Source organism: Polycladidibacter stylochi (genome assembly GCF_001562055.1).
GTDB classification, from domain to species: domain Bacteria; phylum Pseudomonadota; class Alphaproteobacteria; order Rhizobiales; family Stappiaceae; genus Pseudovibrio; species Pseudovibrio stylochi.
On the sequence record NZ_LLWE01000042.1, the window covers coordinates 1 to 57,385 of the forward strand.

Annotated in this window: 52 protein-coding genes, 3 tRNA genes, 2 pseudogenes and 1 riboswitch (1 of these 58 cut by a window edge); of the genes and pseudogenes, 27 read left to right on the top strand and 30 right to left on the bottom strand. The window is 47.7% G+C overall.

Going from position 1 to position 57,385, the window contains the following annotated elements; all coding sequences use genetic code 11:
* Positions 1-160: 160 nt before the first annotated feature.
* From AYK67_RS17810 to AYK67_RS15835, 4 genes and pseudogenes are all read right to left on the bottom strand, one after another.
* A pseudogene (locus tag AYK67_RS17810) lies at positions 161-332 on the bottom strand (transposase); the annotation flags it as partial.
* Positions 333-393: 61 nt separating this feature from the next.
* Entirely contained in the window at positions 394-774 is a 381-nt protein-coding gene (locus AYK67_RS15825; RefSeq protein ID WP_068089126.1) for a DUF1622 domain-containing protein, read from the bottom strand.
* A gap of 100 nt (positions 775-874) precedes the next feature.
* Complete coding sequence (locus tag AYK67_RS15830; RefSeq protein ID WP_068089129.1) at positions 875-1,627, bottom strand: flavodoxin family protein; 753 nt, start codon at positions 1,625-1,627, stop codon at positions 875-877.
* Positions 1,628-2,006: 379 nt separating this feature from the next.
* Entirely contained in the window at positions 2,007-3,296 is a 1,290-nt protein-coding gene (locus AYK67_RS15835; protein WP_068089134.1) for an O-acetylhomoserine aminocarboxypropyltransferase, read from the bottom strand.
* A 308-nt stretch (positions 3,297-3,604) separates the two neighbouring features.
* Here AYK67_RS15835 and AYK67_RS15840 point away from each other — a divergent pair, with 308 nt between their 5' ends.
* Positions 3,605-4,432, top strand: coding sequence for a Cof-type HAD-IIB family hydrolase (locus tag AYK67_RS15840; RefSeq protein ID WP_162265132.1), 828 nt, complete (start codon positions 3,605-3,607; stop codon positions 4,430-4,432).
* A gap of 74 nt (positions 4,433-4,506) precedes the next feature.
* Here AYK67_RS15840 and AYK67_RS17385 read toward each other — a convergent pair whose 3' ends face one another.
* The 6 genes from AYK67_RS17385 to AYK67_RS15870 all read right to left on the bottom strand — a co-directional run bounded on the left by AYK67_RS17385 (position 4,507) and on the right by AYK67_RS15870 (position 9,322).
* A complete protein-coding gene (locus AYK67_RS17385; protein ID WP_206597554.1) occupies positions 4,507-5,118 on the bottom strand; it encodes a hypothetical protein in 612 nt (203 codons plus the stop codon).
* Positions 5,119-5,286: 168 nt separating this feature from the next.
* Complete coding sequence (locus tag AYK67_RS15850) at positions 5,287-5,709, bottom strand: MerR family transcriptional regulator (RefSeq protein WP_208976322.1); 423 nt, start codon at positions 5,707-5,709, stop codon at positions 5,287-5,289.
* A 328-nt stretch (positions 5,710-6,037) separates the two neighbouring features.
* Positions 6,038-7,216, bottom strand: a complete 1,179-nt coding sequence (locus AYK67_RS15855) for an MFS transporter (RefSeq protein ID WP_068089140.1) — start codon at positions 7,214-7,216, stop codon at positions 6,038-6,040.
* A 121-nt stretch (positions 7,217-7,337) separates the two neighbouring features.
* Positions 7,338-7,850, bottom strand: a complete 513-nt coding sequence (locus tag AYK67_RS15860) for a DUF2165 family protein (protein WP_068089143.1) — start codon at positions 7,848-7,850, stop codon at positions 7,338-7,340.
* Entirely contained in the window at positions 7,847-8,551 is a 705-nt protein-coding gene (locus AYK67_RS15865; protein WP_068089146.1) for an HAD family hydrolase, read from the bottom strand. Before AYK67_RS15865 ends, AYK67_RS15860 begins: the two co-directional genes overlap by 4 nt.
* A gap of 6 nt (positions 8,552-8,557) precedes the next feature.
* Positions 8,558-9,322, bottom strand: a complete 765-nt coding sequence (locus tag AYK67_RS15870) for an AfsA-related hotdog domain-containing protein (protein WP_068089148.1) — start codon at positions 9,320-9,322, stop codon at positions 8,558-8,560.
* A 253-nt stretch (positions 9,323-9,575) separates the two neighbouring features.
* Between AYK67_RS15870 and AYK67_RS15875 the strand changes: the two genes are divergently transcribed.
* Positions 9,576-10,343, top strand: a complete 768-nt coding sequence (locus AYK67_RS15875; RefSeq protein ID WP_068089150.1) for a MerR family transcriptional regulator — start codon at positions 9,576-9,578, stop codon at positions 10,341-10,343.
* A 111-nt stretch (positions 10,344-10,454) separates the two neighbouring features.
* On the opposite strand, the gene AYK67_RS15880 is transcribed toward AYK67_RS15875, so the two are convergent.
* A complete protein-coding gene (locus AYK67_RS15880) occupies positions 10,455-10,871 on the bottom strand; it encodes a CoA-binding protein (RefSeq protein WP_068089153.1) in 417 nt (138 codons plus the stop codon).
* Between the two features lie 119 nt (positions 10,872-10,990).
* A complete protein-coding gene (locus tag AYK67_RS15885) occupies positions 10,991-11,818 on the bottom strand; it encodes an enoyl-CoA hydratase (RefSeq protein WP_068089156.1) in 828 nt (275 codons plus the stop codon).
* Between the two features lie 270 nt (positions 11,819-12,088).
* Here AYK67_RS15885 and AYK67_RS15890 point away from each other — a divergent pair, with 270 nt between their 5' ends.
* The 3 genes from AYK67_RS15890 to AYK67_RS15900 all read left to right on the top strand — a co-directional run bounded on the left by AYK67_RS15890 (position 12,089) and on the right by AYK67_RS15900 (position 14,026).
* On the top strand, positions 12,089-12,532 hold the full coding sequence (locus AYK67_RS15890) for a PaaI family thioesterase (RefSeq protein WP_068089159.1): 444 nt from the start codon (positions 12,089-12,091) through the stop codon (positions 12,530-12,532).
* A gap of 202 nt (positions 12,533-12,734) precedes the next feature.
* The gene (locus tag AYK67_RS15895; RefSeq protein ID WP_156453193.1) at positions 12,735-13,235 is read left to right on the top strand and encodes a hypothetical protein; all 501 of its coding nucleotides are present in this window, start codon (positions 12,735-12,737) and stop codon (positions 13,233-13,235) included.
* Between the two features lie 428 nt (positions 13,236-13,663).
* On the top strand, positions 13,664-14,026 hold the full coding sequence (locus AYK67_RS15900) for a VOC family protein (RefSeq protein ID WP_068089164.1): 363 nt from the start codon (positions 13,664-13,666) through the stop codon (positions 14,024-14,026).
* Positions 14,027-14,352: 326 nt separating this feature from the next.
* Here AYK67_RS15900 and AYK67_RS15905 read toward each other — a convergent pair whose 3' ends face one another.
* A complete protein-coding gene (locus AYK67_RS15905; protein ID WP_068089167.1) occupies positions 14,353-15,849 on the bottom strand; it encodes a glycosyltransferase in 1,497 nt (498 codons plus the stop codon).
* A gap of 500 nt (positions 15,850-16,349) precedes the next feature.
* On the opposite strand from AYK67_RS15905, the gene rplM reads away from it, so the two are divergent.
* On the top strand, positions 16,350-16,814 hold the full coding sequence (gene rplM, locus AYK67_RS15910) for a 50S ribosomal protein L13 (protein ID WP_068089169.1): 465 nt from the start codon (positions 16,350-16,352) through the stop codon (positions 16,812-16,814).
* 2 nt (positions 16,815-16,816) lie between these two features.
* Complete coding sequence (gene rpsI, locus AYK67_RS15915; RefSeq protein WP_068089172.1) at positions 16,817-17,293, top strand: 30S ribosomal protein S9; 477 nt, start codon at positions 16,817-16,819, stop codon at positions 17,291-17,293.
* A gap of 132 nt (positions 17,294-17,425) precedes the next feature.
* Here rpsI and AYK67_RS15920 read toward each other — a convergent pair whose 3' ends face one another.
* The 5 genes from AYK67_RS15920 to cls form a co-directional block, all read right to left on the bottom strand.
* Positions 17,426-18,043, bottom strand: a complete 618-nt coding sequence (locus AYK67_RS15920) for an outer membrane protein (RefSeq protein WP_156453194.1) — start codon at positions 18,041-18,043, stop codon at positions 17,426-17,428.
* Positions 18,044-18,200: 157 nt separating this feature from the next.
* On the bottom strand, positions 18,201-18,872 hold the full coding sequence (locus AYK67_RS15925) for an outer membrane protein (RefSeq protein WP_068089179.1): 672 nt from the start codon (positions 18,870-18,872) through the stop codon (positions 18,201-18,203).
* Positions 18,873-19,083: 211 nt separating this feature from the next.
* Entirely contained in the window at positions 19,084-19,929 is an 846-nt protein-coding gene (gene sseA, locus AYK67_RS15930) for a 3-mercaptopyruvate sulfurtransferase (protein ID WP_068089182.1), read from the bottom strand.
* A gap of 2 nt (positions 19,930-19,931) precedes the next feature.
* Positions 19,932-20,645 (bottom strand): alanyl-tRNA editing protein, encoded by a 714-nt coding sequence (locus AYK67_RS15935; protein WP_068089185.1) that lies wholly within the window; start codon positions 20,643-20,645, stop codon positions 19,932-19,934.
* Positions 20,646-20,774: 129 nt separating this feature from the next.
* Positions 20,775-22,205, bottom strand: coding sequence for a cardiolipin synthase (cls, locus tag AYK67_RS15940; protein ID WP_068089189.1), 1,431 nt, complete (start codon positions 22,203-22,205; stop codon positions 20,775-20,777).
* A 157-nt stretch (positions 22,206-22,362) separates the two neighbouring features.
* On the opposite strand from cls, the gene AYK67_RS15945 reads away from it, so the two are divergent.
* Positions 22,363-23,457, top strand: coding sequence for a bifunctional transcriptional activator/DNA repair enzyme AdaA (locus AYK67_RS15945; protein WP_068089192.1), 1,095 nt, complete (start codon positions 22,363-22,365; stop codon positions 23,455-23,457).
* Between the two features lie 24 nt (positions 23,458-23,481).
* Here AYK67_RS15945 and AYK67_RS15950 read toward each other — a convergent pair whose 3' ends face one another.
* The 5 genes from AYK67_RS15950 to AYK67_RS15970 form a co-directional block, all read right to left on the bottom strand.
* The gene (locus AYK67_RS15950) at positions 23,482-24,519 is read right to left on the bottom strand and encodes a cysteine synthase A (protein ID WP_068089195.1); all 1,038 of its coding nucleotides are present in this window, start codon (positions 24,517-24,519) and stop codon (positions 23,482-23,484) included.
* 229 nt (positions 24,520-24,748) lie between these two features.
* A complete protein-coding gene (locus tag AYK67_RS15955) occupies positions 24,749-25,444 on the bottom strand; it encodes a hypothetical protein (protein WP_156453195.1) in 696 nt (231 codons plus the stop codon).
* Between the two features lie 158 nt (positions 25,445-25,602).
* A tRNA-Asn gene (locus AYK67_RS15960) sits at positions 25,603-25,677 on the bottom strand.
* A gap of 24 nt (positions 25,678-25,701) precedes the next feature.
* Positions 25,702-25,776: transfer RNA gene (locus AYK67_RS15965), tRNA-Asn, on the bottom strand.
* A gap of 48 nt (positions 25,777-25,824) precedes the next feature.
* Positions 25,825-25,899, bottom strand: a tRNA-Asn gene (locus tag AYK67_RS15970).
* Between the two features lie 238 nt (positions 25,900-26,137).
* Positions 26,138-26,371: riboswitch (cobalamin riboswitch) on the top strand.
* 35 nt (positions 26,372-26,406) lie between these two features.
* Between AYK67_RS15970 and cobU the strand changes: the two genes are divergently transcribed.
* Genes cobU through AYK67_RS15995 form a run of 5 tightly spaced genes read left to right on the top strand, consistent with a single transcriptional unit; the run spans position 26,407 to position 34,096 of the window.
* Positions 26,407-26,973: a bifunctional adenosylcobinamide kinase/adenosylcobinamide-phosphate guanylyltransferase gene (gene cobU, locus AYK67_RS15975; RefSeq protein WP_068089201.1), complete on the top strand. Its 567-nt coding sequence runs from the start codon at positions 26,407-26,409 to the stop codon at positions 26,971-26,973.
* Positions 26,970-28,166 (top strand): cobalamin biosynthesis protein CobW, encoded by a 1,197-nt coding sequence (gene cobW / locus AYK67_RS15980; RefSeq protein WP_068089204.1) that lies wholly within the window; start codon positions 26,970-26,972, stop codon positions 28,164-28,166. Before cobU ends, cobW begins: the two co-directional genes overlap by 4 nt.
* Positions 28,167-28,172: 6 nt before the next feature.
* Positions 28,173-31,943, top strand: coding sequence for a cobaltochelatase subunit CobN (gene cobN, locus AYK67_RS15985; protein WP_068089207.1), 3,771 nt, complete (start codon positions 28,173-28,175; stop codon positions 31,941-31,943).
* Between the two features lie 33 nt (positions 31,944-31,976).
* The gene (gene cobO, locus AYK67_RS15990; RefSeq protein WP_068089210.1) at positions 31,977-32,606 is read left to right on the top strand and encodes a cob(I)yrinic acid a,c-diamide adenosyltransferase; all 630 of its coding nucleotides are present in this window, start codon (positions 31,977-31,979) and stop codon (positions 32,604-32,606) included.
* Positions 32,607-32,629: 23 nt separating this feature from the next.
* On the top strand, positions 32,630-34,096 hold the full coding sequence (locus AYK67_RS15995) for a cobyric acid synthase (protein ID WP_208976323.1): 1,467 nt from the start codon (positions 32,630-32,632) through the stop codon (positions 34,094-34,096).
* Positions 34,097-34,121: 25 nt separating this feature from the next.
* On the opposite strand, the gene AYK67_RS16000 is transcribed toward AYK67_RS15995, so the two are convergent.
* Both AYK67_RS16000 and uvrA read right to left on the bottom strand, forming a co-directional pair.
* The gene (locus AYK67_RS16000) at positions 34,122-34,598 is read right to left on the bottom strand and encodes a hypothetical protein (RefSeq protein WP_068089217.1); all 477 of its coding nucleotides are present in this window, start codon (positions 34,596-34,598) and stop codon (positions 34,122-34,124) included.
* 692 nt (positions 34,599-35,290) lie between these two features.
* A complete protein-coding gene (gene uvrA, locus AYK67_RS16005; protein ID WP_068089220.1) occupies positions 35,291-38,260 on the bottom strand; it encodes an excinuclease ABC subunit UvrA in 2,970 nt (989 codons plus the stop codon).
* Positions 38,261-38,537: 277 nt separating this feature from the next.
* Between uvrA and AYK67_RS16010 the strand changes: the two genes are divergently transcribed.
* Together AYK67_RS16010 and cbiB are read left to right on the top strand one after the other, a co-directional pair.
* The gene (locus AYK67_RS16010; protein WP_068089223.1) at positions 38,538-39,533 is read left to right on the top strand and encodes a threonine-phosphate decarboxylase; all 996 of its coding nucleotides are present in this window, start codon (positions 38,538-38,540) and stop codon (positions 39,531-39,533) included.
* A gap of 2 nt (positions 39,534-39,535) precedes the next feature.
* Entirely contained in the window at positions 39,536-40,516 is a 981-nt protein-coding gene (cbiB, locus tag AYK67_RS16015) for an adenosylcobinamide-phosphate synthase CbiB (RefSeq protein WP_068089226.1), read from the top strand.
* 53 nt (positions 40,517-40,569) lie between these two features.
* On the opposite strand, the gene recG is transcribed toward cbiB, so the two are convergent.
* The gene (gene recG / locus AYK67_RS16020) at positions 40,570-42,672 is read right to left on the bottom strand and encodes an ATP-dependent DNA helicase RecG (RefSeq protein ID WP_068089229.1); all 2,103 of its coding nucleotides are present in this window, start codon (positions 42,670-42,672) and stop codon (positions 40,570-40,572) included.
* A 224-nt stretch (positions 42,673-42,896) separates the two neighbouring features.
* Between recG and AYK67_RS16025 the strand changes: the two genes are divergently transcribed.
* The 7 genes and pseudogenes from AYK67_RS16025 (at position 42,897) to AYK67_RS16050 (ending at position 49,712) form a co-directional block, all read left to right on the top strand.
* Positions 42,897-43,187 carry an FAD assembly factor SdhE gene (locus AYK67_RS16025; RefSeq protein WP_208976324.1) on the top strand — a complete coding sequence of 97 codons (291 nt, stop codon included), beginning with the start codon at positions 42,897-42,899 and terminating at the stop codon, positions 43,185-43,187.
* 259 nt (positions 43,188-43,446) lie between these two features.
* Positions 43,447-46,932, top strand: a complete 3,486-nt coding sequence (mfd, locus tag AYK67_RS16030) for a transcription-repair coupling factor (RefSeq protein ID WP_068089235.1) — start codon at positions 43,447-43,449, stop codon at positions 46,930-46,932.
* Between the two features lie 491 nt (positions 46,933-47,423).
* A complete protein-coding gene (locus AYK67_RS17815) occupies positions 47,424-47,816 on the top strand; it encodes a polymorphic toxin-type HINT domain-containing protein (protein WP_420800610.1) in 393 nt (130 codons plus the stop codon).
* Between the two features lie 180 nt (positions 47,817-47,996).
* Positions 47,997-48,497 carry a hypothetical protein gene (locus AYK67_RS16040; RefSeq protein ID WP_156453196.1) on the top strand — a complete coding sequence of 167 codons (501 nt, stop codon included), beginning with the start codon at positions 47,997-47,999 and terminating at the stop codon, positions 48,495-48,497.
* Between the two features lie 90 nt (positions 48,498-48,587).
* Positions 48,588-48,905 (top strand): hypothetical protein, encoded by a 318-nt coding sequence (locus AYK67_RS16045; protein WP_068089242.1) that lies wholly within the window; start codon positions 48,588-48,590, stop codon positions 48,903-48,905.
* A gap of 81 nt (positions 48,906-48,986) precedes the next feature.
* Positions 48,987-49,178, top strand: a pseudogene (locus tag AYK67_RS17010) (IS6 family transposase); the annotation flags it as partial.
* Positions 49,179-49,313: 135 nt separating this feature from the next.
* A complete protein-coding gene (locus AYK67_RS16050) occupies positions 49,314-49,712 on the top strand; it encodes a hypothetical protein (RefSeq protein WP_068089244.1) in 399 nt (132 codons plus the stop codon).
* Positions 49,713-49,942: 230 nt separating this feature from the next.
* Here AYK67_RS16050 and AYK67_RS16055 read toward each other — a convergent pair whose 3' ends face one another.
* Positions 49,943-50,920 (bottom strand): permease, encoded by a 978-nt coding sequence (locus AYK67_RS16055; protein WP_068089247.1) that lies wholly within the window; start codon positions 50,918-50,920, stop codon positions 49,943-49,945.
* Positions 50,921-51,320: 400 nt separating this feature from the next.
* On the opposite strand from AYK67_RS16055, the gene AYK67_RS16060 reads away from it, so the two are divergent.
* From AYK67_RS16060 to AYK67_RS16070, 3 genes are all read left to right on the top strand, one after another.
* Positions 51,321-52,622, top strand: coding sequence for a M16 family metallopeptidase (locus AYK67_RS16060; protein WP_068089250.1), 1,302 nt, complete (start codon positions 51,321-51,323; stop codon positions 52,620-52,622).
* Positions 52,619-54,001 (top strand): M16 family metallopeptidase, encoded by a 1,383-nt coding sequence (locus AYK67_RS16065; RefSeq protein ID WP_068089253.1) that lies wholly within the window; start codon positions 52,619-52,621, stop codon positions 53,999-54,001. The genes AYK67_RS16060 and AYK67_RS16065 overlap by 4 nt, the downstream gene beginning before the upstream one ends.
* Positions 54,002-54,118: 117 nt before the next feature.
* Complete coding sequence (locus AYK67_RS16070) at positions 54,119-54,442, top strand: FtsB family cell division protein (protein ID WP_082735882.1); 324 nt, start codon at positions 54,119-54,121, stop codon at positions 54,440-54,442.
* A gap of 139 nt (positions 54,443-54,581) precedes the next feature.
* On the opposite strand, the gene AYK67_RS16075 is transcribed toward AYK67_RS16070, so the two are convergent.
* The 3 genes from AYK67_RS16075 to AYK67_RS16085 are packed head-to-tail and all read right to left on the bottom strand — an operon-like array spanning position 54,582 to position 56,190.
* A complete protein-coding gene (locus tag AYK67_RS16075; RefSeq protein WP_068089256.1) occupies positions 54,582-54,818 on the bottom strand; it encodes a thioredoxin family protein in 237 nt (78 codons plus the stop codon).
* 8 nt (positions 54,819-54,826) lie between these two features.
* Positions 54,827-55,891: a permease gene (locus AYK67_RS16080; protein WP_082735883.1), complete on the bottom strand. Its 1,065-nt coding sequence runs from the start codon at positions 55,889-55,891 to the stop codon at positions 54,827-54,829.
* Positions 55,888-56,190: an ArsR/SmtB family transcription factor gene (locus tag AYK67_RS16085; protein ID WP_068089259.1), complete on the bottom strand. Its 303-nt coding sequence runs from the start codon at positions 56,188-56,190 to the stop codon at positions 55,888-55,890. Before AYK67_RS16085 ends, AYK67_RS16080 begins: the two co-directional genes overlap by 4 nt.
* A 389-nt stretch (positions 56,191-56,579) precedes the next feature.
* Here AYK67_RS16085 and AYK67_RS16090 point away from each other — a divergent pair, with 389 nt between their 5' ends.
* A complete protein-coding gene (locus AYK67_RS16090) occupies positions 56,580-57,086 on the top strand; it encodes a lactoylglutathione lyase family protein (RefSeq protein WP_068089262.1) in 507 nt (168 codons plus the stop codon).
* Positions 57,087-57,226: 140 nt separating this feature from the next.
* Positions 57,227-57,385, top strand: partial view of a type I secretion system permease/ATPase gene (locus AYK67_RS16095; protein WP_068089265.1) — the 5' end (the start) only. 1,587 nt of this gene lie beyond the right edge of the window; only the first 159 of its 1,746 coding nucleotides appear in the window; its start codon is at positions 57,227-57,229; its stop codon lies beyond the right edge, outside the window.

Below are 57,385 nucleotides of genomic sequence, written 5' to 3' on the forward strand. Positions count from 1 at the left end.
GCTAAACCGAGATTTCTTCATAAAACTAGTCCTCAATATGAGGCAACAATATCTCTACTTTTAAACTCAATCAATTTCCGGGGGGAATACCGTATCAAAAAACAGCCTTGTGCTTGTATGTTTGGCTAGGTCCTCAAAGTTATTTCAAAAGACCCTAGTTTGACCAGCGCACGAACCGGTTATAAATTGTCTTATGTGGACCGTAGTTGTGTGGCGTATCGCGCTAGCGTAACCCATTGATGATTATAAAGATAATACCACTCATGATACGCGGTCATCAATCCTTGATCGGCGCTATGTTCTTGGGGAGAGAAGAGCCGTAGCAGCTCCATCTGTAATTCCGTCAGCCAGTTAACTAAAATGAAGCAGGTCGGCCCCAAAAGAACAATGAGCCTAGTTATGACTAGAAAGATTTTCACTTTTAGTAATATGTTCTTGCTGTACTTGTTTTAAATCTAGGCCAAGGAAAAAAGCAAGAGCAGAACGGATTAATACAAAAACGGCAAGCGTAATGAGTGTATTTAGGTCTTTAGCAAGACCAGACTTAATTACATCGGAGATGACCATAAAATCGATCGCAAGTATGACCTGACTTAAAAACTCCATTCTCATATTTTGGTAAGCAAGAGCACAACTTAGCCCACTTAGGCGATGCAACTCGAACTTTACATATTGTAGAACGAACTTTCCCGCAGTAACCATAAGAATTATGTAACCGATAAAATCAATTAAAATGGTTAAGTATTCTAGAGCCTGTGAAAAAGGTAGTGACATCGTCCTGTATATTCCTTTTCTTACAAAAACGGCTACTCTACTGCCAGCAGGTTACTTTTAATTGCAAACTACTGGCAGTATACGACTTATACTCTGATTGTCAGTCTGGCATGTGTTCTTTCATGAAGGCCATAGCTTTTTGCATTGCCTGCATTTTAATTTTGTTACGTTCCATCATTTTTTTATTGTGCTGTTTGATAGAAATCGTAAATGGATTTTGCTGCAGAACTTTGGCGATATGTAGTAAATTAATGGCAGTTAGTTCGGCATTTCGTCGTACATATGGGGAAAGTGCTCCACCTGCTTCAATAAAACTTGCACCAGGGCCAGCATCTCCCACCCAATATAGATCGGTATTTGGGGGAGCGGTGGCACCAAAGTGAAGTAAGTTCGCAATCGTGTTTGCAACGCAATTATGACTGCCATCTTCATTGCCAGTCACAACACAACCAACAACAGAACCGTATAATGGAAATTGCCCTGTGTCTTCACAAAGCACAGTCTTAGTTGAGCCATCTAGGCGTTCTATGACCCGTTGCATTATCGAAGAGCGTACCCCCATCCATATTGGCATAGCAGGGATGATAATGTTACATCTTTTGATCTTATCTAGTATGAGAGGCCATTGGTCTCCGTCTCCTTCATCGTTGGAAACCCCAGGCTTTATATTGTAATCAACAACTCGAATGATTTCACAGTCTATATCTGGCTCATGGTGCTTTAATCTTTGAATTAATAAATTGCAAAGTGCCTCAGTATTTGAAACTTCAGGTCCTTGTTTTAATGTGCAATTAAGAAATACGGCTTTAAGGGGACCATCTTTCTTCATGCTATGAAATAATGAAATTGGCATTATCTTCTCCATTCATATTTCTGTAGATGTAGAAGAAGTTATCGACGATTAACAAATATAACTTTAGGTAGTTAGAAGAACTTTTATAAAAACACATGAAATCTATTAGCTTTTAATGAATATATATAGTGCATCAATTTTATTTATAAAAGTAAATATTTATTATGTTGGTCTTTGTCTTTTTTATTTCTTATGAATAACTATTAGTTTAGCAAGTGTTGAAGGCGTTGGGTCGAAAATTTAAAGACAAATACTATAGTTATTTTAAGAGAGGGATCAGTGAGTTGTTGTCTTGCAATTGGTTTTAATAACAGCGCACTGTATTATTGGTACGCTGTTATTGGCTTTAGAATTGAGAGGGCACTAATGTGATTTGCGCTTACAGCGGGGTTTTGGCCAAGGCCTGCTCCAGATCCGCGATTATGTCCGCGGCATCCTCAATGCCAATGGAGAGGCGGATGACATCGGGTCCGGCACCGGCAGCGGTTTTTTGCGCGTCGGTCAGCTGGCGGTGGGTGGTGGAGGCCGGGTGGATGATGAGCGAGCGGGTGTCGCCAATATTGGCCAAATGCGAGAACAGCTTGACGTTCTTGACCAGATTAACACCGGCGTTATAGCCGCCTTTCACGCCAAAAGTGAACACGGCACCCGCGCCATTGGGGCAGTATTTTTGTTGCAACGGGTGGTAGGGGTCGCTTTCCAGCCCTGCATAGGAAACCCACTCAACCGCCTCGTTACTGCTAAGGAACTGGGCAACCTTCAGCGCGTTGTCGCAATGGCGCTGCATGCGCAAGGAAAGGGTTTCAATACCGGTGAGCAGCATAAAGGCGTTTTGCGGCGAGATAGCTGGTCCCAAATCGCGCAGGCCCAACACGCGACAACAAATGGTAAACGCCATAGCGCCAAAGCTTTCGTGAATGACAATATCATTATATTCGGGGCGCGGGGTGGAGAGCATGGGGAATTTGTCGCTTGCCGACCAGTTAAACGTACCGGCATCAACAATCGCGCCGCCCATGGAGTTGCCATGACCGCCCATGAACTTGGTGAGGGAATGCAACACAATGTCGGCACCGTGCTCAATCGGGCGGCACAAATACGGTGTTGCCATGGTGTTATCGACAATCAACGGCACACCGGCGGCCCTGGCCACCTTGGAAATCGCGGCGATATCCATTACCACGCCGCCGGGGTTGGCAAGGCTCTCAATAAGGATGGCGCGGGTGTTTTCGTCAGCAGCGGCGGCAAAACTCTCGGGGTCGTTGGCATCGGCCCACTTCACGTTCCACCCGAAATTCTTAAAGGAATGGTTGAGCTGGTTGATAGTGCCACCATACAACTTTTTAGAAGCCACAATATTACAGCCTGACTCCATAAGGGCATGGAAAGCCAGCAGCTGGGCCGCATGACCGGAGGCGGTCGCAAGAGCAGCGGTACCACCTTCCAGCTTGGCCACGCGTTCTTCCAATACAGCGGTGGTTGGGTTGGTGATGCGGGTATAAATATTGCCAAATGCCTTAAGGCCGAACAAATCGGCCGCGTGGTCAACATCATCAAAAACATAAGCGGTGGTTTGATAAATTGGTGTGGAGCGGGCACCGGTGGTGGGATCTGGCGCCGCACCGGCATGAATTGAAAGAGTATCGAAACCCTGCGCTTTGTCGCTCATTTAATGTCCTCTTTGGGCTATAATTGACTTTTTTTATTGCTCTTTGATTTGTTTGCTTGCAAATCTTGTGGGGATTTATGCCAGTTTTGGCATATCGTTGGCAAGTTGCAAGAATGAATATAATGTGCTTGTTTTGTGCCCCTTCAATAAAAGTTAACCTGTTGGTATTCTGTCGTGAACTAGTAAATTTCCCTAGGTCCTATTTTGGATGATAATCTGTTAGAAGCGTTACGGCATGTTGTGCTGTATCTTGATTTATGAAGAGCAGCCTATTGCGATTTTGGCGCTAAGGAAGAATGGAGATTTCATTGCCATCTCAAGTAGGAGAAATTCGTCTGGTTGCTTCGGACCTGGACGGGACATTGCTAGCGCCCGATAAAAAACTGAGTGCATTAAGCATTCAAACACTGCAAGAGCTGCATGATACCGGGAAAATATTTGTTTATGCCACGGGCCGGCATTATCTGGATGTTTGCGAAATAGGTCAGGTTACCGGTAAACCTGCCTTTATGGTCACTTCGAACGGTGCACAAGTACACGCCACATGTGGCACAGTGGTTTCTCAAACCCTGCTAGACGGCGATCTCGTGACGCCCCTGTTGGAAATGTCACAGGAGCATGAGGGGGTGGTTGTCAACATATACACCATCACCCACTGGTGGAGCTCGGTAGAAACCGAGTGGATGCGCGAGCACAAACAAGAATTTAATATGGCTCCTCAGTTTTTTGAGGGCGGCCCGGTGCCGACCAGCGACGTGCTTAAAGTGTTCTTCAATCAAACTGAAGGCAACTATGACATCTTGGTAGAGCTGGAAGAGCGTATTATCGAACGTTTTGGCGAGCAAGTTCACGTGTGCTTTTCATCACCGCAATGCCTTGAGGTGATGGCCAAAGGGGTTTCCAAGCTGTTTGGTTTGCAGCAGGTGGCCAAAGCCCATGACATTGAACTGGATGAGTGCCTGGCCTTTGGTGATGGCATGAACGATGTAGAAATGCTGGGTGGGGTTGGTCGTGGTGTTTTGATGGGCGGTGCCCACGAGCGCGTGCGCCGTACCGTGCCTCAAGCCGAGCGAATTGGCGTTTGTAGCGAAGATGCGGTAGCAAAATACATTCAGGCAGCAGTGCTTAAAAAATAACGGCAGGCTATTTTTACCTGTTAGAACAAATAAAGGCGGAGCCGTTGGGCTGCCGCCTTTTTGTTAGAGAAAAGTCATTTATTCGCTGGGCTTGCCAACTGCATTTTCTGTTGGGCTTCTGGCCTTTCTGCAAGCCAATTGTCATGCAGCCATTTTTCTGTGCGCCGGTTCCCTGGGATGGTGCGCCAGTAAATGTCGCGCTCAAACACCATGACCTGCTTTTGGGGGCCGACAATCACCCAGAACCACAGTTTATCTTTGTTTGTAGCGCGCATTTTTACTTTCATGCCAGTGAGTGTGAGCGATTGTTCTTTTCCATCCTTAAGTACGCGAATGGTTTCATCGTGCGGCGCAATCCAGTGTACCTTATGGGCATCCAGTAAGTCAGGTGCGTGCTTTGAAAGCACTTGCATGGCAATATCGTGTGCCTCGTCTTTACTTGGCAAAGGTGCGGGGGCAGCCATGTCTGCTGTCATGCGCACATAACCAAGCAGGCGGCCATCGTCACGAGTGATGGACGAGATATGCTCGCCGCCCAAATGAGCGTTACTTCCATTACGACGCATACTGCGGGTGAGAGTAGCGTTCTTCTTATCTACTTCTACTTGCATTGTTGCTGTGGGGGTGAAATCGGCAGGTTGGGCGGTGCCAAGCCAAAGGAGGGATAGGGTAACTGCGGTATTCATGACTGGTTTCCTTTCGGAGCTGCGATAAGTGCAGGACATAAAACACGAGTAGTTATTAATATCTATCTTACGTTAACTGTAGAAATAAAATGTGATAATACTATGACTACACAGTGATTAATTGTTAGCCGCTGAACAGGTAGTTGTTCCGTTTTGTTTACCGGTAATTCAAAGAGCGGAATTGGGCCGTTTTTCGCGTCGTTCGGATGCCTCTTGATACAAGCGTTCCATATGTTTGATATTTTTTATTAAATCACTGCGAAATTGGCTAAGCTCATCGATTTGACTGTCAACTTTTGTAAGTTGTTTTCTAAGAATTTCAATGACCCTTTGTTTGCCAGCGAGCTGAGAACCCTCCTCGGTGAAGTAAAGATCAATTACATCGACAATTTCCTCCAAAGAAAGCCCTAGTTTTTTAAGGGCAGCAATTTTTTCCAGTCGTTGCAACGTAATCGTTTCATACAGGCGATGGCTGGCTCCGGCTCGCTGTAGAGGCGTAATCAGGCCGAGGCTTTCGTAATAGTGTACTGTGCGGGGGCTGACACCTGCCTTTTTGGTAAGTTCGCCAATTTTCATTGTTTCTTGTGTCAATGCTTTTGCCTTTATCAATATAACGTGAACTGTAGATATCATTATGTCGTATTTATGTCAACTCTGATATTTTAGTGAATGGCGTATTGCTAGGGCAATCAGGTCTTAAAGCTAAGGGTTTATATTCCCTCGTTATGATCAGGGCTAAGCAAGAAGGCAGGTGGTGATAGTCAAGCGATTCAATGGGGCCATGCAACAGATGACTGCCATATCTCCACTGCAAGGCTTTAATATAGGCAGGATTAGTTTTCATCATTTTCGCTTATGCGGGAGATAATAGCACCCCGGCTTCAAGAGGCTAACAGTCTGTCTGCCGAGGTGTAAACAATTAGTTAGTCGCTGTGGTTTCTGTGTTTTTTGAACCAAAGAAGGCGATCGCAAGTACAGCGACAAGCAGTAGGGTTGCTGCACAAAGTGGTATGAGTGTCGGAGAGAACTTTTGGGCTGCAATGGTTGCGGGTGGGGCCAGACTTGCCCCTACAAAAAGGCAGAATGTGTATAGCGACATTGCGAGGCCGCGATTATTTGGTTGTGTGTTCATCGCTAGCATGGTGATAACACCCGGAATTGCTAAAGCAATGCCTGAGGAAATGACAAATGAGGCGAGTGACCATGTATCGTTTCCCAAGAGTGGTAGTATTAAACCGATAGCAGCAACAATCATACCCAGCACAGCGATACGCTCGGGTTGTAAGCGCTGCGAAAACCAGCCAAATCCCAGCGTAAGAAATAACCCTGGTAGGCCCCAAAGCTTGATGATAGCGGCTTTACTTTCATTTATGCTAGGGATCAGGTTTAATTGGACCTGAAAAACCACAAAGGCAAACAGAAGGGTAAATGCAGCGACCCACAAAGAAGTAATGCGAGTATTAGTGAATAAGCCTAACAGTTTTTCACTGGTGCTTTGAATTTGGCTTTGTGATGTGTCGGCCATACCACTTTTGGGGGCGGAAACACTTTGGGGGATAAGATAAAAAAGCAATATGGCAGCAAGCGCATAAACTGGCGAGAGATACAGCATTAGCAAAGTTGGGCTGGTGTTGGCGTTTGCGGCCAGTAATTGGGAAAGAGGGGCGGCTGCCAAAAAACCAAAGCTTAACATTGCTACACCCTGAGCGCGTTTGGAAATGGATATTTTTTCCGAAATCATCGCCAAGGCTGTGGGTGGGAAGCTGGCTGCGATAAAGCCTTGGAGCCCGCGTAAAATTAAGAATTGAGGTAGGGAATTGCTCAGAGTGATGAGCGCTGTAATTACACTAAGACATGCGAGACCCACAATCATTACGATAACGCGGCCATATCTGTCAGACAGATTTCCAAAGACCAAGAAGCCCGAGGCATAAGCCAGGCCAAAAGCTGTGCTTGCCCAAGTGGCATCAGATGTGTGAGCTGCAAAGTGGTTGGCTACTGCTGCAGTTAAGGGAATAGTGAGGTATAGTTGGCCGACTACGAAGATCCCTGTGATCATCAAAGCAGCTAACAAATTGTATTGCTTGAAATTACTCATTTAACGTCAACTGTAAATTAGAGGATGAAATGGTTTTGGGCAATGGATAAGTAGAGCTTACTCATTTTTTATTCGCTAAATGATAACGGCAAAAATTAGAGTAAGCCCTGTTCCATTACCTCTATTGTTTGCTTTTTTGTAGTTCGTGAGGTTGATTTATGAAAATTAGTGCAGCTATGGACATAATGATCAGAGTCATATGCACATTCTGGATTGCACCTTGCTTCATCCAGTAACCAAACCAAAGACCGCCGCTCATAAACAACAGCCATAGGGCGATAAACATGGAGAGGGCGATGTTGCTCGTGACAAGTGCACGAGTGAAGTTTATTTCTTTTACTGCTACAACACCCATTAGAAAGGTTGCAACCCAAAGACAAAATGCTGTGAGTACTTGCCAAATTATGACAGTAACTAACACAACTTGGGCAGAACTGCCCGACCACGCACGCCATTCTAGCCCATTTCCAAATACTGGGTCTTCGATTAATAGGCGCATGCTTAACATATTAGCGAGATGAACAACATTTGTACCCTGATCGGTTATGTTATTCAAAACAGCGATTGTCATCCAGACAGAGAGGCCTGCAATAATTGTGAAGCGGGGCAGTGCCCAAATCATTCGGTTATTCATAGGGTTGCCCCCATCGCTTTTAAAGGGTTTTGTAAGGGGATTATGGTCCAGCCACGTTCGACGGCTAAGTGCTCTGCAGCGCTGCTGCCTTCAACCAAGTTGCCATGACCGACTAAGCTTATGAAATCAGCGTCGGATATGTGATCACCAAATGCATAGCACAGGGCTGGATCAGCTTTATGGGTTGCCATGAATTTCCCGACTGCGTTTGCCTTACCTGCGCCAATCATACAATCGCCACTTAGCTTGCCCGTATAACAACCTTTGGAATCTGTTGAGAGCGCAGTTGCGAGCACATGACGTACGCCGAGCGCTTGTGCTAATTGGAAAAGAAAGTCAATCGCAGAGCCGGAAACGAAAACCGGCTCAAATCCATTTTTTTTTAAATCGTGTAATGCTTTCACCGTTTCAGGAATAAGGAACGGGCGATGTCCGTTGTTCGCCAATCGCATGTTAATATAGTCCTTTGCGATCTTACGCACCTCGATTTGCTTGAGACCTGCCAGAGAACGATAAAAATACCTATTGACTTCCTCACGAGGGATATTTTGCAGGCGCATATCTCGTAGCTGTTTCAATAGGCTTGCCGCATCGAGTTCATTAAAGTGAAAAGACAGTTTGTTGAGTATGGAAAACATAGTTTTTTCAAAAACCAACGTCTCATCGACATCAAAAAAAGCAAACTTATTGTTACCACTCATGAAGCTCTACCCCGCCGCCAGCATGTCATTCGTATTCACTTCATTTGCAATGTAAGGTACGGCATTTTGAGCGAGCAGCTCTTCAACCGCTTTTTGCGCGAGTTTTTCCTCTTTTGGTTTCAGCGAGGCTTTCTCGAAAACTGTGTAATCTACTAGGGTTTTGGCAACTCGTCGCTTGTCCTGATAGACTTCCAGAGTGGCAGCGAAAACGGCCCGGTCCGGGCGGGGTTGGGTGACAGAGTGCACCTGTTGTTTAACTGTTGTTGCAATGGGAAACGCAAATTGCTCAAACGCGATATCAAGCCGATTGAAAACCACATAACCACCGGCCGGAACGCCTAAATGTGCATATTGCGTTTCACTCACGGCTATGAACATTTGCCGTATGGCCTCGATAAGTAGCATGCCTTGCAAGTGGCACCCTGTCATGTGATCTGACATAATTTCATTGCGATCATCAATTAGAATATCTGCCTCAAATACGCCGTCTTCAATTTTACGTGGGTGTGAGATGAGTTCATTATGTACTTGATGTTTATGGCATACATCGCGCCCTGCGCGGTGCCGATCTTTTTCGAGTGTTTGACAGGGTAAACCAAGTGCATGCGCTAAAACCGAGATAACATGCGCATCTTGCTCGTGAATGCCCTGTCCTAACATGAATCCTTGATGGTCAGAGCCTCTCGTTAGCTCACGAATGGCCTGTTTTGATGTGATTGCGCCAGCAACATCGGCGAAATTCTTAAATCTGTCACCAACAATAACTTTCATAAAGTACTTCCTCATATGACCAAATCAATTAACAATGTAAAACTAACGTAAACTGTAGATTTGAGTCAAGAAAGATACTCCCTGTATTTTAATAGTATAATAGTTGTAGGGAGGTAGTATGTTTGGCGCGTTTCGTAAATTTAATTCAATAACATTTTTCGCTGCAACGCATCCAGCAGATCCAACAGATAATGTACCGCAAATTTATTAGGGCTGTTGACCCTCAAGCAGCGTGAGGCTGTATGTCTTGGCTATGGAACAACGTAGAAGAGAATACACAGTTGGTGAGTTGGCGCGAGCATCGGGCGTGCGTGTGAGCTTGCTACATCATTACGATCGTATTGGGCTGCTGAAACCCGGCGCAAAGGCTGCCAATGGCTATCGGATTTATTTTGAAGAGCAAGCCGTGAAGCTGCAGGAAATCCTTTTCTATCGTGCGGCAGGCATGTCGCTTGAAGAAATAGCGACGCTGTTTGAGCAAGGGGTGTCGCTGGAGCGGTTAAAAGCACATCGCAAAAAGCTTGTCATGGACCTTGCCAGCCAAGCGGCAATGATCGCGGCAATCGATCATAGTATTGCACATCTTAAAGGAAGTAAGAGCATGAAACTTGAAGAACTTTACCAGCCATTTTCTCTGCAAAAACAGGCGTCCTATGAAAAGTGGCTAATTGATACATATGGAGCTGATATGGCGCTTGAAATCCAAGAGGTCCGTGCGCACAATCGCCAGCAAACCGAAGGTGCGAAGCCGCAGGGCTTGGAGCGTTTACGAGGCATTGAAGCGGCATTGGTGGCGAACTATGAAGAAGGTATGCAACCGCAAGCGGCAAATCTCTTAGGCCACCAGCAATGGGTAGGCGACATGTGGGGCCGTGAATGTGATCGGCAGGCTTACGGAGAGCTGGCCGAGCTTTATCTCTCCCACCCTGATTTTATTGCAAGGTTCGAGAGCTTATCTCAAGGCTTTAGCCAGTGGCTCTATGAAGCCATGAAAGCTTGGTCAACTCGGCTCCCCAAATAGGACGTTGGGTCGTGCTTCAACTGTGCCAAGTGCTATTTTGAATTCAATAAAGTATACCCGCTGATTGCTCGATAAGCTCACGGCAGAAATCAGCGGGTTCTGTATGCTGCGTTAGCTCAGCTCGATTTTCGGGCAGCGGTTCATAACCACTTGCAGCCCGGCGTCTTCGGCCTTTTGCGCGGCCTCATCGTGGCGAATTTCCAGCTGCATCCAGATCACATCCGGCTTTTGCTCTAGCACAAGGGCTTCGTCTATGATTAGGGCGGCGGCCTCAGCATTGCGGAAGATATCAATCATATCGACCTTTTGCGGCAGCTCTTGCAAGCTGGCATACACGGTTTCGCCATTGAGTTGCTGGCCAGCTAAGCCCGGATTTACCGGCAATACCTTATAGCCTTTATCTTGCATAAAGCGCATTACCTTGTTGCTTGGGCGCGCTTCATTGGCACTGGCACCTACCAGCGCGATTGATTTCACTTTTCCTAGAATGTCTAGCGTATAATTTTGCGGGTAATTATCGTGGTTCATGTGCTGCCCTTAATTTTATATTTAATTCAATGCTCTGCTGGTTTATCAGGCGCTGGGCGCTCTACTAACGCCAAGCGCACCTTCATTCTTAATTGCTGCGGGTGTGCAAGACCATGCGCTTATTTGTCTTGCCACTGTGGTGTGCGCTTTTGCAAAAAGGCTTCAATGCCTTCTGCTGCGTCTTGCGCCATCATGTTTTCGCTCATCACTTGCCCCGTATAGGCGTAGGCTTCATCCAGCGGCATATCAATTTGCTTATAAAAGGCTTCCTTGCCGGTCTTTAGTGTCAGGGCCGATTTTGCAGCTATGGTTTCGGCGTATTTTTGCACAACGGTTTCAAGGTAGTCACGCGGGATAATACGGTTAATAAGCCCGAAATCCTTGGCGGTGGAGGCATCAATGCTTTCGCCGGTGAGCAGCATTTCCATCGCCTGCTTACGGCTGGCTGCGCGTGACAGTGCCACCATGGGGGTGGAGCAGAACAGGCCAATATTGACCCCCGGTGTACAGAAAGTGGCGGTATCGGTTGCCAATGCCAAATCGCAGGAGGCGACAAGTTGACAACCGGCAGCGGTGGCAACGCCGGTAACAACGGCAATTACCGGCTTGGGCAGATTGACAATTTGCTGCATCAATGCGGCGCATTTGGCAAAGGTTTCATCGTAAAAGGCTTTGCCGCCATCGGCATTGGCGCGGGCTGCTGTCATTTCTTTCAAATCGTGACCACCGCAAAAGACCTTACCCTCGGCACCGAGCAAAATTACGCGCACTTGCGGGTCACTGGCTGCCAGTGTTAACTCGTGCTGCAGTGCATCCATCATTGCCATGGAAAGGGCGTTCATGCGCTCGGGTCGCTGCAGTACCAGCCGTAATACATTGTTATGTAGCAACTTACCAATGAGTGGTTTGTCGGTTTGTGGGGTGTCTTGCGCTTCTGCTGTCATCATTTATCGCTTTATCTAAAGGTTAAAGACGTTCTTTGCCCGCAGTGTTGTGCAATTGAGCGCAAAGCTCAATGGTTTTAGGCGGTTTCTGACATATTTATATCAAGCACAGCCACCATCTTTTTTACAGCATTCGGCTATTGCGTCTTTTGGCTACGCAGAACCATATCCAATTGCGACCAATTATTCAGTTCGTAATGGCGGGGGCTGTGGCAAGCTGTGGGTTGCTAAGACGCTTTGAGTAGCTGGTAAAGCAAACGAGAGGAGAGGGCTATGAATATTGCGGTTACAGAACGATTAGCCATGGAGCGCGATGAGCTCGAAGCGTATTTGGCGCAGGTGTTTCCGCAAATATTTGCTCGTGCCAATGAATATTCGTTGGAAACAGTCGAGCTGGGGCGTGTGGTGGTGTGTTTACAAGCGGGTGAGGCGCATTTGCGACCCGGTAATACGGTAAGTGGTCCGGTACTGATGACATTGGCCGACCTTGCCGCCTACGCTTTGATCTTAAGCCACGAGGGTGAGCAGGCACTGGCGGTAACTACCAATTTAAATATCAATTTTTTGCGTAAAGCGGAAGCGGGGACTGTTTATGCCAGCTGCCGGTTTTTAAAGCGGGGCAAGCGCCTGATGGTGGTCGATTGCGAAATATACGGGGCTGATCGGCAGAAAGTGGTGGCGCATACAACCATGACCTACTCAATGCCGCCACGTTAAGCACTGAAATTCAAATAAAATCTCATGTGATGCAGGCTTGCGGTGATTACGAACCCTTGAATTTCATGGGTGTTTGCATCGCTATTTGTTCTTGAATTAAATATTTAAAGTTTTATTAATAATTTAAATATTTAGTGCTGGCGCTTGGTTTCGCATGGGGGAAATGCACTGTTGGCCTAGCACATCTTGTGGAGTGGTTGTTGTGTTGCGTTCTGCGTATTCGCTGCTTGGGGTGGTGGCTTTCTTTCCATTACAAATGTTGAGTTATTTTTTGAGCTGGTTGTATTTGGGCTTTCTAGCGCTCAATGTGGTGCTGGTTTTATTTGTCCCGATACTTTTCGATTTTTACGTGGCATCTGAGCCGCGTTTAATGGGGCAATTTCGCAATACAGCGTTTTATGAGGATACATCATTTTGGGGGGCACCACTTTTGTTTGCAATCGTGGTGTTTTTTAACCTGCTTATTGGAAATAGCCTATTGAATACTAAAATTTACCGCAATAGCTGGCATCTCTATAGGCCCGTGCATTATGCACCTGTATCAGTTGGTCAGTATGCCGTTGTACTTACCGGTCTGGGCTATTACGCACTATGTTTTGCTGTGGACTGGAGCCTGTACTCGCCACATGCGGAAGTGCTGTTTGATAAAGTTGCGCTGCTTTCTGCCGAAGTTGAGGGCTGGATAACAGCGCGCATTTCATAGCTGCCAACTGGAATGGTGTTAAAGGTGAAAATCGCGTTATTTAATGGCCGCTGAACTGTGATGCAACTAGTTGAGGTTTTACTAGTAGTTCCTGCGGGCATATTTTAACTAACATGAAGAAAGTTATTACCAAAATTGGGGGAGGCGGGCAGTTACAAATGCGGGAATATTAACTCATATTTCCCGTTAACAGGTAGTTGTTTGCTCCCATTTTAATTACAGGCGGTTATTCTTTTAAGTATTTATACTTTTTTGTAACTTGGGGCGGATCATGACGTTCTGAGCGTAAACTTGCTTTACCTGGAAAAATGAGTGTAAAGCAGTTTTAAAACAACTCGATGGTTATACTCACAATGCAAGTTGTTTTTAAAGTGACTTAAGTTCTAGATTTGACATTCTTGCTATCGAGTCGAAAGTTGAGTTTTTATATGCAAATTTTAAGAATTGAGCATGTTCAATTGGCCATGCCAAGCGGCGGTGAGGCAAAAGCGCGTACATTCTTTGTTGAACTGTTGGGCATGCGTGAAGTCTCCAAGCCGCAAGCGCTGGCAAATCGAGGTGGATGCTGGTTTGAGGCTGGCGCGGTTCACTTACATTTGGGGGTTGAAGAAAACTTTTTACCAGCTCGCAAAGCACATCCGGCTTTTGTCGTTTCGGATTTAACGCGACTGCGCCAAAGGTTAGAGGTAAACGGCTATAACTGCCAAGATGATGTAGCAATACAAGGGTTTAAGCGTTGCTTTGTAGCTGACCCTTTTGGTAACAGAATTGAGCTCATGCAAGCTCTGTGACTATTATATATTGGGCTACTTGTTAGCACTTTGAGGTTCACTCGTATTCACCATATTGATTGTGCGCAAAATGCCACTTTAAAGGCACGCTATTATAATGAAGCCGATACAAACAAGGACGGGGAGGCGAGTACGTATAACTCCGTGCAATCAAACGTTTTTAGCAGTTGCCGTTTAAGATGAAGTGCCTACACTATTTATAATAATCTGCGTTACACGCATTATAATATCTTGCGTTACATGTGGCCCGGTATCCACTTTAAGAAGGTGCGCCTTGAATGCAGTATAGCCGCTAGAAGCTAACGATAACGGCTCGTTATTCGCATTCAGCCGGGCTCTTTTATCGTCTCTACATCCCCGCGAGTTTCAATTGTAATCAACGGCGCTGTTCGGGGTGTTCCTGCACTACTATCAGGCTTAGGCACAGATACAGATTTGCCGGAAAGCGTGCTTTGTAGCTCATGGGGCGGAGGGCTGGTGTTTTCCTTTTCCCTCTTATGAATAGAGGGCGCTTTGATCGGTTCCTGCTCGCTAATATAGTCTAGAATATCGTCAGCTACATTTTTCCAGGTGCGTAGCTTTTCCTTATCGATCATTGCAGTTCGTTCTTGAAGATAATGACGATCCAGAATAGGGCGCTTTATGCAAGCGTAAAGTTCTTGGCCGTTATCTGGATCAGCGTAGTCGACGAAAGCACCACCAACCTCCGGTATTGAAGACTTGGAGGAAGCAACGCAAAACTTCCCGTGCCACAAGCTTTCACCGACGGGAAGGCCCCAACCTTCGTAACTGCTGGGAAAGCATGAGAAGAGACAATTTTTATAAAGAAACCCCAGCTCATGGTCATTAGGCTGGCCAATAAGCTCAAGGTGGTCTCGAATACGCTCCCAGGAAACCTTGAGTTTGAGTGCTTCAATTTCCCCCTGTTGTATGTTGCCAGCAATAACCAGTTTAGGCAGCTTACCCTTAGGAATGTCGTGGATGAATTGTCGCCAAATGGAAAGTAGGCGCATGCCATTCTTACGCCCTTCGAGAGGGCCAACAAATAAAACGTAATCTGTTGTTTTGAGTTTAGATACTTGCGGTCGAATCTCTAGTTTTGGTCCCGACAAAAACTCGTGGGACATAGGTATTACCTGAGTGGTGATTTTCTTTTGTTTTGTACCGCAATATATGCGCAAATCATTTTGTGTTGCTTTGGAAATGCAGAGCGCTTCGTTAATATGTGGCAATAAGGAATCCAGCCAATCGGTGAACGAGCGTGTATGCATGGAAAGTTGGTTCTCTTCAGCATAAACCGGAATTAAATCGTGAATCAAAGGCAGCAATCGCACCTTGGCTTTTGAGAGTTTGGCTAGGGCCTTAACGAGATGGGGTGTATCCCAGCCTGCTCCCATCATGAGTAGAGTATCGTTGTTACCTAAAGACACTTCCCCTTTAATAAGTGGGTGCTTTTTGGGCTTGGTAGCGCGTCGAAAACTATTAAAAATAAAACGGCGAACAATGTGATAGTTTCGTTTGACCGGTCTATTGTGATATTTACCAATCCGTACAGGGCGCACGTAATAGTACGAAACCGCTTTTCGAATGAATTCTTGGTTATAAATTCCGTTTTTGAAAAGCAGATCACAGTCAAATTCTTTGAAATGCTGATCGTAGGGATCTAGAAAAACGGCATGTATAGTCGTGCTCTTGCGCTCAATTTTCCTGAGCTCATTTAGTAGGGTGAGTACAACACGCTGAATACCACTTACACGCTTGTTGTGATGAGTGAAATGTATGATATCGCTTAAATCAATAAATATGCGGTTTTTGCTATCCATATAACCTTACCTTAACTATGCGTTATTCACAGTATAGATTGTGTTTTTGTTTGTTAATCCTATGAAATCTACGAATAAAAATAATTATAGGAAAGTGAGATAATTAATTAAAACTAATTAATTTTATATATTACGGGATTGGGAGTCGTAATTGCTTAATTAATTTTTTTTCTCTGTAATTATTTTAAAGAGAATTCATAGAAATTTCCGCGTCTGAGCTCTCACAGTATGTGGTTACTATTAAAACAAGTAGCGTCAGGTGAAATAAGTGTTCTCATTGTTCCTTTTATTATGGGATAAATGGCTAGAAAATTACGGTAATATAATACCGTTTTTATAAATAACTGTTTTTGTTGAGAAAAATATATCGAGTGCAGATAAAAACTTCTTGACCTTTAGATCGAGACCACGTATCAACCATTCCCGACAAGAGCGCACGCAAGGTTTCTTTCGTGCATGCCCTTACCGAAATTTCAACTGTCCAGTCAGGTACAGAATCTATGAAAACTCACTCTACCAAAGTGGCAGAGGTCGAGAAAAAGTGGATCTTGATCGACGCAGAAGGCATTGTTGTAGGCCGTTTGGCTTCATTCATTGCTAATCGTCTGCGCGGCAAGCACAAAGCGACCTTTACCCCACACATTGACGATGGCGACAACGTTATTGTGATTAATGCTGACAAGGTTATCTTGACCGGCCGTAAGTACGAAAATAAAAAGTACTACTGGCACACAGGTTACCCAGGCGGTATTAAAGAGCGTACAGCTCGTGCGATCATTGAAGGCCGTTTCCCAGAGCGTGTTCTGGAAAAAGCCGTTCAGCGCATGATGCCAGGTGGCCCGCTGTCCAACCGTCAGCTGTCTAACCTGCGTGTATACGCTTCCAGCGAACATCCGCATGAAGCTCAGTCTCCTGAACTGGTAGACTTCAAGAGCTTGAACAGCAAAAATGCGAAGAGGGGCTAATTATGTCTGAGCTACAATCCCTAGAGGATCTGGGCGAAGCAATCGCCCCAGCAGCGGCTGAAGCTCCTGTGCACGTTCAAAAACTGGACAGCCAGGGCCGCGCCTATGCAACTGGTAAACGTAAAGACGCGATCGCTCGTGTCTGGATCAAGCCAGGTACAGGTAAAATCACCATCAACAAGCGTGATTTTGCAACTTACTTTGCACGTCCAGTGCTGCAGCTGATCATTCGCCAGCCAATCATGCTCACAGAGCGTGACGGTCAGTACGACATTGTTGTAACTGTTTCCGGTGGTGGTCTTTCCGGTCAGGCCGGTGCGGTACGTCACGGTATCTCTAAAGCTCTTACATACTATGAGCCAGAGCTGCGCGGCGCACTGAAGAAAGAAGGCTTCCTGACACGCGATAGCCGTGTTGTTGAACGTAAGAAGTACGGTAAGGCGAAAGCCCGTCGTTCCTTCCAGTTCTCCAAGCGTTAATCTTCTTTCGCTTTACGATTTTCGAAAAGGGCTGCCCGAAGGGTGGCCCTTTTTGCATTTGTAAAAACCTCCATCTTAGGTGGAGGTTATGACTTTTAATCGCTGTCAAATAAAGATGCTTTAAAGTGTCGACTAAAAATGGAACGCAGCACCTAGAGCAAAAATATTATCTTTGGCACTAAAGTCGATTTTACTATCTAGATCGAATTCCTTTTTTTCCGAGCTGCGGTGCTGGAATTCGCCGCGAATGGATAGATTTTGAATTACTTTCATTTCTAAACCGGCACCATACGTATAGTAGGTGAGGGATTCTGTTTCGTCCTTCAAAATAGCAAGGACAGCATCTTTCTTTGAAATTTCTGTTTGTGTCAGGCCGATGCCATAGCGTAGGTAGGGCATGAAATTGCCTTGCGCAAAGCCGAGACGTGCAACTGCTTCGGCGCTGTTGCTCTGCTTGTAGCCATATTCTTTGACTTTATCTTCTAAAAAATTGCTACCAAACTGTGTTTCTACGCCCACAACCAAGTTGCTTCCAAGTGGTATATTTAGACCTGCGTAAGCGGATACAGTACCGGTTGAGAAATCAACTTTTTCTTCATTCGTGTGGTTATTAGGGGAAGTCTGCTGGTAGCCTGCTTTTATTCCAAAATATGGTCCTTGGAATCTTTGGGCGGGGGTCTGGTAGCCTCCAAAAGCATGCGCTGTTGCAGGGACTAGGAGAGCTATTGCGGTGAGAGCGAGTTTTTTCATTGCTTTACTGGGAGAGCCTGTCTTGTTTATTTGACCCAGTATTTTTGAATAGTTGTATTGCGTAGAGCTTGTGTCTTTCAATTTATACAATTGGAAGTTATTATCTAATGCAATAGTAGGATGTAGGGCGCTGTGTAAGAGCGCCCAAGGTTAAATCTTAAAAGTGATAGTTTAAGCCGATTTTGAATGAATCTGATGAAAGATTCAAACTTTCCTCATCAAAACTATCTTTATCTAAGCTATTATTTGATTTTTTGAATGTTTCTGAGCCTGAGAACGTGTGATTGTACTCTGCCAGGATTGAAAAACTATGTGATAGCTTAATACCTGCACCGGCACCCAATAAGGTGTAGCCGATAGCTTTTTCATTGGTAGTCTTTTTTGTATATAAAGTACTACCTGATCTAAACTGGGTATTGGTTACATATTTGGCTGATGTGGCACCTACACCAGCTGTGGCAAACAGCATGGCATTATCTTTTGCAAAACCCACACGAATGCGAGCTTCGCCGACTGCCAGCAGCTCCATGTTGCGGTTATTTTCTTCGAACTCTGCAGGTGCTGTTCCTAGGCTAAGCTCATAGCCCCATAAGAAGTTATTATTAACAGAATTGCCACCAACTGTAATTTCAAAGGTTCCTGAAGTCGCGTTGACCTCACTATCAAGAGCCTCAAATTCCAACGAACTTGTTCCAGACCCTATCCTAAGTCCAAAATAGGCACCGGACCAAGTGATGGGAACAGCTTTTTCTGTTTCAACCTGTTCTTTAGCATGTGCGTGGCCTGCTATAGTGCTTAGAGTGAAAGCAATTAAAAATAGTTTTTTCATTTCTACCTCTGGTTGTTTTTTTATGAGGTAGTATTTTTTTTAAAGGTTGGCAATAAATCTAACTATTTAAATAGTATTTTTTGCGGGAAAAGTAAGATAAAATTAATTAAAATTGTACTTTATAGTATTTGTTGTTCGTTTATTTATATGTAATAAATTCAATGTTATCCCCCTCCTGATATTTGTTATGCGGAGGGGGAGTTTTTGTTATTTAAGCTGTTTCATTAATGACTTCTACTTGTTTCGAGCTGCCCCATTCGGCCCATGAACCATCGTAGAGCGCGTGGTTCGGGTGGCCGATACGTGTTAGAGCGAGCGAGATAACCGCAGCAGTAACACCTGAGCCACATGATGTAATAACCGGTGTATTATCATTCAGGTTATAGCTGCTGAACAAGGCTTTTAAGTCTGCACTTGCCAACATCTTACCGTCTCGAAGTAATGAGCTGAAGGGTAGGTTTTTCGCGCCCTTCATGTGCCCAGGGCGAACGCCGGGGCGTGGTTCTGGCATATTTCCGGCAAAGCGATCCGGTCCTCTGGCATCTAGAACGAGTGTTTTTCCGTCATCTAGCGCTGTTTTGACCTGGTCGAGATTTCGCATAAGCTCGTGGTTGAGCTTGGGCGTGAATTGGCCCGAACTCCGCTCAGTCAGTTTGTCTGTTAACGGGAGATTTTCGGCCTTCCAAGCGGGGAGGCCGCCATCAAGCAGGTAAACGCGTTCCACACCAAAGAGTTTAAACATCCACCATACGCGGGCGGCTGAAAATAACCCCATGCCATCATAAACAACAATTGTTTGGCCATCATTGATACCAAGTTGGCGCATGGCAGAGGCGAATTGCTCTGCCGATGGTACCATGTGAGGCAAATCTGTTTGTTGATCGCTTATTGCATCAATATCAAAAAAGATTGCACCTGGAATATGCTCTTTTTGATAGTCTGCAATTGGATCTCGTGCCATATCTGGTAAGTACCAAGAGCCATCGACGACCACCAAATCTGGTGCATCTAAATGTTGTTGTAGCCATGAAACGCTGACAATAGGGTCATTCAACATAACTATTCCTCCAGTTGAATTCTTAGGCGCCGGTTTTGTTGACCTTTGCTTTCAATTTTAGTTACCCTAATGGGACCAATTTCACCTGTTGTGGAAACATGGGTGCCACCACAAGGTTGTAAATCTGTTTTTTTGCCTACCCGGATCAAGCGTATTTTGCCCGTACCACGCGGTGGGGTGACGCTGAGTGTTTTTACAAGCTCGGGATTATCGTCGAGTTGTTGCTCGGTTATCCAATCTGTGCTTACGGGTTCATCACGAGCGGCGAGTTCCGTCAGTTGCTGGCTTAGCGCTTCTTTATCCAGAGCTATCGGTGGCAGCTTGAAGTCCAGCCTGCCTTTGGCAGCATCAATTTGTCCACCTGTTACCGGATAAGGCAACAAAACGGATAGTAGGTGAAGCGCTGTGTGGGCCCGCATGATAGAATAGCGGCGTTGCCAATCGATATGAGCAACAACCTTAACACCGGCCAATAGGTGGGCCTCTTTTTCGAGGTCATGAATGATTGCGCTGCGGTCTTTGGTGTATCTGGTGTTTACTACTTTAAGCTGCTCACCGGTTTGTAACTCGATATATCCCTGATCGCCCGGTTGACCGCCTCCAAGAGGGTAGAAGCAGGTCCTATCCAGTACAATTTCGTGGGGTGAGGGCATGCTAAGAACTTGTGCTTCGCAACTGCGTAAATAAGCGTCATCCTCAAATAATTTAAATGTCATAGTTCACCTTCTAAACTGCTAAAAATGAGGTGATGAGGATGTAAGACGCTGTATGCCGGGTCAAGGAATATATTGTTTTGATGACAATAACGCCATTAAACGTCGGAAGTAAAGCATATTAGTAAATCTTCATAGAACTGGGGAGAACAATTTTGCTGCCTGTGCGAGAATGCGAAAAGCGTAGGTGCGGGTTGCTAATTCTGCCTGCTCGGTTTTGCGGGCATTTACGAAGTCTATTTGCAACATTTTTTCTATATCGCCGATCATTTTGCCGCCCGTAAACCATTGGGTAATTTCAAAGTTTATCGAAAAAGAGCGGTTATCAAAGTTCACAGTACCTATGGCTGCCAGCTTGTTATCGACCAGCATGGTCTTTTGATGCAAAAAGCCCTCTTTGTACCTATATACTTTGATACCATAGCGGGTCATTTCATCTGAATGGGCATAGCTTGCCAGCCATACAAGCCAATGATCGGCTTTTTCCGGCAGTAAAATACGTACATCCACCCCGCGTAAGGCAGCCGCGTAAAGTGCTGTGAGCACTTCAGTTCCCGGTACAAAGTAGGGACTAACAATCCAAAGGCGTTTTTGGGCGCGTGATATGGCTTCGACAAAGGCTATGGCGCAATCTTCGCGCGGGTCCGCTGGACCCGTGGGCATGGTTAAAACGGGTTCGTTTCCCGGTGTTGGTATGTGTTCGGGAAGTGAAATGTTGGGCGGCGCACCGGTTGCCCAGTACCAGTCTTTAACAAAGGAAAGAGCGGCTGCAATTGCAGTGGGGCCTTCTACTTTGACGTGTGTGTCACGCCAAGGGCCATATGTATTTGACTTGCCTAAATATTCATTGCCGATATTGTGCCCGCCCACCCAACTGGCATGGCCGTCTACCACAACGACTTTGCGGTGATTGCGGTAATTGAGGCGCATCGGCCCTGTTAGCACAAGCATTTTATGTCGCTCATTAAAACCGCTGACATGAATACCAGCTTGTTTGAGCCGATTGATATAATTATTCGATAGAGTTGAGGAGCCGATGTCATCATAGAGGAAGTAGATTGCACAGCCTTCGGTGGCCTTTTGAATGAGCGCTTTTGCTAACCGTTCTCCTGTCTCATCGTCCTTAACAATGTAAAATTGCACCAATATGCTTTCTTTGGCGCTTAATATACCTGAGATTATAGAATCCAGTGTTGCTTCACCATTAATGAGCAACTGGCAATTGTTGCCGCGCAAAAAGGGCAGGGCTGTAATTTTATTATGTACCGGCCAGTTGTTGTTGGCCGTATTATCGACATAGGCTGCGAACTGTTTTGTGACTTCATTTTCAAAGCGTGAGACTGTTAAGCCGATTGCCGCGTAGTCGTCGAACTTTTTCCAAGCAAAAATAAAATAAAGAAAGACTGTCGGAAATGGTAAAAATGTGAGCGAGAGTAACCAAGCAATTGAACCTTGCGAGGTGCGACCGTACATGATTTCCCTGCCAGCACAGATAACGGCAAGCAAATAAAAGAATGCGGTAAGAACAGCTAAAAGGGTTAAATAGTGGTCGAAAATTGCCATAAAACCAGTTTACCTGCTAAGTGATACAAGGAAAAGCCATATCTATACAGATAGGCAATGCCCCTGTTATATCAAATCGTTTGGTGGTGAATGGGTTTTAAAAAATAGCTGCCCGAAATCCGTCGGTAATGTGTTCCTATCTATGTTAGGTAAGCACATGACTTTATTTCTGCCTGAAAACGATAGAACACTTTATGAGGCCCTTGTGGCGCGATCTCATGCTTATGAAGGTCTTGCCTATGTTGGGGTGCGCACAACTGGTATTTTTTGCCGTTTCACCTGCCCGGCGCGCAAGCCCAAGCGAGAAAACTGTGTGTTTTTTGAGTGCATAGCTGCCTGTATGGAAGCGGGCTTTCGTCCTTGTAAGCGTTGTCAACCATTACGCGCCGTTGGTGAGAGAGAGCCTTTGGTGTCCCAGTTGCTTACTGCCCTTGAGCAAGAGCCTGAGCGCCGTTGGTGCGAAGGAGACGTGAGTGCCATGGGGCTTGATCCCTCCACAGTTCGGCGAGCCTTCAAGCGGCACCTTGGGGTGACGTTTTTGGAGTTGGCACGGACGACCCGCTTAAGGCTGGCGGCAGATGTATTGGAGCAAGGCGGACGGGTCATTGATGCGCAAATGACGGCTGGTTTTTCCTCAGCCAGTGCGTTTGCAGAGGCAATGAGCCAGTTACTGGGTATTGCGCCCTCAAAGCTTTCAGGAGATGCGCTGCTAAAAATGGATTGGATCGACACGCCGCTTGGCCCCATGGTGGCGGTATGCGATGAAACGCGTTTACACCTGCTGGAGTTTGTAGACCGCAAGGCACTATCTAAGGAACTTAAGCGCTTGTTTGATGGCAAGGTCGGACGTTTGGGTTTGGGGCAAACATCCATTCATCGGCAATTGAAAAGTGAGCTGGATGCTTATTATGCCGGCGTATTGACGGCGTTTCAGACGCCCTTAGCCTTGCATGGTAGTGCGTTTCAAAAAAGTGTCTGGCGGGTTTTGCAGTCTATCCCAATTGGTGAGCGACGCAGCTACAGCGATATTGCGCGGGAAATCGGCTCGCCGCGTGCAGTGCGTGCGGTGGCGCAGGCAAATGGAGCCAATCAGATAGCTATTCTTATCGCTTGCCACCGTGTTGTGGGCGCTGATGGTTCTTTGACAGGCTATGGGGGCGGCTTGTGGCGAAAGCAAAAGCTGCTGGAGCTTGAAACACAAGCAGCTTCCACCCGATTAATCTCGCTTGTAAGTGCTCATCGTTCGAGTTGAGCACTTACATATTGGAAGATCGCTCTAGGCTGCCTCATAGGGGATGCTAATTTGTGGTTCTTGCTCTAACCATGCGGGGACAGGCAGGTGTTTACTGCGCAAAAAGTCAGGATTAAAGAGCTTGGACTGGTAACGTGTGCCATAATCACACAACACAGTTACTATCGTGTGGCCGGGGCCGAGTTCTTTGGCCATTCGCATGGCTCCGGCGACATTGATGCCCGAGGAGCCGCCCAAGCACAGACCTTCATTTTGTAGCAGTTCAAAAACAACAGGTATGGCTTCGCTATCCGGTATTTGGTAGGGGAGATCGATGCTTGTGCCTTCTAGATTATTTGTAATGCGTCCTTGACCAATACCCTCAGTAATTGACGATCCTTCTGACTTCAGCGCACCGTTTTTATAGAAATTATAGAGCGCTGCACCTTCAGGGTCTGCAAGGCCGATTTTGATGTCTTTGTTGTGTTCTTGCAAGCCAATTGCTGTGCCAGCTAATGTGCCGCCTGTGCCGACAGCGCAGATAAAACCATCAATTTCGCCTTGGGTCTGCTGCCAAATCTCTTGGGCGGTGGTTTTTATGTGGCCGTCGCGGTTGGCTGTGTTGTCGAACTGGTTAGCCCAAATTGCCCCTTGAGGGTGGGTTTCGTTCAGTTCTGCAGCAATTCGGCCCGATAGCTTTACATAATTATTGGGGTTTTTGTAGGGAACAGCAGGGACTTCAATCAACTTTGCGCCTGCAAGACGCAACATTTGCTTTTTTTCGTCACTTTGAGTTTCGGGTATGACGATAACAGTTTTAAAGCCAAGCGCATTGGCAACCAAGGAAAGACCGATTCCTGTATTTCCGGCTGTGCCCTCTACAATTATGCCTCCCGGTTTCAAGGCACCTGATGCAATCGCGGCGTTGATAATAAAAAGTGCTGCTCTGTCTTTAACTGATTGACCTGGATTCATAAACTCGGCCTTGCCCAATATGTTACATCCGGTGACTTCCGATGCTTTTTGGAGCTTAATCAGTGGCGTGTTACCAATTGCCTGCAACATTGATTGCTGAATGACCATAGAACCTCCTAGGGAGCAGCGCTTTTCCAATAAAGGTTGGCACCTTTCTAGCTCTTTAGTAAGGAGTGAAAGGTGCTGTGCAATGAGCTCCTAGAATAATGATTGGTGATCGATCATTTAAGGCATGATGATTGGAGTGCTGGAGAGTTGGCGAAAAAAAATACTCTAAGCCATGTGGTAACAGGTAGAATATTTCTTCAAGATTAGATTTGCTTTCAATGCTCTTCAATCAAGGTTTGGGCTTGGGCTTTTTTATGTTGTTTGCGGGTTGTTGCCACAGCTTAGCAATTGCTTCGCCGTTTTTTGCAAATTCAATTAATGATGATTGGCTGCGTTTTTCTTTTTTTTGGGTTTGCGGCTCTAAAAGTGTGATTTGGTAAGGCGGCGGGCTAGCCGGATAGGGGGAAAAGCTCATTTTGAGGCCGGGGTCTGTGACAAGCTGCATCTGGTTTTGTTTTGCAGCTCGGTTTTGCTGGCGAGAATCGTCATTTGTCGTGGATTTGGTTACGGCAATCGATCGGCCATCTGGCAATAGGTGGGTTTCGTTTTCTCCAAGTTCGGCTTCGTAAATGACTTCACCATATTTGTCGATGAGCTCGACCCACAGTATTTCTTTGCCATCTCGATACACTTTACCAACCCAGAGCGATTTGTCGGTGTTGAGTGGGTCACCCTGTTGCCCTTCTGTGGGGGTTAGGTAGACCTCAAGCATATCGGCATGAAGGTAGTATAGAGCACCAAAACGGGGCAACTCTTGTGCGGCCTGAGCTGGGGTATCGAGTTGATTGCCTCGCGTTTGACTGTTTGCATTTGTTGAGGCCATAGAACAAGCACAAATAAATATGAGTGCGAGAATGCCAAGATGCCGTGTTACATCGCAGGAACGATTGTATACTATTGATTGAACGTGAAGTTTCTTTTTCATTACTTCCCCGCTTATTGGTTATTGAGGGAAGTATGGGAAGAACACATTAAAAAAGCATCATTAAGCTGATCTGTTTAAGTTAAATAGCATTTATTATTGCTGTTTAACAAAACTATAGTTAGCGAATTATTATAGGTTTTGAGAAAGTTGTATAAAAGTGGCTCCCCGGGCCGGATTCGAACCAGCGACCAAGCGGTTAACAGCCGCTTGCTCTACCACTGAGCTACCGGGGATCACGGTCAAGGTTTGTTTGAAAATGGCTCCCCGGGCCGGATTCGAACCAGCGACCAAGCGGTTAACAGCCGCTTGCTCTACCACTGAGCTACCGGGGATCACTTTCAAAGCAATGGTAGGTTGCCTTGACGTTTCGCAAATGGTGATGGCTCCCCGGGCCGGATTCGAACCAGCGACCAAGCGGTTAACAGCCGCTTGCTCTACCACTGAGCTACCGGGGATTACTCACCGTTGGCAAGTTGCCTCGCCGTTTGCGTGAGGCAGCTTTTACAAAGGCTTGAGGTGTTTGCCAAGTGTGTTTTTTCATGAATCTGTGTTTTGTGGACATTTTTCCATGTATTTTGCCGTGAAAAGCCGTGTTTCTAGCGGAAATTGGCAGAAAGGCAAGAGTTCAACCAATTGTGGAAATGCTGTTTTTACTCATAGTGTTGACAGTTTGCTGCTTTGCCTTCACAACGGTTTTTGCAAATCGCTTTCAGTTTTTTAGAGAATTTATCTAAATGAAACGGGAATGCGGCCCCGATGTTTTGTTTGCCTATTTGTGTGGCAGGCAAAGGTTGGGGAGGAGCCGCAGCTGCCCCCGCAACTGTAAGCAGCGAGAAAACCTGTAAATGGCCACTGGTTTTAACCGGGAAGGGACAGGTTTTTGATTGAGCTGTGAGCCAGGAGACCGGCTGAAAGCACTGTTTTGACTTTGACTGTCGGGCGGACAGGGCAAGGAGGAAGAGATGAGCCTACCCAATAAAGGGGCATTAGGTGATGTGCGCACAGTATTTATTGTGGGCGGTGCGCGTTCTGGCAAAAGCGCATATGGTGAGCAGTTGGTGCTTAAGAGTGGTTTAGAGCCGGTCTATATAGCCACTGGACAAGCCTATGACGAGGAAATGCGTGAGCGTATTCAACTGCATCAACTGCGGCGCGGGATACCATGGCGCACGGTAGAAGAGCCTTTGGCCTTACCCGAGGCGATTGCTGCCCACTCAACGGCCAATAGCTGCATACTTATTGATTGCCTGACCTTGTGGCTGAGTAACTTAATGCATCATGAACATGATCTGATTGCAGGAGGTGAAGCGTTATGTGTTGCCTTGGCCAAGGCGCAAGGGCCGGTTGTGGTGGTTTCTAACGAAGTTGGCCTTGGCATTGTGCCTGAAAACAAACTGGCGCGGCAGTTTCGTGATAACGCGGGCCGATTGAACCAATCTGTGGCGGCACAATGTGAGCGTGTCTTGTTTATGGCCTCCGGTCTGCCATTGCCGTTAAAACCATCTCTTGTTTCGGAGTTCTCCCTATGACATTTTTTAATCCTGTTACGGCCTCTAAGATCCCAGCTGTTATTGTTACTGGCTTCTTAGGGGCGGGTAAGACCACTTTGGTAAGCAATCTTTTGAAACAAGCGGGTGGTAAGCGCATTGCACTGATTGTCAATGAATTTGGCGAAATGGGCTTTGATGGTTCATTGGTGAACGGCTGTGCGGACCCCGATTGTAAGGCGGATGAGGTGGTTGAGCTGGCCAATGGCTGTATTTGCTGTACGGTTGCCGATGATTTTCTACCCACTATGGAAATGCTCATTGCCCGCGATCCGGCACCCGAGGCGATTATTATTGAAACCTCCGGTTTAGCGCTGCCGCAACCGCTGGTGCAGGCGTTTAACTGGCCTTCAGTCAAAACACGTGTGAGCGTTGATAGTGTTGTGACGGTTGTGGATTGCCCTGCGGTGTTGGCTGGCGGGGTGGTGAGCAACCGAGATGCATTGGAAGCACAGCGCAAGGCCGATGAAGCGCTGGATCATGAAAGCCCTATTGAAGAGCTGTTTGCTGACCAGTTGACCTGTGCCGATTTGGTGGTGCTGAATAAGGCTGATCTAGTGGATGGTGCGGGTCTTAGTGCTGTGAAAGCACAATTGGCGCCACGTTTGCGCCCTGCTGTTGAGGTTGTGAGTGCGCAGAACGGCTTTTTAAGCCTTGAGTTATTATTGGGCCGGGATGCACAGGCGGAAAATGACCTGGCAGCGCGGCTCTCTGCCCATGAAAAAGCGCATCTGGCCGAGGCGCAAAGTATTGCCAAGGCTGATGGGGATGCACATTCTCGCCACGACCACGACCACGACCACGACCACGACCACGACCACGACCACGACCACGACCACGACCACGACCACGACCACGACCACCATCATCACACGCATTCCCACTCGCATGATGATTTCGAGAGTTTTGTCATTCCGGCCGCATCTTTTGCATCTCTCAAAGAGATTGAGGCAAAAGTCCAAGAGGCTATGGCGGTTTCTGGTGTGCTGCGAATTAAAGGCTCATTACAGGTTTCGGGCAAAAAGGCACCTGCAATGGTACAAGCGGTTGGACCACGCGTTGAATGCTGGTTTGCCGCTGGTACTGAGAGTGCGGGGCAGTTGGTTGTTATCGGTTTGGCCGGTTTCGATTTGGCCAAGGTGCGCGGCCTGCTTGGTGCAATGGTGAGTTCATAAAAGTACATGCATATTCTAACTGGGCAAACGCGCCGACTTGACGAGGGTGAAGAGGCTGTAGATTTAGGGCAGTCTTGCGCCGATATTGTTTTTCTGTCAGCTGCGGATACGGAGTTGGCTGGTTTATGCAATGCCTATGAGGCGCTGGGGGACGGTTCTGCCGAGTTCTCGCTACGCCTTGCCAGTCTGATGGCGCTGTCTCATCCTTATTCGATAGATCTTTACGCCGAGAAAACGCTGCAAGGATCCAAGTTGGTTATTGTGCGGCTGCTAGGTGGTGCGGATTATTGGCGCTATGGGCTGGAGCAGCTTTGTGCCTTGGCGGCTAGTGGTGATATTGAACTGGTGGTGTTGCCGGGTGACGATACATGGGATGAGGCGCTGGTTTCCCGCTCCACATGGGGTTTGGAGGCGTGTCGCCAGTTATTCCAGTATTTTGTCGAGGGTGGACCTGAAAATCTGGCCAATGCTCTTGGTTTTGCCGCTTATTCGCTGGGCTTGCGCAGGGCTAAGCCCTTATTGCCGCGCCCGTTACCCAAAGCAGGGCTATATTTACGCGGTCATAGCCTGCCAAGCCTTGAGGACTTGAAGGCACAGTGGGGTGAAACCGATCGACCCGTTGCTGCTTTGGTGTTTTATCGTGCCCTTTATCAAAGTGGTGCGCTTGCGCCAGTTGATGCGCTCATTGCAGCATTGAATGAGCAGGGTGTGAATTGCCTGCCGGTGTTTGTTGCCAGCTTAAAACAGGCGGAAAGCGCTGCGGTTGTTGCCTCGTTGTTTGAAGCGCAACCACCGGATGTGGTGATTAATGCGAGTGCGTTTGCGCTATCCAAGGCGGGTGTTGCGCATTCACCAACTGTACTTGATACACCGGGCGCACCGGTGCTGCAGGTGATTTTTTCTTCATCCTCACGCTCTGGCTGGGCGGATAGTGATCAAGGGCTTTCTGCCCGGGATTTGGCCATGCATGTGGTATTGCCAGAGTTGGATGGTCGCATATTGACCCGCGCGGTTTCTTTTAAGGAAGAAGCGGCATTTGATGAAACCACCCAGTACACACCGGTTCAGTTTACACCTGTTACTGATCGCATTGCATTTGTGGCACAAAGTGCCGCGCGCTGGGCCAAGCTGCGTCATAAACCAGAAAGTCAGCGCAATGTAGCGTTGATTTTGGCTAATTACCCCAATAAGGACGGGCGTTTGGCGAATGGTGTGGGGTTGGATACACCAGCTTCGTGTTGTGAGCTGCTCAAGGCAATGGCACAGGAAGACTATACGTTGGGGGCGTTTCCGCGTGAAAGCGCTGCGTTAATGGCGCAGTTGAGTGCGGGGCCTACCAATGCGTTGCAAGACCGCGCTGCACGTGCGGGCGGTGCTCAGCTAGCGTTATTTGCCTATGAACAGTACTTTAGCCAGTTACCGCAGGAATTGCGTTTAAAAGTGCTGGAGCGCTGGGGCGCGGCAAAGGATGACCCCTATATTGCTCAGGAGGCTCATCAAGAGGTTTTTCGGCTGGCATTGCACCGCTATGGCAATGCCTATGTGGGTATCCAGCCTGCGCGCGGCTATAATATCGACCCGAAAGAAACCTATCACGATCCCGATCTGGTGCCGCCGCATAATTATTTTGCCTATTATTTCTATCTTCGCTTTGTGGCGAATGTGGACGTGGTGGTGCATTTGGGCAAGCATGGCAATTTGGAATGGTTGCCGGGCAAAGCCTTGGCGTTGAGTGAAAACTGCTTTCCCGAGGCGGTTTTGGGGCCAATGCCCAACTTGTATCCGTTTATTGTCAATGATCCGGGTGAAGGGGCGCAGGCCAAGCGGCGGCTGGGGTCGGTGATTATTGACCATCTCACGCCGCCATTGACCCGAGCTGAAAGCCATGGGGCTGCCTTTGAGCTGGAAACGCTGCTGGATGAATATTATCTGGCCAGCGGGGTTGATGCCCGGCGGATGAAGGCTTTAGGGCAGGAAATTCTTGATTGCGCGGCGCGTCACGGATTGGACCTTGATGTGGGCCTGACCAGTGATATGGATAATGAAAGCAAGCTTGCACGTCTTGATGCGCATTTATGCGACTTGAAAGAGCTGCAAATTCGCGATGGCCTGCATATTTTAGGGTGTAGCCCTGAAAGTGTGCAACGGCGTGATTTATTGCTTTCGCTTTCACGTGTTCCGCGAGGGCAATTGCCCCATGAAATGAGTCTTCTACGGGCATTGGCTGAGGATTTGAATCTGGTTGGTTTTGATCCGCTGGATTGTGCTTTTGAGCTTGAGTGGTCAGGTTCGCGGCCGGCATTGCTTGCTGGAATGAATGCTGACGTGTGGCGCAGTTGCGGTGATACGGTAGAGCGTTTGGAGCTTTTATCGCAGCGCCTTTTGGATGGTGAAGTGGATATACCTGCGGACTTTGATGCAACTGCCGCTGTTCTGGAGGCAATCGAGACCCAGCTGGCCGTTGATGTGGATGCGAGCGGTGCGTGCGAGATCGCCGCCTGCCTACAAGGGTTGGCGGGACGGTTTGTGCCGCCAGGGCCATCTGGTGCGCCCTCGCGTGGGCGGCCGGATGTGTTGCCGACGGGGCGTAATTTCTATTCGGTTGATGTGCGGGCAGTACCTACCCAAACCGCATGGCATTTGGGCTTGAAATCTGCTGAAACGATGGTTTTGCGCCATTTTCAAGATGAAGGCGAGTGGCCACAAGCGCTTGTGTTATCGTGTTGGGGTACAGCAAATATGCGTACTGGCGGTGATGATATTGCGCAGGCATTGGCGCTCATTGGTGCTAAGCCCTTATGGGAGGCTGGCTCTGGCCGGGTGACGGGATTTGAAATCATTCCGCTGAGCGAGTTACAGCGCCCTCGTGTGGATGTGACTTTGCGCATCTCCGGTTTCTTTCGTGATGCTTTTCCGCAGTTGATCTCGTTGTTTGATCGTGCTGTGCGGGCGATTGCCGCGCTGGATGAGCCGGTGGGGGCGAACCCGCTGGCTGAGCGGGTGCGCTGTGATGCTGCCAAGTTTGAGGCGCAAGGAATTGCGCAGGAGGTGGCGCATAAGCGGGCGGCCTACAGGGTGTATGGTAGTAAGCCCGGTGCTTATGGTGCCGGATTGCAGGCATTGATTGACGAGGGTATTTGGCAAGAACGTGATGATTTCGCAGAGGCATTTTTGGCCTGGGGTGGTTATGCCTATGGCTTGGAGGCCGAAGGGGCGGAGCTGCGCGGTGACTTTACAGAGCGGTTGCGACACGTGGACGGTGTTGTCCATAATCAGGACAACCGTGAGCACGACTTGCTGGATAGTGATGATTACTACCAGTTTGAGGGCGGGCTTGCGGCAACGGTTGAGAGCCTACGCGGGCAAGCTCCTGTTGTTTATCACAATGACCATTCGCGGCCCGAGCGGCCGGTTGTACGCACTCTTTCAGAAGAAATTGGCCGTGTGGTGCGCGGGCGGGCAGCTAACCCGAAATGGATTAATGGTGTAATGCGCCATGGCTACAAGGGGGCGTTCGAGATGTCGGCGACACTGGATTATTTGTTTGCCTTTGCGGCCACCACCCATGCGGTGCAATCGCACCACTTCGACCAGTTACATGAAGCGTATATTCTTGATGACGATGTTTTTGATTTCTTGCGTGAGAGTAATCCGGCTGCCCTGAAAGAGATGGTGGATCGGTTTATTGAAGCGCAGGAGCGCGGTCTCTGGTCAGCGCGGCGTAATAGTGCTTATGATGGCTTGAGAGAATTGCAGCAGCAGTTAAAGCAGCTTTAATCAACACTTGAGACAGATTGTAGAGGTGCAATTATGACAGAAAAACCGCAATTAACCGAAGCTGAACTTGATGCCCGCCATGCGGATAAAATGCGCAAGAAAAAAGCGGCGCGTGATAAGATCATGGCAACAAAAACCATCGAAAAAGGTTTGCTTATCGTCCATACGGGCAAAGGTAAGGGTAAATCGACCGCTGGTTTTGGCATGGTGTTTCGCTCGCTTGGTCATGGCCATAAAGTAGCGGTGGTGCAGTTTGTTAAGGGGCGCTTGGAAACGGGTGAGCGCATGGCATTGGATCGTTTTGAGGATTTGGTGACCATCAAGCGCATGGGTGAAGGCTTTACCTGGGAAACGCAGGATCGTCAGCGTGATATTGCGGCGGCTCGGTCGGCGTGGGATGCGGCGAAAGAGCTTATTTTATCGCGTGAGCATCGTTTGGTGCTGTGTGACGAGCTGAACATTGTGCTGCGTTATGATTACATTCCTATTGAAGAGATTGTTGGCTTTTTGCGTGATGAAAAGCCCGAGGATGTGCATGTGGTGATAACCGGGCGTAATGCCAAGGAAGAGCTGATCGAGATTGCGGATTTGGTGACGGACATGACGCAGATTAAACATCCGTTCCGCTCTGGTGTGAAGCCGCAAGAAGGTATCGAGTTTTAAAAGGTATTGAAATGGCGAGTGGCATGCGTAAGCCAGCACTGATGGTTATGGGGACAGGCTCGAACGTTGGCAAGAGTGTTCTGGTGGCTGGTTTGGCGCGTGCCTTTACGCGGCGCGGGTTGAAGGTCATGCCATTCAAGCCGCAGAACATGTCGAACAATGCCGCTGTGACCGAAGATGGTGGGGAAATTGGCCGGGCGCAGGCCGTGCAGGCACTGGCTGCCAAGGTTGCGCCAAGTGTGCATATGAACCCCGTTTTATTAAAACCGGAAACGGATGTGGGGGCGCAGATCATTGTGCAGGGCAAACGCTTTGGAACGATGAAGGCGCATGATTATGGTAAGAAAAAATCTCAATTACTTCCGAGGGTTATAGAAAGTTTCTTAGAGATTGAGTCAAGAGCTGATCTGGTCTTGGTGGAAGGGGCTGGATCGCCTGCGGAGATAAACCTTCGTTCTGGTGATATTGCTAATATGGGGTTTGCGGAAGCTGCGGATTTGCCGGTTCTATTGGTTGGCGATATTGATCGTGGCGGGGTGATTGCTTCACTTGTGGGGACGCATGGCGTGCTTGAAGGTGATGAGTCTAAGCGTATAAAGTCTTTTGCTATCAATAGGTTTAGAGGCGATACTTCATTATTTGATTCAGGTGTTTTACAAATTGAATCAAGAACAGGCTGGCTGTGTGCTGGTGTGGTACCTTGGTTTTCTCAGGCAGCGGATTTGCCTGCCGAAGACGCGTTGGATTTAACCTCTGAATTTTCGAGTGGTGATGGTCGTTTGATTAAAATCGCTGTGCCGGTGATCAGCCGGATAGCGAATTTTGATGATCTTGATCCTCTGCGGCTTGAGCCGGGGATTGAATTGGTTTTGGTTAATGCTGGCGAGGTTTTACCTGCGGATTCAGACTTGGTGTTGTTGCCGGGTAGTAAGTCGACCATTGGTGATCTGGCTTATTTCAGAGCGCAGGGATGGGATATTGATTTAGCGGCTCATGTGCGCCGTGGTGGTAAGGTGCTGGGTATTTGTGGTGGCTACCAGATGCTTGGTAAACGTATTCATGATCCCTTGGGCATCGAGGGTGAGGCTGGCTCTGTTGATGGCTTAGGGCACTTGGATGTGGAAACGGTGTTGAGTGCCGATAAGACCGTGGTGAACCGGCGTGGCGCTGCGTGTGCTTTTAGGGCCGATGTAACGGGCTATGAAATACATTTGGGGCTGAGTGAGGGGGCGGATTGTCAGCGGCCAATGTTTGTGTTGGATGGTGGGCAAGATGATGGTGCCATTTGCCCGCAAGGCCGGGTGATGGGAACCTATTTACACGGCTTGTTTCAAGATGATGGTTTTCGCGCCGGCTTTCTGAGTGCGCTTGGCGGAAGAGGCGAGGTTGCCTATGCGGCGCGTGTTGAGGCGGCGCTGGAGGCATTGGCAACTCATTTGGAAACTTATTTGGATTTGGATTTATTGTTAGAAATTGCCCGGGGGCGATAGTCACTTATGATTCATAGGTCTAGGGCTATGTGAGGTTGCGAGGCATTTTCCAGTCACTCGTAGCGTCGTCTACGCGTTTAACGAGGTTTTCACGTAAGGATTCAAATTCTGCCTTGTTGCGGCACATTTGCTTTAAAAGCTCAGTCTTTTGGTTGTGGTGATGGATACTAATAATTTCTTGTGCGCCAACTTTTTGATAGTTGATGCCGTAAATATCATCGTAGCGGATAGTTCGGTGAATGGTGGAGAAGCCGTTTTTTGGAGTGCGTATATACGTATCTGTTAGAGTTACTTCTTGTGAAAGTGTTAGGCCGCGATAGGTCGCGTAAAGGCAGAATAGTGCGGTTGGCACTGTTATAAACATAAGAAGAGAGAAGAATATTATTGCTGCAAAGGGCTCTAATGTAAAGAATTTAAAGTGAACTGTTGTTTTTGCCATAACACCAAAATAGTAAAGTGAAAATGAAATGGCAGCAGTTAAGAGAAAACATGCAAAAAACATTAGTGATCTTGCTTTGTATTGATATGTTAATGTTTGCATTAACTTTAGCCTTATGTAATTAAGCGAATCTAATCAGAATAATTTTCCAGAATATATTTAGTGGTCTTGGGTGTATAGGTGCGAAATGCCTTGGCGGTGTATAGGTGCGAAATGCCTTGGCTTGTCATGCTGAGTTGAAATATTTGAAGATATTGTGAATTAAAGTCTCCTAAAACAGCAAGCGCCCGCCGATGGGAGGGTCGGCGGGCGAAGCTGATAGGCAGAAGTGGGAGGAAGTACTTCTGCGATATGTTTGCTCACGCGACATTGGGAGGATTGTCAAGCATGAGCGTCTCGGAGAGCAGCGTATTGGGAGGAAGCGTTGCTCTCTTGAGAACTTATATAGCGTTCCTATTTGCAAATGAGAATAGTTTGTTTTGCATGTCAGCTATTATAGTAATGCATAGCTGAACCGATATTATATGATTTGAGAAAAAATTTACCTAGGAATTTCATGGAATTAGAGTTTTATGTTTAGAAAAAGTAAATATTTACATGTGGAAATTGCATGGCTGACATTATTTGGTCATTTATTGGGGGTGATTGGTAGAAGTTGTCTTTCTATCACTCTTTAAAGCAATGAAACTATGGTTTGAAGTTATGAGCGCTATCAATTGCTTGGTTTTGGATAGCGCTCATAAAATCGTAATGATTTACTCCGCAGCTTGGCGGCGTTTCTTCGGCTTCGCTGCAATGGTCTTCTCTTGAGCGGCGTTGGCTGCCTGGCGACGCTCGAACAGTTCTTGCAAGAATTGACCTGTGTAGCTTTCTTTAATGTTTGTCAGGTCTTGTGGGGTGCCTGTAGCAACAATCATACCGCCGTCATCGCCCCCTTCTGGTCCAAGGTCAATAACCCAATTGGCGGTTTGAATAACTTCCAAATTATGCTCGATCACCAGTACTGTGTTGCCTTGCGCGACAAGTTCATGCAGCACTTCCAGTAGTTTAGCGACATCGTGGAAGTGAAGGCCCGTGGTGGGTTCATCGAGAATATACAAGGTTTTGCCCGTGGAGCGCTTGGATAGTTCTTTGGCGAGTTTGACGCGTTGTGCTTCGCCGCCTGAGAGCGTCGTAGCTTGTTGGCCGACCTTGATGTAGCTCAGTCCGACCCGGTTCAAGGTTTCCATCTTGTCGCGAATGGAAGGTACGGCAGAGAAGAACTGGGCGGCTTCCTCGACCGTCATATCCAGCACATCGGCAATGGATTTGCCTTTGAACTGAACCTCCAGAGTTTCGCGGTTATACCGCTTGCCCTTACAGACATCACAGGTGACGTAAACATCTGGAAGGAAATGCATTTCGATTTTAATCAGGCCATCGCCCTGACAGGCTTCACAGCGGCCACCTTTGACGTTGAACGAGAAACGGCCGGGGGCATAACCACGCGCCTTAGCCTCTGGCAGGCCAGCAAACCATTCGCGAATAGGGGTAAATGCACCGGTGTAAGTGGCGGGGTTGGAACGCGGTGTGCGGCCAATGGGGGATTGGTCGATATCGATGACTTTATCGAGTAGTTCCAAGCCTTCAAGCTTATCGTGGGGTGCCGGGTTTTGCTTGGCACCGTTGAGCACGCGGGCAGCCTGTTTGTAGACTGTATCGATAAGGAACGTGGACTTGCCGCCCCCTGAAACACCCGTAATACATGTGAATGTTCCCAAGGGGATATCGCAGGAAACATTTTTTAGGTTGTTGCCGCGGGCGCCTTCGATACGCAGCTTGCGCTTCATGTCGATTTGCGGCTGTTCTTGCGGCGGGTCAATGGTGAGTGCGCCGGAAATGTATTGCCCTGTCAAAGATTTAGGGTCTGACATAATGGTGGACGGGGTGCCTTGGGAAACGATTTGACCACCATGCACACCAGCTCCGGGGCCGACATCGACCACGTGATCAGCGGTTAAAATGGCGTCTTCGTCGTGCTCGACCACAATCACCGTGTTGCCTAAGTTACGCAAATGCTTGAGAGTTTCCAGCAAGCGGGCGTTGTCGCGTTGGTGCAGGCCAATGGATGGCTCGTCAAGGACATACAAAACGCCGGTTAGGCCGGAGCCGATTTGTGATGCGAGACGAATGCGCTGGCTTTCACCGCCCGATAGGGTGCCCGAGGCGCGATTAAGGGCGAGATATTCCAGTCCGACATCGTTGAGAAAATGCAAGCGTTCGCGGATTTCCTTCAAAATCCGGGTGGCAATTTCGCTTTGCTTCTCGGTAAAGGTGCTTTCCACATCCTTGAACCATTGCAGCGCGCTGCGAATGGAAAGGGCGGTTATTTGCCCAATGTGGCATTTATTGATCTTAACAGCCAAGGCCTCGGGTTTTAAGCGGTATCCCGAACAAGCCTCACAATCATGGTCGGATTGGAACTTCGTCAGTTCATCGCGCACCCATTGGGAATCTGTTTCTCGCCAGCGGCGCTCGATATTACCGATAATCCCTTCAAATGTTTTGGAAGTTTTGTAGGATCGGGTGCCGTCATCAAAATGGAGGGCAATTTTTTCACGTCCTGTGCCGTAAAGTAGTTTCTTTTTAAAGTCCTCGGGTAAATCACTCCAGGGGGTGTCCATGGATTGACCATAGTGGTTACAAAGAGCCTGAAGTGTCTGCGTATAATAGGGAGAAGTTGTGCCCGTTTTGGCCCATGGTGAAATGGCCCCCTTGGCGAGAGAGAGGGTTTTGTCGGGCACGACCAAGTCGGCTTCGAAAGCCAGCTTGGTTCCCAAGCCATCACATGAAGGGCAAGCGCCGAAAGGATTGTTGAACGAGAACAGGCGCGGCTCGATTTCAGCTATGGTAAAGCCAGAGACGGGACAGGCAAATTTTTCAGAAAAAACAAGGGTTTCAGCATTACCTTCTGCGTCTTTTCTATCGGCAAACTCTATGGTTGCCAGGCCCGAGGCCAGCTCTAGGGCGGTCTCAAGAGAGTCGGCGAGGCGGCCGGCCATGTCGGCGCGAACTACCAGTCGGTCAACGACCACATCAATGTCATGTTTAAATTTTTTGTCGAGCGCAGGAACATCAGCAATATCATAGAGTTGACCGTCAACTTTGACACGCTGGAAGCCTTTTTTCATCAGCTCGGCGAATTCCTTCTTATATTCGCCCTTACGGCCGCGAACGATGGGTGCCAGCAGATAAAGGCGGGTACCTTCTTCCAATTCCATAATGCGATCAACCATTTGGCTGACCGTTTGGCTTTCAATCGGCAGGCCGGTCGCAGGTGAATACGGAACGCCTACCCGGGCAAACAAAAGGCGGAGATAATCATAGATTTCGGTGACAGTACCAACAGTTGAGCGTGGATTGCGGGAAGTGGTTTTTTGCTCAATGGAGATGGCGGGGGAAAGCCCTTCGATCTGGTCAACGTCGGGCTTTTGCATCATTTCCAAAAACTGGCGGGCGTAGGCACTTAGGCTTTCCACATAGCGGCGCTGACCTTCAGCGTAGATGGTATCGAATGCAAGAGAAGATTTGCCTGAACCGGAAAGGCCGGTGATAACTATGAGGCTATCGCGCGGAAGATCTATATCAACATTTTTTAGATTATGCTCGCGTGCGCCGCGCACAGAAATGTATTTGTGTCCTGAGGGTATGGTATTGGGACTTGTTGTGGTCTGCGCTTTTGGCATTAGATAATCCCTTAGTTAATTCGTTCGGGGCGCGGGGAGTATATTCAACTCTCACCTAAGGCGTAATCCTATCAAAGGCCAGCCCTTGAATAAAAATATGGCATTAATGATGGAACATATACAGAACAATCATGGCTTGGCAAGGCAGAAACGGTAAGATGTATTTTGTGCCCTGAAAACTCAGTGAAAATGGTGTAATAGGGCATATCTTTATCGAGATTCAGCCGGACACTTGGCAGTAAATCTCTTAATACTCTGGAGATTCACGGGTTTGCTCATGCTACATGGTGGTGATTTAAAACAGGCGATTGAGGTGTATGGCGGGGATTTTGAGGATTGGCTGGATCTTTCTACCGGTATCAATCCGTTTTCCTATCCTATTGACGGGGTGGCGGAGGCTGCAAGCTGGCAACGGCTTCCCGCGGATGGTGCACTTGCCGAATTAATCGAGACAGCCAAATCAACCTATGAAATCAGCCCGGGAACAAGTGTGGTTGCAGCAGCTGGTACGCAAACAGTTATACAGCTTTTACCGCTGTTGTTTGCGGGGTTCGAGCGGGTTGAGATTGTGGGCCCCACGTATGGCAGTTATGCAGATGCTTGGCAGTTATTTGGAAAAAAAGCTCATCTTATCAATGAATTAAAAATGCCCGAAACACCCAACTGCCTGCAGATACTTGTGAACCCGAACAATCCGGATGGCCGCTTGTACCGGGCCGAGGATATTCTTCACCATGTGGATGGGTTGGCACAACGCGGTTCGGCGCTTTTGGTGGATGAGGCTTATGGCGAGTTGATGCCCAGTGCCAGTATCGGGACCTATTTGAACGGCTATAATAACCTTTATTTGTTGAAATCATTCGGTAAATTTTTTGGTCTGGCTGGTTTGCGGCTTGGATTCTTTTGTGGTCCGGTAGACATTTGCCGCGTCTTAAAGGGGCTTCTCGGGTGTTGGGCGGTTTCTGGTCCTGCCATTGCCATCGGGCATAAGGCGCTTGCCGATTTGCGCTGGCAGCGAGAAATGCGAGAGCAACTACACGGATTATCACAATTGCAGGAAAATGTTATCAAACGGCAATCAATTGAGATTATTGGGGGAACTGAACTGTATCAGCTTATCAGGGTGCGGGAGGGGGCAAAGTTGCACGCCCATTTAGCTGAATACAAAATTTGGTCGCGGATTTTTGATTATGATGCAACTTGGCTGAGATTGGGATTATGCCGCAATTCAAATGAATTGGATCGGCTTGAACATGCTTTGAAGATGTTTTGAATATGGAACTATATATACCACAGGATGTGGGGATAACGGCTGTGTGCCTGATGGCCGTTGTGTTGGATGCGCTCATGGGGGAACCGTCGTTTTTATGGTCGCGTCTACCGCACCCGGTTGTTTTGATCGGGCGGTTTATTGAATGGCTTGAAAGGTTATTGAACCATCGGCCGCAAATGGCGGTTTTTGGTCGATTTACCGGCCTGGTGTTTTTAGGGCTACTGGTTGGCTTAGCCTACGCTCTTGCTGTGGGTATTGCTTTCATTGGTACGCAGTTGCCCTATGGTTTTTTACTGGAAGTGTTTGTGGGCGCTATATTTTTAGCGCAGCGCAGTTTGTTTGAGCATGTGGCGGCGGTGCGCGATGCGCTGCGTGGTACGAACATAGCATTGGCGCGGGCCAAGCTTGGTATGATTGTGGGGCGTGATACCAGTGTGCTGGACGAAGCAGGGATGAGCCGGGCGGCAATCGAATCTTGCGCGGAAAATTATTCTGACGGTTTTGTGGCGCCGCTCTTTTGGTTTCTTGTACTGGGTCTGCCCGGCTTGCTGGTTTATAAGGCCATTAACACTGCCGACAGCATGGTCGGGCATAAAACCCCGCGGTATCGTTATTTCGGCTGGGCTTCGGCCCGTCTTGATGACTTGGTGAACCTGCCAGCCTCGCGCATTACGGGCGTGCTGTTTTGTATTTGTGCCCCGGCTGCGGGCGGGGATACTTTTGCAAGTTTGCACTGTATGTGGCGCGATGCGCCTAAACACCGCTCGCCAAATGCGGGCTGGCCGGAAGCGGCCATGGCGCGGGTTTTAGGGTTGGCATTGGCCGGGCCTCGACAATACGAGGGGTATTCGGTGGATGACCCTTACATGAATAGTGCGGGGACAACTCTGGCAAGGGGAGAAGATATCACCCGCGCCTTACACGTGGTTTTGTTATCAGGTATTGTTATCACAGCCGTTCTGACGTTGTTTATTATGGCTTAAATGCACTTGGTATTTGCAGGATAACGCTGGGTAAAACGTGCTGTTTGTTGGTGCTATCCTGCCCGTAGCAGCTGGATTGCTTCATCTCTGGCAAATAGATAGAGCAAATAGCGCAGGGCCTGTCCGCGTTCGCTGGCAAGGTTAGGATCTTGCGTTAAAATGAGGCGTGCATCATCACGGGCGACTTCCATAAGTTGGCTGTGGTGTTCTAAATCGGCCAGTTTAAACCCCGGTGTCCCTGATTGTCTGGTGCCGAGGAGTTCTCCTTCACCGCGTAGCTTAAGGTCTTCTTCGGCAATGAGAAAACCGTCATTGGTTTGGCGTAGAATGTTTATACGCGCGGCACTGGTTTCGGTTAGGGGAGACTTATAGAGCAATACACAGGTGGAGGCTTGGCTGCCACGGCCCACACGGCCACGCAACTGGTGTAACTGGGCCAGGCCGAAACGCTCGGCATGTTCGATAACAATGATGGTGGCGTCCGGGACATCAACTCCCACTTCAATGACTGTGGTGGCCACCAAAACGCGGGCACTTCCGGTTTTAAAGGCATGCATGGCGGCTTCTTTTTCGTCGGCCTTTTGCTTGCCATGGACGAGAGCGACCACATCGCCCAACGCATGTTGTAAATCGGTAAAGCGTTCTTGCGCAGCGGCAAGGTCGATTTTTTCCGATTCTTCAACCAAGGGACAAACCCAGTATACCTTTTGTCCTTTTGATATAACTGACTGTATTCGCTCGACAATTTCTCCTATGCGATCAAGAGAGATACTGACGGTTTTAATGGGTAGACGGCCTGCCGGTTTGCCGGTAAGGCGCGAGACGTCCATATCGCCGAAATACGAGAGCACCAGTGTGCGCGGGATGGGGGTGGCGGTCATGACCAGCACGTCGACGCCGCGTCCCTTTTGCGAGAGGGCGAGGCGCTGGTGAACACCGAAGCGGTGCTGCTCGTCGACCACGACCAGAGCCAGATTTGTAAAGTTTACCGTGCTTTGAAAAAGTGCGTGGGTGCCGATGATAAGGTCGATCTCGCCATCTTCAAGTGCTTGTGTTATCTCGCGTTTTGTCTTTGCGGTATCTTTTCCTGAGAGCACGGCAAGGCGAATGCCTGCTGCGTCGCACAATGGTTTTACTGAGGCATAGTGCTGGCGGGCGAGAATATCGGTGGGGGCCATGAGAGCGGCTTGAGCGCCGTCTTCGATGACTTGCGCCATGGCCATAAGGGCAACAATAGTTTTCCCCGCACCGACATCGCCTTGCAGCAGGCGCAACATTTTATTGGGCTGGGCAATATCATCGCTAATTTCCTGCAGGGCTTGCTCTTGTGCATCTGTGAGCTGGAATGGCAGTTTCTTGCGGATTTCTTGGCGTAATCGGCCCGTGCCAGGACGGGATACGCCGTGATGTGTGCGGTGGGCATTGCGCACTAAAGCAAGGGCGAGCTGATTGGCCAAGAACTCATCATAGGCCAAGCGGGCGCGAGATTTCCCCTCTAAAGCGCCGTCCTGAGCGTTTTGCGGGCGGTGTAAAGCGTGGATAGCCCCATGAAATGACGGGAAACCCTGTTGGCTATGGAAGGTGCTGTCTTGCCACTCTGGCAGGGGGGGTAAAAGTGGCAAGGCTGCGCCCATGGCCTTTTGCAATACCTTGGGGGACAGACCTGCTGTCATGGGGTAGACAGGCTCTATCATCGGCAGGGTGGCGGCCTCTTGCAGGGTGACGATATAGTCGGGGTGCACCATTTGGGCACGCTCGTTAAACCATTCTACTTTACCGGAAACCAGCCGTTGTTCACCCTCTGGCAAGATGCGTTGCAGGTAGTCGTTGCGGGCATGGAAAAAGACCAGCTCGATGCTGCCCGTTTGATCGTGGGCTGCCACTTTGTAAGGGGCCTTGGAGCCTCTTGGTGCGGGACGGTGGTGGTTAATAACCAGCTCCAACGTGACCGTTGCGCCATCGGGTGCGCCTTTGATACCCGGGCGCAGGCGGCGGTCAATAATACTGGTGGGGGCGTGAAAGAGCAGATCGATAATACGGGCTTGCTGGCTTTGTGGTGCACCGAGCAAGTTTGATAGTAATTGCGCCAGTTTAGGGCCGATTCCTTGTAGGGTGGATACGGGGGTAAACAGGGGATCTAAACGGGACGGGCGCATGGCAACACTTTTTGTAATAGGACCGAAACAAGAACATTTACCTATTCTGTGCCATGGACACGATTTTTGTGCAAGCTGGGAGGATAAGTAACTGACAGAAGAGGTGGACACAGGTATACAGCCGCCACATGAAACTTGTCGTGCTCCAGCTGATTTTAGGTGCTTGGCAGCGGGGATAATTGTGTGGCAATGCATTTGCCTTAATGTTATGGGGGAGAGAAATTATGGATCAAAACGAGAACATTCAGTTGGAAAATCGTCGTAAGCGTATGATTTATCGTTGTGAACACCGGGGTATGAAGGAAATGGATTTGTTGCTCGGTAGCTATGCGCGCGCGCATATTCCGCAAATGGACGGGGGACAACTGGATGCGTTTGAAGCGTTTATGAGCTTGCAGGACCAGGATTTGTACGCCTGGTTTATTGGTAGTAAGCCGATACCGGCCGAGCATAATACACCATTGTTTCAACAGGTGTTGGCTTTCTACCGTGATCAGCTAAACGAAAAACTGTAGAAGCACATATTTACAATGCGTTAGCTGTGAAATTGAACCGCTTTGATAGAAACGTATGACTATGTGATGCAAAACGGTTCAATAAGTGGTGAGAGAAGGTTCATAAACAGTGCACTATGGCGTTCGTGATGCCCCCTTTGATTCTTGCGGTTTTGGTTTACATGTTTGTGGTCCGTTGTGAGGCTAAGCGAATGCTCGCATATGGGGGCAGACGCGGGCAATAATGAATAGAAATTTGGAAAAAATCAGGAACTAAGCTGTGTTTGAAAATCTGCGAAACAACCACGAGAATATTTCCATTTGCTCGGTACCCGATGGGGCTGAGGCCTTGGCACTTTCCAAACTGGTTGGTGAGCAGGACACAGGGGGAATTTGCTCGCTTTATATTGCCCGTGATGCGGCGCGGGTGGCCTCGATTAAAGAGGGGCTATCTTTCTTTGCACCTGATGTGAAGGTTATCGAGCTGCCGAGCTGGGATTGTTTGCCCTATGACCGGGTATCGCCCAACCCTTCTATCGTGGCGCGGCGGTTGGCCAGTTTACGTGCTTTGGCGCTGGGGGCAGATAAAAGCCGAAAAACGGTGGTGCTGACAACTATTAACGCGGCGCTACAACTTATGCCCACACGCGAATGGATTAAGACGCAATCACTGTTTATGGCACCGGGTAACCGCTTTGAACTCGACACTATTATCATGTGGCTGGAGAATAACGGTTATATGCGCACAACCACGGTGCGTGAAACCGGTGAATACGCGGTGCGCGGTGGCATTGTCGATTTATTTGCCCCGGGACGCAAAGAACCTGTACGCCTTGATTTTTTTGGCGATACGCTTGAATCAATCCGCACCTTTGAGCGTGAAAGCCAGCGGACACTGGCGCAAAAGAAATCGCTTACTCTTGTGCCCATGAGCGAGGTGGTGTTGGATAAGGCGAGCATCTCGCGGTTCCGGCGTAACTATGTGAGCCAGTTCGGGGCCGCTGGGCCGGACGATGTGTTGTACCACTCGATTTCCGAGGGGCGGCGCTATGCGGGTATGGAACACTGGTTGCCACTGTTTCATGAGGGGTTGGAAACCCTGTTCGACTATGTGGGCGATGTGCCGGTGCTGCTGGACCCGAATGTGGACGATGCTGCGAGCCAGCGGCTTGATCAGGTAACCGAGCATTTCAAGGCGCGTGAAGAGGGGCTGAGCAGTAAGGCTATTGCCTCGGGTGTGCCATATAAGCCGGTGCCGCCTGTGCAGCTTTATTATTCGCTTGAGGGTTTTAAGCTTCAGCTGGCAGATCGGGGCAGTGCGCGGCTAAGCCCGTTTGCGCAAGTGCCGGGAAGTGGCATGAATGCCGTGGACCTTGACGGGCGGGTGGGGCGTAACTTTGCCGCCGAGCGCAGCGCTGGAGACACCAACATTTTTGATGCGCTTATTGCCCATATCAAAGCGCTGGGCGCTGCTGGCAAGCGCGCGGTGGTGTGCTGCTGGAGTGAGGGCTCGCGCGATCGGCTCACACAGGTTCTTGCCGATCACGGTTTAAGCCAAACGGGATTTGCCGGCAATGCGCAGGAACTGGCGCAGGTGCCCGCTGGCTTGGCTGTGCTGGTGATTTTGGGCTTGGAGCAGGGCTTTGAAATCGATGGCACCGCCTTTATTGGCGAGCAGGATATTTTGGGAGACCGCTTGGTGCGCCAGCGGCGCAAGTCTGCCAAGGGGAAAAACGTGCTTACCGAGGCCTCGAGCCTTAGCCCCTATGACTTGGTGGTGCATGTGGAGCATGGCATTGGCCGGTTTATAGGGCTGAAGAGTATTGAGGCCATGGGCGCACCGCATGATTGCCTTGAATTGCAGTATGCGGGCTCGGACAAGCTGTACTTACCTGTCGAAAATATCGAGCTGTTAACCCGCTACGGTTCGGCTGACCAAGAAGCGCAGCTGGATAAGCTGGGCGGCGGCGCTTGGCAGGCGCGCAAGGCCAAGATGAAAAAGCGCATCTTGGAAATTGCCGATGGCTTGATAAAAACCGCTGCCGAACGGGCGCTGCGTACCGCCCCTGCGGTGAGTGTGCCGGACGGGGTTTATGACGAATTTGCTGCCCGTTTTGTTTATGACGAGACCGAAGACCAAATGACCGCCATCGATGCGGTGTTTGAGGATTTATCCTCCGGTCGCCCCATGGACCGCTTGGTGTGCGGTGATGTGGGCTTTGGTAAAACCGAGGTGGCGTTGCGGGCGGCGTTTTTGGCGGCGATGAGCGGGCGGCAAGTGGCTGTGGTGGTGCCGACAACCTTACTTTCTCGCCAGCACTACCGCACCTTTGCCGAGCGCTTTGCCGGTTTGCCTGTGAATGTGCGCCAAGCATCGCGCCTGGTGAGTTCCAAGGAGCTTGCGCAAACCAAGAAGGGGCTGAAAGACGGCAGCGTTGATATTGTGGTGGGCACCCATGCCTTGCTCGGTAAGGCCATTGGTTTTCGGGATTTGGGCCTGTTGATTATTGACGAGGAACAGCATTTTGGTGTGAAGCACAAGGAACGGCTGAAAGAGCTGAAAACGGATGTGCATGTGCTGACCCTTTCGGCAACGCCGATACCGCGCACCTTGCAGCTGGCGCTGACCGGTGTGCGCGAGCTTTCGCTCATTACCACCGCACCGGTGGACCGGCTGGCGGTGCGCACCTTTGTTTCGCCATTTGATTCCATGGTGGTGCGTGAAACCTTATTACGCGAGCATTATCGCGGTGGGCAGAGTTTTTATGTGTGCCCGCGGGTTTCCGACTTGGCTGAAGTAAAACGCTATTTGGAAGAAAATGTGCCGGAAGTGAAGGTGGTGGCGGCGCACGGGCAAATGCCGGCGGGCGAGCTGGACGATATTATGAACGCCTTTTACGAGGGCAAGTTTGATGTACTGCTGGCCACAACCATTGTGGAATCGGGCCTTGATATTCCCAATGCCAATACATTGATTGTGCATCGGGCGGATATGTTTGGCCTTGCGCAGCTTTACCAGATCCGGGGACGGGTGGGACGCTCTAAAACCCGCGCCTATGCTTTATTTACCACCCCGGCGAAAAAGGTGCTGACGGCACCGGCGGAGCGGCGGTTAAAGGTGCTGCAATCCCTAGAGAATTTGGGGGCCGGTTTCCAGCTGGCCAGCCACGACCTTGATATTCGCGGCGCGGGTAATTTGCTGGGCGATGAGCAATCGGGCCATATTAAAGAAGTGGGCTATGAGCTTTACCAGCAAATGCTGGAGGAAGCGGTGGCGCAACTGAAAAGTGGTGGTGTTGATTTTGAAGAGGAGCAATGGTCGCCGCAAATTACCGTGGGCACGCCGGTGTTGATACCGGAAAGCTATGTGCCGGATTTGCAGTTGCGGCTGGAGCTTTACCGTCGCTTGGCCGATTTGGGAGATGCGCAGGAGATTGATGGTTTCGGAGCCGAAATGATAGACCGTTTCGGGCCACTGCCGGAAGAGGTGACGCACCTTTTGAAGATTGTTTACATTAAATTGTTGTGCCGCCGCGCCAATGTGGAGAAGGTGGATGCCGGTGCCAAGGGAGTGGTGATTGCATTTCGCAATAACGAGTTTGCCAACCCGGCGGGCTTGGTGGGCTATATTGCCGAGCAAACCATTTTGGCGAAAATCCGCCCTGACCAGAAAATTGTTTTAACCCGCGATTGGCCAAGCGCTGATGACCGATTGAAGGGAACAGCGGCGATTTTGCTGAAACTGGCAAAGCTGGCGGGGCAGTAGAACGGTTTATCGCTGTTTGACGCTGTTGTGCGTTTGATTTGTCGCAGTCGCATTAATTGAGTTTGCAATAGCTCGGGCGTTAAAGGATGCTGGCTTTTAAGAATGCCGTGGTGGGGATGACCTGCCACGGTTTTTCTTTGGGTGGTTTGCGCATTGGTAGCTGAATTTGCATTTTGTAATAATGACAAAATATTCCATAACTAAATGAGTGATGTTGCTGAGGCGTTTAAAATGAGAGATGCTGTTGTCGCCGGTTTGGAAGCATCGAAAGGGGGAGGGCTTTGTGGCTATAGCAAGCTGGATACCTTCGCGCTGCCGATGATCAGCGCCATGACCGGGAATTTATCAGCAAAACCGGAGCAAATGGCTAACAGCAAATCAAAGCAACCGGCAATGTTCTTAGCAAGGTTAATGGCGTTTGGTCCGAGCATCACGACAACCAGATCCATCTGACACTGTTCTACCCGCAAGAACAGCAGACCTCCAAGATCATCACCACTCATGAGCACCCGTTTTTTGTAGCTCCAAACAAAGAGGGGTCCCAAACAGCGGGACAAGGCAAGTGGGTACCGGCGGCAGAGCTCAAAGTCGGCATGGACTTGCAAACCTGTAGCGGGACGCCCGTGCAGGTGCAAAAATGGGACCTGATCGAGAAGCCATTCACCGCGTGGAACATCGAGGTTGCACACTCCCACACGTATTACGTAACCGACCCGATCAATCCAAATGCACCACCAGTACTCGTGCATAATGCGTGCGACATCCGGTGGGGGCCAAATGCGCAAAAGAAATTTAAAAAACATGCTCAAGATATTTACTCAACAGCCCGGAAAACGGTGTTACAATCAATAAGGGTGATTGGGAAGCCGCTCGAAGATACATAAACGAGATCACGACCGGTTCTAATAGAAGAAATAAAGATCCATTTGAGTGGAACAAAGTGATGGTTAACAGCTACGTTCAGGGCGATTCCATTGTTCTTGCAAGAACTAATGGTGAATTTCTCACATTTTGGATGCAACAAGAGCATCACCTTTCGTAAAAAGCCATCTGGGACTAAATTAATGTCATCTAATAACTTTCAAAGTAAAAAAAGTAATCTTCTCAAAAATTACCTACTTGGATGCAAAAGCCTATCACTCGGAAAACTTGTAGCGAAGGGAGATGACTACCAATATGTAGTTGACAATTATCTTGCAATTAAAACTGAGCGTGGAATCTTGAATTTTTACATGAACGGTGCAAATCCACTTATTTGTACGGATCAAGATTATCTTTGCTACGATCACTTTAACTTGTATGGTCTATACGATGAGTTAACTCTGTCATTCATAGAAATTACAAGTGAAGCAAACATCAACAAAATTACAACTTGTTTCGCAGCCAATTATGATGAGTTTGTAGGATTTTCCATTGAATATGATAGCGGTATATTTCACATATTATTTTCAGGTGACGAAATATTTTTGACAAACAATAGAGAAAAGATATTTTCAACGTTTATTTCTAATGAGCTTAAGCACTTTAAGAGACATGATTTAGCTTACATAAGCCTGTCGGCATAATTGGTGTTCAACTTCACCTGTTTATGGATTTTGGTACAGCGTTCCGACCAACTAACGGTTTAGCTTATGTGTAAAGGTTGAAGTAATATTATGCATCCTAGAGATATTTTCACTTTAAACGAAATGCAAGCAATCAAAAGATGCATTGCCCTGTCTATTGAAGACGATTTGATTTTTCCAAATTGGGAATTTCAAATTTTGACTGGCGCAAGCTTGGAAGAAGCGCGATCAACTCTAAACCAATGGCCAGATGTTGAGCTTACTAAAGAAAGTGTAAGGCTTACAGTAAGAGGAATTTTAGTTAACCTTTTAGGTTATCCACATGGGAAAGAATCTCTAATATTATCTGAAACAGGATTGAAGTTAGATGATATTGAACGGCTGTTTGCTCAGCTGCCAAAAGAGTAGTTATCCTGAGCCACGGGCTCTGTTGCAAAAATCTATAGTAGCTGCGAAAGAGACATTACTCAATGCTGGTTTGGTGATTTAATGATTGCTCTCAAAGGCCGTTATTTCAGTGGTGGAGTCGTGTTGTGGGCGGTTCGCTGGTATTGCCGATAAGGCATCAGCTATAGTGACCTCGAGCAGATGATGGCAGAGTTCGGGGTTCGCGTTGACCATGCCATGATTTACAGATGGGTGCAGAGGTATGCTCCGGAGATAGAAAAGCGACTGCGTTGGTAATGGCGTCGCCCGGCCTCAAGCAGATCAGACCGGGGCAAGCACAGAGCGAATAGTCGTGGGTAGTGATAGTCGACGTTATTTTACAGGCACACACTACGGGAGTAATCTTGGAAAGCCATTTGTGAGGATCAAATGATCCAGTTCATTGAAGCTGCGCAGTGGAAAGCCCATTCGGCTACTGTTGGAAAAAAATATGTTGTTGATCTCAGGGGCTCTCAAAGCAAACAGGAGATTCTGAGGTCCATGGGCAAAATCCTCAAAGGTAAGGATAGCCCTCTCATAAACGGAAATAGCCTTGATGCATTAAACGATGTTATGAGCGATTGGTTCTGCGAAAATTGGGGCAAAGAAAAACAAATTTACATTATAGGATGGGAAGTCGTGGGAGAAATACATAGCGAGCTTCCTGTGATTTTAGCTGATATAGTGAATTCAGCTTTCTTCGGGGCTGTTTACGATAAGTGCTTGAGCGGGGATTCCTCTAGTGTTCCAGATGAAATCAATAATTTTAGTGTGTTCCTAGTTAATTAGATGCAAGATTCTGCAATCGCCCAAATCCGAAACGTTATTTCTCGTCCGGGAATGTTCCTGTTACAGGTTAACCCATTTAACATTAATAACTATAAACGTAACGTTAAATATATCTTTTGTAGTTAGCGTTGTTAGGCTTAGTGTCGCTGGTGCGGTTAGTGAATAGATTGCGTATCTGCAAAGGGGTGATTTATTGCAGATACGCTATTATAGCTGATCGGTCTTATTGGTTAGGCAAGTGCCATAAATGCATCCAGCAGGTAACCGCTGGCAATCGCCATGAAGAGAATAACCGCGACGAATGCATAAATGAGCTTGGACTTGAAGATGGACTTGAGCAGAATGACTTCTGTTAGTGAAGCGCCTGCGCTGCCGATAATCAGCGCCATGACGGCACCTAGACCCATGCCTTTACCCAGTAACGCAGCACTGATGGGGATGACCGCTTCGGCGCGGATATAGAGCGGGATGCCGATAACGGCGGCCACAGGAATAGCGAGCGGGTTGCTGGAGGATGCGTATTGGGCAATGATATCTGCTGGCAAATAGCCATAGATTACAGCGCCAATGGTAATGCCGAGTAGCAAATAGGGCAGCACTGCCTTGTAATCGGACCATGATTGTAGCCAAAAGCCCCAAAACTTACTTTGCTTCATAGAAGGTTTTGCAGGTGTGGCGCAGCTTTGGGCTTGATCGCCGCACGATGTTTGGGTGCCTTCTTGTGAGGGCGCTGGCTTCGCCGCACAACAGCTTTTGGCGCTATCGCTTTTTGCCTGAGGACGGACATAACGTTCAAAGCCGAGTTTTTCAAGAATATAGCCAGCGGCGATGGAAATAACCATTGCCGAGGTAAAGTACCACGCGGTAATGCCAAAACCGAATACTGCAGCAAAGAGCACGATGATAATGGGGTTTAAAAGGGGAGAGGCGAACAAAAACACCATCATTGTCCCGAAACTGGCTTTGGCACGAATAAGCCCTTTTAGGAACGGTATGGTCGAGCACGAGCAAAACGGTGTTATGGCACCTAAAAATGCAGCGACAATATACCCCCGGCCATTTTGCGAGGACAGCGTACGCTGAATTCTTTCAGGGGGGATGTAGTATTGCAGAACAACCACCAAGTAGCTGATGGCCAAAAACAACAGGGAAAGTTCGGTGAATAGAAAACCGAACATTTTGAGAGTGTCGAGGAGTTGTTGGGTCATTGATGATCACACTTTATTATCGTTATTTTGCGATGTATCGTACTAATACGATGAATATGTGATATGTCAAGAAGATTGTTTTTGTACGCGCTCATTGATCGATAAAGCCTATTTAGAAGAATAATAATAATAATAAATTCCATAACTAAATGATACGATTATAATCTATAATTAAACCAGCAATTACATATAAAGGTTAAGTGTGTCTTTTCAAAGTTTCATACACTAAGTAGCGTAATTATTCTCCAGAGTTAGAGTGGAGAAGGGGGCCTATGTAATATAATAGTTTTTTAGTGCTAAAGTCTTATTTAATTTGATAATAACAAATTCTAAAATCTGCATAATTTCTTCTTAACTAGTAAAAAATAATTACTTAATGTATATAGTTTATTGGTGATTTATGTTTGTATATGCTCAATTTATTGCTATGTTTATTTTAGTATTATCTATATTTGGTCTGAGTGGATGTCAAGAAAAGCAAAACCCTGAGATTGCTCCCAACATTTATTATGCCCCAATTAATGGCAGTAATGCGGTTTCGGTTCACTTAATATTTGAAAATACTTCAGATCAACCCGGGCTTATGCATTATCTGGAGCATTTGGTCGGCCATAATATTAAAGGGCCAAACGATAGAGTTTTTGTGCAACACGCCAATGCCTGGACTACTCGATATAGTGTTGGTTATTGGCGTAGCGGTAAGCCTGACAAGCTTGAGCAATTATTGGCCAGTTTAAGAAAAACTATTGAACCGCTAGAGGTCGGAGAGGAATATGCTCTTGAAGAACGCGGTATCGTTTTAAACGAGTATGACTTTCGACTGGGCAATAACTATAGTGCTCAAGCCTTTGAAGAAATCAATGCCACATTACATGCAGGTAACCGGATCGCTACCTCTGTTATTGGCACGCCTAAGCAAATAAATGAGCTGCGTTATGATGATGCAGTTATTTTGCATCAAAAGTCCCATGTAGTGCAGCAAGCAAAGCTTGTGGTTACAGGGGATGTGAGTTTATCGCAGTTGAGACGTGCACTTGAGCGGGTTGAATGGCCTGTTGCCAGCACCTCAAACCAGTTCGGTGCTGGTCGTTATCATCTTAAAAAGGCTTTTACACAAAGGCTCGAGTTTGCCGATGAGAATACAGTTCCAAGATTTGTTTGGCAAAAAGTTATTGCCTTGGATACACCCGTAGAATTGGAATTACTTAGGGCTCAAACAGCGTTACTAAGCTCTATCTTAGAGAGCAATTTACCTGGAGGGCTGGCAGGTCCTTTGCGGTTTGACGGCACAACTACCAGTGGCTTTAGTTTTCAAGTATTTCCACTTGATGAGAAGCACTTACAAATTAATTTTAGTGGGAAACCCGATAAAGGGGTGAAATTGGTCGATGTAGAAGCCGAGTTTCAAGCAGAACTATTGAAACTCGCAAAACAGGGAATTCCACCCAAAACGTGGCAGAGATTGAGAAAGCGTTTTGATGATTATTGGCCCGATTTAGAAGATCAAGGAAATGTTGAGAAGTGGTATGCCCGTTATGTGACTAGTTCAATATATCAACAAAAAGAACCCAAAAGCGTAAAAAAATTACTGCGAATGAAAAACGGGATTTCACAGGAAGAAACAAATAAATATTTAAAACTTTTAGTTGGCGAAGGTGCTCAAGTTATTGCTTTTATAGGTCCTGAAGAGGTTTTTAGATGAAGAGAATTCTTTACATATTGTTTAGTCTTAGTTTTCTGGCTGCTTGTAGCAATAACGAGCCTACAATTATTGAAGGGGAAACCGCACAAGGTGTCCGATTTTATTTGGTGAAAAAGCCGGAGGAAAAGCGTGTTGCTATTAAAATAGCTTGGTTGAGTGACTGGGCTTATGGGGAGGACAACAATCCAATTGCACCATATATTGGTGCGCAGTTGCTTTTGGCTGGAGGGGCGGTTGGTTTTCCTGCAGGTGTTGCAGGCGAGAAATTTGCTGATTGGGACTCGCAAGGTTTTATCAATACAAATTCGGACTATGCATTTGGTGAGCTTTACTTTGAAAAAGCGTACTTGAGTGAGACGATTGAAATTGCACAGGCGCATTTACATAAACCACTTTTTGAAGAAAAGTGGCGCGCGCGAATTGAGGATGAATTTGCTAAAAAGATAACCGAAGTAAAAAAACAGCCTATCGCCAAAGGCTTTAATGTAGCGCGAGCAATTGTCATGGGTGATCAGCCGCTAAGACGCTACTTGTCACTTGACCAGCAAGATCTCTTAAATGGCGTAGAGCGAAGTGACATCGTACGTTGGCATGAAAAGACGATCGTGAGTGATCCGCACTCGGTTGTTATCACCGGTGATTTATCTGAGAGTGAAGCAGAGCAAGCCGTTGACCAGTTGCTTGCAGGGCTGCCTAAGCGGCAAAAGTCGCTTTCGAAGATTATAGAGGCCAACTATGAGGCGACTACAATCGTTTTGCATGAGGAGAGTGCCGCACAATCTCAGTTGATCTTTATTGCTGCAATGCCGCCTGTTCATGAAGGGCATGCGTTTGCTGATATCATGTTACAAAGAGCTCTTGGTTATGGTGAAACAAGCGTGCTTCACAAAACGGTACGTGAGCAATTGCGGGCATCCTATTTTTTTGAAGCAGGCTTTGCGCAGTACAATACGAACAACCGGTTTTTATTTATGACTGGTGCGGTGGATGATGCAAAACTTGAAAAGAGTGTCGCGGCAATCAAAGCTGCATATGGTGAATTTAAGCGAGTGGGTACTGCAGGACAATTGACAGAGTTAAAGGAGCCTTTGATTGATAGTATGAAAAAAATCAAAGAAGACTATTACCATCTGAACACTACTACCTTTGAAAATGTGCTGACTGGTTTTAAGGCATCTCGTGTTTTGAATTTGCTAGATGAGTTGAATGATGTCACGCAAGCAGACGTGCAAAAGCGCCTGGAAGATGCGTTTCCGCAATTTGATGATTTTATTGTTATCGCAGTTTCTAAAAATCCTGAAGCATTACCTGGTGCTTGTGTAATTGCTCATGTGAACGAGGTGGAGCGTTGCTTAGCGCCGCGTGATAAGGCGATATAATAAGTTTGTGATTTTCACCTTGTTCACCCTCTTTTTTTAAAGATCGAAACGCTTGGTTAACCGTCGTGGTGCATTTTATCCGGTGACGGCCATAGGGTATTGAGTAGGTCTGTAATCGTGAGAGCAAGAACAAGACAGCGCAAAAGATCATCACGTATCAAGACTTTAAGTGGTCCGGTACTGGCACTTATTGCGACGTTTTATTTTTTGTTCCACGCATTGAATGGGGAGCTCGGTCTGTTTGGCCGGGCAACCATTCAAGAGCGTATCCGCGAGCTGGAAGCGCAACGCGATGTGCTTAAACAAGAGCGGATTATATTGCAAAGACGGGTTTTATTATTATCGCCGAAAAGCCTGGATCCGGACTTGGTCGATGAACGGGCACGGGCAAGTTTGAATCTCGTACACCCGGATGATGTGGCAATTATGCTAGATGACTAGCTTTGCCGTTGCGGCAGGAATAAAAATTTCTAAGAATTCCATGCAAGATGCCTGGGAAAATTATTTTAGTGTGCTCAACACAAGTTGGACGAGATCGTTCTCCTCCAACTTGTATATTGGGCTGTAGCTGAGCAGAGCATTAGCTCTTTAGCCAGTTTGCGACCTCTTCATTTTTGGGAATGCTCCCGCTGTGTACTAAGGTACCATTGATTACAAGACCTGGAGTTGAGAGAACGCCCGCCATGGCAATCTGTGCCATATCGGTGATCTTGGAAAGCTCAACCTCGATGCCGAGCTTTTCTGCTTCTTCCAAAACCAAATTGGCAACCGTTTCGCAACGTTTACAACCCGGGCCGTAGACTTTGATCGTTTTCATTTTCTTTCCTATGCAAACAGAAGGTTAAAGATAAATCCGGTTGCTAATATTCCGCTAGCAACAACACCGACGAATACCAAGATTAATTTCACGGATAATACTTTACGAAGGATAATCATCTCTGGCAGAGATAGGGCGATAACACTCATCATAAATGCCAGTACTGTACCCAAAGCTGCGCCTTTGCCGATTAACGCCTCAACAACCGGTATAATGCCAGCAGCATTTGAGTACATGGGAACGCCAAGCAAAACCGCCCCTGGCACAGACCACCAAGCATCCTTACCCATGATAGTAGATAGTAAATCTGCCGGAACAAACCCATGGATGAAAGCGCCAACCGCGATACCGAGAAGTATCCATTTCCAGACTTTGCCCAGTATATCTTTAAGTGCATCAATCCCTGCTTGCATACGTTGCTGCAAAGTGAGCTTTATTTCAGCTGCAGTGGCATGGGAGCTGCGCAACTCCAGAACCCAAGGTTCAAGCCAATGCTCCAAGTTTAGTCTGCCGATAACCATGCCGGCAACTATGGCGATGGTGAGCCCGAAGAGCAAATATGCCAGTGCCACTTTCCAGCCAACCAGCGCGAATAGTAGCCCTATGGCGATTTCATTCACCATTGGCGCGGCAATCAGGAAAGAGAATGTAACGCCTAACGGGACATTTGCGGATACAAAACCAATAAAAAGCGGGACGGCTGAGCAAGAACAAAATGGAGTTACAATGCCCAGACAGGCAGCCGCGATATTGCCAAACCCTTGACGCTTGCCGGATAGCAGTGCCCTTGTACGCTCCGCCGAAAAGTAGCTACGCACAACACCCATGGCAAAAACAACCAATGACAGCAACATGATGACCTTAGGGGTATCATAGAGGAAGAATTGTAGTGCATCAAAAATATGGGTATTAGGTGTAAACCTCATTGCAAGGGTTAACCAAGTTGCGGCATCGTTAAGGTTCCAATAAACAATGAACCAAAGGGTAAGCGCCAATAAACCATAAATCAAAAGGCGCAGATTTTTTACCGTTTCGTTAAGGCGAGATTTGTTATCTGTATTTGTTGTCGTCATTTGTTTGTCGCCTGTGGTTCTTCTTCCTCTGGCATTGTCAGGACAATTTCTAACAGGGATAACTCTTTTGCTTCTAGGTTCTCGCAAATACTGAAGTTTATTCGCTGGCCCTCTTTGCGTGCACGAACATAACCGGCTGTTTTCAGGGTTTGCATGTGCTTCGTCATGGAGGGTTGTGGTACACCTAAAGCAGCAGCGAGGTCGCACAAACAATATTTCTCGTGCTTTTGAACCAACCGTAGCGCATCGCGTCTGATACGACTGGCAAGGCTGGAGAGTTTTAAATTTGTGTTCGACATTTTTGTTAGTATCCCGATAAATTCATTTAATAGAATATTCTAATTATAGAATATTTAAATTCGTAGAAGTACGAGGTTTTAAATTTGGTATCGGTTGGTGGCAAAATTGCTGAGGCTGTGTTGTGAGGCTCTTTGCATATGAGGCAGACCCTGGGCATATGAGGAAACCCCTGGAATATAATGGGTGCCATTGAAAGCATATGCCGTATCTTGTAGTCTTTAACTGTTGTTAGCCGGAGGCGGCGGCACCGGCAAGGCGCGAGATGGTGGCAACCCATTGAAGCCCCCCCCCGGCACTAAGGAACCGCTCGCCCTCCGCACTTTCTTGCTCTTTTGAACAAGTGGTTATTTGCCTTTAATCCATTCCATAAAGTCAGGAGTACCACCAGATGAGTGTTTCTTACCCCCGTGTGTTTTCGCATATTGGCATTTCTGTCATGGATCTTGATAGGGCCGTGGACTTTTATAGCTCGGTGCTCGGCTGGTATGTGATTATGCCACCTACAGAGGTGGTGGAGGAGCCAAGTGCCATTGGCGATATGTGCAGCGATGTTTTTGGCCCCGGCTGGAAACGCTTTCGCATCGCCCATTTGTCAACCGGTGATCGTATTGGCGTAGAGTTGTTCGAGTTTGATAACAAACAAGAGCGCGAAAATAACTTTGAATACTGGAAAACGGGTGTTTTCCATTTTTGCATTCAAGACCCCAATCTGGAAGCCTTGGTGGAGAAAATTGTGGCAGCGGGTGGGAAAAAGCGTATGCCCAAGCCGCGCTACTATTACCCCGGAGAAAAACCTTACCGTATGATTTATATGGAAGATCCCTTTGGTAATATTTTAGAAATATATAGTCATAGCTATGAACTGCATTATTCTAGTGGTGCCTATAGCTCTTAAAAAAGTTGAATAATGAGCTATATAATTGTGAATTTTTAACTTGAATTCAAATTTCTGTTTTGTTTAGCTTATAATTTAAAAAGCTAATTAAATTTTATCATTCTCATTTTTACCCATGTATATGGGGTTTTAGGTGTTCTATGGATTATAACGGGCGAGGGGCAAAGCCGCAAATTACTGTTGCCAAGGTGATTGGCAAGTGCCGGGGTACATTATCAAGTATAGGTGTTATCAGTCTGGTTATTAACCTGTTAATGCTGACCGGCCCGATGTTTATGCTGCAGGTTTATGATCGGGTA

What these genes read in the sequence shown, in the direction of transcription:
- AYK67_RS15825 (WP_068089126.1), bottom strand. Translation starts at nt 774, where the DNA reads ATGTCACTACCTTTTTCACAGGCTCTAGAATACTTAACCATTTTAATT.
- AYK67_RS15830 (WP_068089129.1), bottom strand. Translation starts at nt 1,627, where the DNA reads ATGCCAATTTCATTATTTCATAGCATGAAGAAAGATGGTCCCCTTAAA.
- AYK67_RS15835 (WP_068089134.1), bottom strand. Translation starts at nt 3,296, where the DNA reads ATGAGCGACAAAGCGCAGGGTTTCGATACTCTTTCAATTCATGCCGGT.
- AYK67_RS17385 (WP_206597554.1), bottom strand. Translation starts at nt 5,118, where the DNA reads ATGAATACCGCAGTTACCCTATCCCTCCTTTGGCTTGGCACCGCCCAA.
- AYK67_RS15855 (WP_068089140.1), bottom strand. Translation starts at nt 7,216, where the DNA reads ATGAGTAATTTCAAGCAATACAATTTGTTAGCTGCTTTGATGATCACA.
- AYK67_RS15860 (WP_068089143.1), bottom strand. Translation starts at nt 7,850, where the DNA reads ATGAATAACCGAATGATTTGGGCACTGCCCCGCTTCACAATTATTGCA.
- AYK67_RS15865 (WP_068089146.1), bottom strand. Translation starts at nt 8,551, where the DNA reads ATGAGTGGTAACAATAAGTTTGCTTTTTTTGATGTCGATGAGACGTTG.
- AYK67_RS15870 (WP_068089148.1), bottom strand. Translation starts at nt 9,322, where the DNA reads ATGAAAGTTATTGTTGGTGACAGATTTAAGAATTTCGCCGATGTTGCT.
- AYK67_RS15875 (WP_068089150.1), top strand. Translation starts at nt 9,576, where the DNA reads ATGGAACAACGTAGAAGAGAATACACAGTTGGTGAGTTGGCGCGAGCA.
- AYK67_RS15880 (WP_068089153.1), bottom strand. Translation starts at nt 10,871, where the DNA reads ATGAACCACGATAATTACCCGCAAAATTATACGCTAGACATTCTAGGA.
- AYK67_RS15885 (WP_068089156.1), bottom strand. Translation starts at nt 11,818, where the DNA reads ATGATGACAGCAGAAGCGCAAGACACCCCACAAACCGACAAACCACTC.
- AYK67_RS15890 (WP_068089159.1), top strand. Translation starts at nt 12,089, where the DNA reads ATGAATATTGCGGTTACAGAACGATTAGCCATGGAGCGCGATGAGCTC.
- AYK67_RS15900 (WP_068089164.1), top strand. Translation starts at nt 13,664, where the DNA reads ATGCAAATTTTAAGAATTGAGCATGTTCAATTGGCCATGCCAAGCGGC.
- AYK67_RS15905 (WP_068089167.1), bottom strand. Translation starts at nt 15,849, where the DNA reads ATGGATAGCAAAAACCGCATATTTATTGATTTAAGCGATATCATACAT.
- rplM (WP_068089169.1), top strand. Translation starts at nt 16,350, where the DNA reads ATGAAAACTCACTCTACCAAAGTGGCAGAGGTCGAGAAAAAGTGGATC.
- rpsI (WP_068089172.1), top strand. Translation starts at nt 16,817, where the DNA reads ATGTCTGAGCTACAATCCCTAGAGGATCTGGGCGAAGCAATCGCCCCA.
- AYK67_RS15920 (WP_156453194.1), bottom strand. Translation starts at nt 18,043, where the DNA reads ATGAAAAAACTCGCTCTCACCGCAATAGCTCTCCTAGTCCCTGCAACA.
- AYK67_RS15925 (WP_068089179.1), bottom strand. Translation starts at nt 18,872, where the DNA reads ATGAAAAAACTATTTTTAATTGCTTTCACTCTAAGCACTATAGCAGGC.
- sseA (WP_068089182.1), bottom strand. Translation starts at nt 19,929, where the DNA reads ATGTTGAATGACCCTATTGTCAGCGTTTCATGGCTACAACAACATTTA.
- AYK67_RS15935 (WP_068089185.1), bottom strand. Translation starts at nt 20,645, where the DNA reads ATGACATTTAAATTATTTGAGGATGACGCTTATTTACGCAGTTGCGAA.
- cls (WP_068089189.1), bottom strand. Translation starts at nt 22,205, where the DNA reads ATGGCAATTTTCGACCACTATTTAACCCTTTTAGCTGTTCTTACCGCA.
- AYK67_RS15945 (WP_068089192.1), top strand. Translation starts at nt 22,363, where the DNA reads ATGACTTTATTTCTGCCTGAAAACGATAGAACACTTTATGAGGCCCTT.
- AYK67_RS15950 (WP_068089195.1), bottom strand. Translation starts at nt 24,519, where the DNA reads ATGGTCATTCAGCAATCAATGTTGCAGGCAATTGGTAACACGCCACTG.
- AYK67_RS15955 (WP_156453195.1), bottom strand. Translation starts at nt 25,444, where the DNA reads ATGAAAAAGAAACTTCACGTTCAATCAATAGTATACAATCGTTCCTGC.
- cobU (WP_068089201.1), top strand. Translation starts at nt 26,407, where the DNA reads ATGAGCCTACCCAATAAAGGGGCATTAGGTGATGTGCGCACAGTATTT.
- cobW (WP_068089204.1), top strand. Translation starts at nt 26,970, where the DNA reads ATGACATTTTTTAATCCTGTTACGGCCTCTAAGATCCCAGCTGTTATT.
- cobN (WP_068089207.1), top strand. Translation starts at nt 28,173, where the DNA reads ATGCATATTCTAACTGGGCAAACGCGCCGACTTGACGAGGGTGAAGAG.
- cobO (WP_068089210.1), top strand. Translation starts at nt 31,977, where the DNA reads ATGACAGAAAAACCGCAATTAACCGAAGCTGAACTTGATGCCCGCCAT.
- AYK67_RS15995 (WP_208976323.1), top strand. Translation starts at nt 32,630, where the DNA reads ATGCGTAAGCCAGCACTGATGGTTATGGGGACAGGCTCGAACGTTGGC.
- AYK67_RS16000 (WP_068089217.1), bottom strand. Translation starts at nt 34,598, where the DNA reads ATGTTTTTTGCATGTTTTCTCTTAACTGCTGCCATTTCATTTTCACTT.
- uvrA (WP_068089220.1), bottom strand. Translation starts at nt 38,260, where the DNA reads ATGCCAAAAGCGCAGACCACAACAAGTCCCAATACCATACCCTCAGGA.
- AYK67_RS16010 (WP_068089223.1), top strand. Translation starts at nt 38,538, where the DNA reads ATGCTACATGGTGGTGATTTAAAACAGGCGATTGAGGTGTATGGCGGG.
- cbiB (WP_068089226.1), top strand. Translation starts at nt 39,536, where the DNA reads ATGGAACTATATATACCACAGGATGTGGGGATAACGGCTGTGTGCCTG.
- recG (WP_068089229.1), bottom strand. Translation starts at nt 42,672, where the DNA reads ATGCGCCCGTCCCGTTTAGATCCCCTGTTTACCCCCGTATCCACCCTA.
- AYK67_RS16025 (WP_208976324.1), top strand. Translation starts at nt 42,897, where the DNA reads ATGGATCAAAACGAGAACATTCAGTTGGAAAATCGTCGTAAGCGTATG.
- AYK67_RS16040 (WP_156453196.1), top strand. Translation starts at nt 47,997, where the DNA reads ATGTCATCTAATAACTTTCAAAGTAAAAAAAGTAATCTTCTCAAAAAT.
- AYK67_RS16045 (WP_068089242.1), top strand. Translation starts at nt 48,588, where the DNA reads ATGCATCCTAGAGATATTTTCACTTTAAACGAAATGCAAGCAATCAAA.
- AYK67_RS16050 (WP_068089244.1), top strand. Translation starts at nt 49,314, where the DNA reads ATGATCCAGTTCATTGAAGCTGCGCAGTGGAAAGCCCATTCGGCTACT.
- AYK67_RS16055 (WP_068089247.1), bottom strand. Translation starts at nt 50,920, where the DNA reads ATGACCCAACAACTCCTCGACACTCTCAAAATGTTCGGTTTTCTATTC.
- AYK67_RS16060 (WP_068089250.1), top strand. Translation starts at nt 51,321, where the DNA reads ATGTTTGTATATGCTCAATTTATTGCTATGTTTATTTTAGTATTATCT.
- AYK67_RS16065 (WP_068089253.1), top strand. Translation starts at nt 52,619, where the DNA reads ATGAAGAGAATTCTTTACATATTGTTTAGTCTTAGTTTTCTGGCTGCT.
- AYK67_RS16075 (WP_068089256.1), bottom strand. Translation starts at nt 54,818, where the DNA reads ATGAAAACGATCAAAGTCTACGGCCCGGGTTGTAAACGTTGCGAAACG.
- AYK67_RS16080 (WP_082735883.1), bottom strand. Translation starts at nt 55,891, where the DNA reads ATGACGACAACAAATACAGATAACAAATCTCGCCTTAACGAAACGGTA.
- AYK67_RS16085 (WP_068089259.1), bottom strand. Translation starts at nt 56,190, where the DNA reads ATGTCGAACACAAATTTAAAACTCTCCAGCCTTGCCAGTCGTATCAGA.
- AYK67_RS16090 (WP_068089262.1), top strand. Translation starts at nt 56,580, where the DNA reads ATGAGTGTTTCTTACCCCCGTGTGTTTTCGCATATTGGCATTTCTGTC.